At 67.6% G+C, this 55,988-nt stretch carries 53 protein-coding genes, 1 tRNA gene and 1 pseudogene (1 of these 55 running past the window's edge); 30 read left to right on the top strand and 25 right to left on the bottom strand.

Annotated features, from left to right (window positions below; translation table 11 throughout):
• The 12 genes from FHW79_RS25940 to FHW79_RS25885 all read left to right on the top strand — a co-directional run.
• Positions 1-2,177 carry the 3' portion of a phage tail length tape measure family protein gene (locus tag FHW79_RS25940; RefSeq protein ID WP_183181573.1) on the top strand. The gene continues 772 nt to the left of window position 1, outside the view, so 2,177 of the gene's 2,949 nt are visible here — the last part of the coding sequence; its start codon lies off the left edge, out of view; the stop codon is at positions 2,175-2,177.
• Complete coding sequence (locus FHW79_RS25935) at positions 2,174-2,779, top strand: hypothetical protein (protein WP_183181572.1); 606 nt, start codon at positions 2,174-2,176, stop codon at positions 2,777-2,779. The genes FHW79_RS25940 and FHW79_RS25935 overlap by 4 nt, the downstream gene beginning before the upstream one ends.
• 2 nt (positions 2,780-2,781) lie before the next feature.
• Positions 2,782-3,339 (top strand): hypothetical protein, encoded by a 558-nt coding sequence (locus FHW79_RS25930; RefSeq protein WP_183181571.1) that lies wholly within the window; start codon positions 2,782-2,784, stop codon positions 3,337-3,339.
• A complete protein-coding gene (locus tag FHW79_RS25925) occupies positions 3,339-3,755 on the top strand; it encodes a hypothetical protein (RefSeq protein WP_183181570.1) in 417 nt (138 codons plus the stop codon). Before FHW79_RS25930 ends, FHW79_RS25925 begins: the two co-directional genes overlap by 1 nt.
• Positions 3,755-7,165, top strand: a complete 3,411-nt coding sequence (locus tag FHW79_RS25920) for a DUF1983 domain-containing protein (RefSeq protein WP_183181569.1) — start codon at positions 3,755-3,757, stop codon at positions 7,163-7,165. Before FHW79_RS25925 ends, FHW79_RS25920 begins: the two co-directional genes overlap by 1 nt.
• Entirely contained in the window at positions 7,162-7,587 is a 426-nt protein-coding gene (locus FHW79_RS25915) for a hypothetical protein (protein ID WP_183181568.1), read from the top strand. The genes FHW79_RS25920 and FHW79_RS25915 overlap by 4 nt, the downstream gene beginning before the upstream one ends.
• On the top strand, positions 7,584-7,778 hold the full coding sequence (locus FHW79_RS25910; protein ID WP_183181567.1) for a hypothetical protein: 195 nt from the start codon (positions 7,584-7,586) through the stop codon (positions 7,776-7,778). Before FHW79_RS25915 ends, FHW79_RS25910 begins: the two co-directional genes overlap by 4 nt.
• A 3-nt stretch (positions 7,779-7,781) precedes the next feature.
• Positions 7,782-11,600: a hypothetical protein gene (locus FHW79_RS25905; RefSeq protein WP_183181566.1), complete on the top strand. Its 3,819-nt coding sequence runs from the start codon at positions 7,782-7,784 to the stop codon at positions 11,598-11,600.
• 12 nt (positions 11,601-11,612) lie between these two features.
• Positions 11,613-12,074 (top strand): DUF4376 domain-containing protein, encoded by a 462-nt coding sequence (locus tag FHW79_RS25900; protein WP_183181565.1) that lies wholly within the window; start codon positions 11,613-11,615, stop codon positions 12,072-12,074.
• A gap of 119 nt (positions 12,075-12,193) precedes the next feature.
• Positions 12,194-12,895, top strand: coding sequence for a cell wall hydrolase (locus FHW79_RS25895; protein WP_183181564.1), 702 nt, complete (start codon positions 12,194-12,196; stop codon positions 12,893-12,895).
• A gap of 56 nt (positions 12,896-12,951) precedes the next feature.
• A complete protein-coding gene (locus FHW79_RS25890; RefSeq protein WP_183181563.1) occupies positions 12,952-13,149 on the top strand; it encodes a hypothetical protein in 198 nt (65 codons plus the stop codon).
• Between the two features lie 489 nt (positions 13,150-13,638).
• Entirely contained in the window at positions 13,639-14,427 is a 789-nt protein-coding gene (locus FHW79_RS25885; RefSeq protein ID WP_183181562.1) for a DUF2279 domain-containing protein, read from the top strand.
• Positions 14,428-14,965: 538 nt separating this feature from the next.
• On the opposite strand, the pseudogene FHW79_RS25880 reads toward FHW79_RS25885, so the two are convergent.
• The 3 genes and pseudogenes from FHW79_RS25880 to FHW79_RS33365 form a co-directional block, all read right to left on the bottom strand.
• Positions 14,966-15,503, bottom strand: a pseudogene (locus tag FHW79_RS25880) (IS110 family transposase); the annotation flags it as partial.
• Between the two features lie 200 nt (positions 15,504-15,703).
• Positions 15,704-17,077: an ISL3 family transposase gene (locus FHW79_RS25875; RefSeq protein ID WP_183181560.1), complete on the bottom strand. Its 1,374-nt coding sequence runs from the start codon at positions 17,075-17,077 to the stop codon at positions 15,704-15,706.
• 117 nt (positions 17,078-17,194) lie between these two features.
• Entirely contained in the window at positions 17,195-17,317 is a 123-nt protein-coding gene (locus FHW79_RS33365; protein ID WP_282184027.1) for a hypothetical protein, read from the bottom strand.
• Positions 17,318-17,574: 257 nt separating this feature from the next.
• Between FHW79_RS33365 and FHW79_RS25870 the strand changes: the two genes are divergently transcribed.
• The gene (locus FHW79_RS25870) at positions 17,575-18,087 is read left to right on the top strand and encodes a hypothetical protein (protein ID WP_183181559.1); all 513 of its coding nucleotides are present in this window, start codon (positions 17,575-17,577) and stop codon (positions 18,085-18,087) included.
• Between the two features lie 1,727 nt (positions 18,088-19,814).
• Here FHW79_RS25870 and FHW79_RS25865 read toward each other — a convergent pair.
• The 10 genes from FHW79_RS25865 to FHW79_RS25820 form a co-directional block, all read right to left on the bottom strand.
• A complete protein-coding gene (locus FHW79_RS25865; protein ID WP_183181558.1) occupies positions 19,815-20,447 on the bottom strand; it encodes a hypothetical protein in 633 nt (210 codons plus the stop codon).
• Positions 20,448-20,600: 153 nt separating this feature from the next.
• On the bottom strand, positions 20,601-21,005 hold the full coding sequence (locus FHW79_RS25860) for a type II toxin-antitoxin system HicB family antitoxin (protein ID WP_183181557.1): 405 nt from the start codon (positions 21,003-21,005) through the stop codon (positions 20,601-20,603).
• A gap of 66 nt (positions 21,006-21,071) precedes the next feature.
• On the bottom strand, positions 21,072-21,272 hold the full coding sequence (locus FHW79_RS25855; RefSeq protein WP_183181556.1) for a type II toxin-antitoxin system HicA family toxin: 201 nt from the start codon (positions 21,270-21,272) through the stop codon (positions 21,072-21,074).
• Positions 21,273-21,658: 386 nt separating this feature from the next.
• A complete protein-coding gene (locus FHW79_RS25850) occupies positions 21,659-22,411 on the bottom strand; it encodes a TlyA family RNA methyltransferase (RefSeq protein WP_183181555.1) in 753 nt (250 codons plus the stop codon).
• Between the two features lie 89 nt (positions 22,412-22,500).
• Positions 22,501-23,289, bottom strand: coding sequence for a sensor histidine kinase (locus FHW79_RS25845; RefSeq protein ID WP_348984276.1), 789 nt, complete (start codon positions 23,287-23,289; stop codon positions 22,501-22,503).
• A gap of 342 nt (positions 23,290-23,631) precedes the next feature.
• Positions 23,632-25,548 carry a 1-deoxy-D-xylulose-5-phosphate synthase gene (gene dxs / locus FHW79_RS25840; protein ID WP_183181553.1) on the bottom strand — a complete coding sequence of 639 codons (1,917 nt, stop codon included), beginning with the start codon at positions 25,546-25,548 and terminating at the stop codon, positions 23,632-23,634.
• Positions 25,549-25,566: 18 nt separating this feature from the next.
• Positions 25,567-26,433 (bottom strand): polyprenyl synthetase family protein, encoded by an 867-nt coding sequence (locus FHW79_RS25835; protein WP_183181628.1) that lies wholly within the window; start codon positions 26,431-26,433, stop codon positions 25,567-25,569.
• 25 nt (positions 26,434-26,458) lie between these two features.
• Positions 26,459-26,713, bottom strand: coding sequence for an exodeoxyribonuclease VII small subunit (locus FHW79_RS25830; protein ID WP_149167076.1), 255 nt, complete (start codon positions 26,711-26,713; stop codon positions 26,459-26,461).
• Between the two features lie 156 nt (positions 26,714-26,869).
• Positions 26,870-27,799: a histone deacetylase family protein gene (locus FHW79_RS25825; RefSeq protein WP_183181552.1), complete on the bottom strand. Its 930-nt coding sequence runs from the start codon at positions 27,797-27,799 to the stop codon at positions 26,870-26,872.
• Between the two features lie 169 nt (positions 27,800-27,968).
• Positions 27,969-28,196: a sulfurtransferase TusA family protein gene (locus tag FHW79_RS25820; protein ID WP_183181551.1), complete on the bottom strand. Its 228-nt coding sequence runs from the start codon at positions 28,194-28,196 to the stop codon at positions 27,969-27,971.
• 255 nt (positions 28,197-28,451) lie between these two features.
• Here FHW79_RS25820 and FHW79_RS25815 point away from each other — a divergent pair, with 255 nt between their 5' ends.
• Positions 28,452-28,811 carry a metalloregulator ArsR/SmtB family transcription factor gene (locus FHW79_RS25815; RefSeq protein ID WP_183181550.1) on the top strand — a complete coding sequence of 120 codons (360 nt, stop codon included), beginning with the start codon at positions 28,452-28,454 and terminating at the stop codon, positions 28,809-28,811.
• Between the two features lie 18 nt (positions 28,812-28,829).
• Here FHW79_RS25815 and FHW79_RS25810 read toward each other — a convergent pair whose 3' ends face one another.
• Positions 28,830-29,234 (bottom strand): DUF423 domain-containing protein, encoded by a 405-nt coding sequence (locus tag FHW79_RS25810; protein ID WP_183181549.1) that lies wholly within the window; start codon positions 29,232-29,234, stop codon positions 28,830-28,832.
• A 262-nt stretch (positions 29,235-29,496) separates the two neighbouring features.
• On the opposite strand from FHW79_RS25810, the gene FHW79_RS25805 reads away from it, so the two are divergent.
• Entirely contained in the window at positions 29,497-29,973 is a 477-nt protein-coding gene (locus FHW79_RS25805; protein WP_348984275.1) for a response regulator, read from the top strand.
• Here the strand turns inward: FHW79_RS25805 and FHW79_RS25800 are convergent.
• The 4 genes from FHW79_RS25800 to petA form a co-directional block, all read right to left on the bottom strand.
• Positions 29,948-30,499 (bottom strand): DUF924 family protein, encoded by a 552-nt coding sequence (locus FHW79_RS25800; RefSeq protein ID WP_183181548.1) that lies wholly within the window; start codon positions 30,497-30,499, stop codon positions 29,948-29,950. The two genes, FHW79_RS25805 and FHW79_RS25800, sit on opposite strands and share 26 nt — an antisense overlap.
• Before the next feature lie 118 nt (positions 30,500-30,617).
• On the bottom strand, positions 30,618-31,382 hold the full coding sequence (locus tag FHW79_RS25795; protein WP_183181547.1) for a cytochrome c1: 765 nt from the start codon (positions 31,380-31,382) through the stop codon (positions 30,618-30,620).
• Positions 31,382-32,650, bottom strand: coding sequence for a cytochrome b/b6 (locus tag FHW79_RS25790; RefSeq protein ID WP_183181546.1), 1,269 nt, complete (start codon positions 32,648-32,650; stop codon positions 31,382-31,384). Before FHW79_RS25790 ends, FHW79_RS25795 begins: the two co-directional genes overlap by 1 nt.
• 29 nt (positions 32,651-32,679) lie before the next feature.
• Positions 32,680-33,249 (bottom strand): ubiquinol-cytochrome c reductase iron-sulfur subunit, encoded by a 570-nt coding sequence (gene petA / locus FHW79_RS25785; RefSeq protein WP_137141292.1) that lies wholly within the window; start codon positions 33,247-33,249, stop codon positions 32,680-32,682.
• Between the two features lie 256 nt (positions 33,250-33,505).
• Between petA and FHW79_RS25780 the strand changes: the two genes are divergently transcribed.
• Both FHW79_RS25780 and hemF read left to right on the top strand, forming a co-directional pair.
• Entirely contained in the window at positions 33,506-33,979 is a 474-nt protein-coding gene (locus FHW79_RS25780; RefSeq protein WP_183181545.1) for a tRNA (cytidine(34)-2'-O)-methyltransferase, read from the top strand.
• A 20-nt stretch (positions 33,980-33,999) separates the two neighbouring features.
• Complete coding sequence (hemF, locus tag FHW79_RS25775; RefSeq protein ID WP_183181544.1) at positions 34,000-34,887, top strand: oxygen-dependent coproporphyrinogen oxidase; 888 nt, start codon at positions 34,000-34,002, stop codon at positions 34,885-34,887.
• Between the two features lie 10 nt (positions 34,888-34,897).
• On the opposite strand, the gene FHW79_RS25770 is transcribed toward hemF, so the two are convergent.
• Genes FHW79_RS25770 through FHW79_RS25755 form a run of 4 tightly spaced genes read right to left on the bottom strand, consistent with a single transcriptional unit; the run spans position 34,898 to position 37,709 of the window.
• A complete protein-coding gene (locus FHW79_RS25770) occupies positions 34,898-36,136 on the bottom strand; it encodes a CCA tRNA nucleotidyltransferase (RefSeq protein WP_183181543.1) in 1,239 nt (412 codons plus the stop codon).
• Between the two features lie 25 nt (positions 36,137-36,161).
• Positions 36,162-36,467 carry a DUF6111 family protein gene (locus tag FHW79_RS25765; protein WP_183181542.1) on the bottom strand — a complete coding sequence of 102 codons (306 nt, stop codon included), beginning with the start codon at positions 36,465-36,467 and terminating at the stop codon, positions 36,162-36,164.
• Between the two features lie 13 nt (positions 36,468-36,480).
• On the bottom strand, positions 36,481-37,155 hold the full coding sequence (locus tag FHW79_RS25760; RefSeq protein ID WP_348984274.1) for a CoA pyrophosphatase: 675 nt from the start codon (positions 37,153-37,155) through the stop codon (positions 36,481-36,483).
• Positions 37,152-37,709: a DUF1285 domain-containing protein gene (locus FHW79_RS25755; protein ID WP_183181540.1), complete on the bottom strand. Its 558-nt coding sequence runs from the start codon at positions 37,707-37,709 to the stop codon at positions 37,152-37,154. Before FHW79_RS25755 ends, FHW79_RS25760 begins: the two co-directional genes overlap by 4 nt.
• 165 nt (positions 37,710-37,874) lie before the next feature.
• On the opposite strand from FHW79_RS25755, the gene FHW79_RS25750 reads away from it, so the two are divergent.
• The 8 genes from FHW79_RS25750 (at position 37,875) to FHW79_RS25715 (ending at position 47,620) form a co-directional block, all read left to right on the top strand.
• On the top strand, positions 37,875-38,930 hold the full coding sequence (locus FHW79_RS25750; RefSeq protein ID WP_211108494.1) for a MoxR family ATPase: 1,056 nt from the start codon (positions 37,875-37,877) through the stop codon (positions 38,928-38,930).
• Positions 38,931-38,940: 10 nt separating this feature from the next.
• The gene (locus tag FHW79_RS25745; RefSeq protein WP_183181539.1) at positions 38,941-39,840 is read left to right on the top strand and encodes a DUF58 domain-containing protein; all 900 of its coding nucleotides are present in this window, start codon (positions 38,941-38,943) and stop codon (positions 39,838-39,840) included.
• A 168-nt stretch (positions 39,841-40,008) separates the two neighbouring features.
• Positions 40,009-42,744 carry a DUF4159 domain-containing protein gene (locus FHW79_RS25740; protein ID WP_183181538.1) on the top strand — a complete coding sequence of 912 codons (2,736 nt, stop codon included), beginning with the start codon at positions 40,009-40,011 and terminating at the stop codon, positions 42,742-42,744.
• The gene (locus tag FHW79_RS25735) at positions 42,741-44,840 is read left to right on the top strand and encodes a glutamine amidotransferase (RefSeq protein WP_183181537.1); all 2,100 of its coding nucleotides are present in this window, start codon (positions 42,741-42,743) and stop codon (positions 44,838-44,840) included. Before FHW79_RS25740 ends, FHW79_RS25735 begins: the two co-directional genes overlap by 4 nt.
• Before the next feature lie 79 nt (positions 44,841-44,919).
• Positions 44,920-44,994 (top strand) — tRNA-Gln (locus FHW79_RS25730).
• 113 nt (positions 44,995-45,107) lie between these two features.
• The gene (locus tag FHW79_RS25725; RefSeq protein ID WP_183181536.1) at positions 45,108-45,323 is read left to right on the top strand and encodes a DUF6538 domain-containing protein; all 216 of its coding nucleotides are present in this window, start codon (positions 45,108-45,110) and stop codon (positions 45,321-45,323) included.
• Entirely contained in the window at positions 45,320-46,828 is a 1,509-nt protein-coding gene (locus tag FHW79_RS33570) for a site-specific integrase (protein WP_183181535.1), read from the top strand. The genes FHW79_RS25725 and FHW79_RS33570 overlap by 4 nt, the downstream gene beginning before the upstream one ends.
• A 129-nt stretch (positions 46,829-46,957) precedes the next feature.
• The gene (locus FHW79_RS25715; RefSeq protein WP_183181534.1) at positions 46,958-47,620 is read left to right on the top strand and encodes a recombinase family protein; all 663 of its coding nucleotides are present in this window, start codon (positions 46,958-46,960) and stop codon (positions 47,618-47,620) included.
• Between the two features lie 85 nt (positions 47,621-47,705).
• On the opposite strand, the gene FHW79_RS25710 is transcribed toward FHW79_RS25715, so the two are convergent.
• Positions 47,706-47,861: a hypothetical protein gene (locus FHW79_RS25710; protein ID WP_183181533.1), complete on the bottom strand. Its 156-nt coding sequence runs from the start codon at positions 47,859-47,861 to the stop codon at positions 47,706-47,708.
• A gap of 465 nt (positions 47,862-48,326) precedes the next feature.
• Between FHW79_RS25710 and FHW79_RS25705 the strand changes: the two genes are divergently transcribed.
• The 5 genes from FHW79_RS25705 (at position 48,327) to FHW79_RS25685 (ending at position 51,731) form a co-directional block, all read left to right on the top strand.
• A complete protein-coding gene (locus FHW79_RS25705) occupies positions 48,327-49,478 on the top strand; it encodes a hypothetical protein (protein ID WP_183181532.1) in 1,152 nt (383 codons plus the stop codon).
• Between the two features lie 137 nt (positions 49,479-49,615).
• Positions 49,616-50,332 carry a hypothetical protein gene (locus tag FHW79_RS25700; RefSeq protein WP_183181531.1) on the top strand — a complete coding sequence of 239 codons (717 nt, stop codon included), beginning with the start codon at positions 49,616-49,618 and terminating at the stop codon, positions 50,330-50,332.
• On the top strand, positions 50,329-50,709 hold the full coding sequence (locus tag FHW79_RS25695) for a hypothetical protein (protein WP_183181530.1): 381 nt from the start codon (positions 50,329-50,331) through the stop codon (positions 50,707-50,709). Before FHW79_RS25700 ends, FHW79_RS25695 begins: the two co-directional genes overlap by 4 nt.
• On the top strand, positions 50,709-50,942 hold the full coding sequence (locus FHW79_RS25690) for a hypothetical protein (RefSeq protein WP_183181529.1): 234 nt from the start codon (positions 50,709-50,711) through the stop codon (positions 50,940-50,942). Before FHW79_RS25695 ends, FHW79_RS25690 begins: the two co-directional genes overlap by 1 nt.
• Positions 50,943-50,954: 12 nt before the next feature.
• Positions 50,955-51,731 (top strand): hypothetical protein, encoded by a 777-nt coding sequence (locus FHW79_RS25685; protein WP_183181528.1) that lies wholly within the window; start codon positions 50,955-50,957, stop codon positions 51,729-51,731.
• Between the two features lie 88 nt (positions 51,732-51,819).
• Here FHW79_RS25685 and FHW79_RS25680 read toward each other — a convergent pair whose 3' ends face one another.
• Both FHW79_RS25680 and FHW79_RS25675 read right to left on the bottom strand, forming a co-directional pair.
• Positions 51,820-54,951 carry a type I restriction endonuclease gene (locus tag FHW79_RS25680; protein ID WP_183181527.1) on the bottom strand — a complete coding sequence of 1,044 codons (3,132 nt, stop codon included), beginning with the start codon at positions 54,949-54,951 and terminating at the stop codon, positions 51,820-51,822.
• On the bottom strand, positions 54,948-55,988 hold a 1,041-nt coding region (locus FHW79_RS25675; protein ID WP_211108493.1), incomplete at its 5' end, for a restriction endonuclease subunit S. The genes FHW79_RS25680 and FHW79_RS25675, both read right to left, overlap by 4 nt.

Genomic DNA, 55,988 nt, shown 5'->3' with positions numbered 1-55,988 from the left:
TCGAACGGATCGCGCGGCGGGCCGCCGACGCCGGCGGGATCTCCGTGCGGGCGGCGCGTGAGCAGGAGGCCGCCTATCTCCGCACCGGCAAGATCGGCACCGAGGTGATGGAGGGCCTCATCACCCTGTCGCGCGGCTACGCGGTGGCCACCGGGAAGGACACCGCCGAGGCCACGGCGGATCTGGCCAAGCTGTTCAGCGATCCGGTGCGCGGCGCCGAGGAGCTGGCCAAGGCCTTCAACCTGCTGTCCGACAAGCAGCTTGAGCACATCCGGACGCTGGCCCGTCAGGGGCGGGCGACCGAAGCGCAAAAACTGCTGATGGACGCCCTCAACGCGCGGGTCGGGAGCCTGGCCCGCGACGGGCTGTCCTCGCTGGCGCAGGCCTGGGAGCGCGTGGCCCGCGCCATCTCCAATGCCTTCGACGCCGCCGGCCGGGCCACTGCGCCGGAGACCAACGACCAAGCCATCGCGCGCTTGGAGGCGAAACGCCGGGACCTGTTGGCCGCCCGCAAGCTCGATGCGGACCGGGTGGACGCGGAGACCGGCGGCCAGGCCGGGGCCGACGCCGTGCCGATCGACTCCCGCTATGCCGCACCCGGCATGGGACGCGGGCCGTCCGACGATTTGGCGAACGTTGATGCGGAGCTGGCCCGGCGCACCGCCGAACGGGCGCGGGCGCGCGAACAGGCGGCCCTCGTCGCCGACCATCAGGGCCGCGTCGCCGGCAGCCGGGTGGCCGGCGACGCCGCGCGCTCCCTCGACCCGCTGCACGGCGACATCGCCGAGATGCAACAGCGGATCTCCGACCTGGAGCGTGGCGTCGGCAACCCGGAGGTGGCCAATCCCGGTCAGGTGTCGGCGGGGTTGGAGCGGGCGCGCAACCGCCTGGCCGGGCTGGAGGAGGCGCAGCGCGCCGGAGTCAGCGTCGAGACCCTGAAGGCGCAGAAGCTGGGCGAGGCGCAGGCCAAGGCCGCCGGCATGGGGGAGCGGGAACGCAGCCGCTACCTTGCGCAGGAGCAGGCCCGCATCGATCTTCTCGACGCCTCCCTCACGGCGTCGGAGAAGGACGCCAAGATCCGCGCCGCCACCGTCGCGGTGACGGCGCAGCAGACGGCGGCGACCGGCGACGCGGTGCGCCAGCTCACCCTCCAGGCCGAGGCCGCCGAGCGGCTGGCCAAGGCCGCCGGGAAGGGCGAGGCGGCGGAGCGCCGGGCGCAGATCGAAAACGACGTCGCCGCCGCGGCGCCCACCGGCCTGGGGCCGGCGACCCGCGCCGCGCGCGAGCGTGAGGAAGCGGCCACGCTGCGCGGCATCCGGGCGGAGCAGACCGCCGACCTCGACCGCCAGATCGCCGCCCAGCTCGCCCTCATCGACACCGTGGGCAAGGGGCCGCGCGTGCTGGCCGAAGCGGTGCGGGCACAGCAGGCCCACAGCCTGGCGCTGCGCGAGGGCGAGGCCGGCACGATCCGCTACCGGCAAGCCTACGAGGCCTATCTGGCCAAGCTCGCCGAACTGGACAAGGCGAACGAGGCCCTCGCCCAGCAAGAGGCGCTTTTCCAGGAGTTGGGCGACTTCGGCGAACAGGCCTTCGACCGCATCGGCTCCGCCATGACGGAGATGGCCATGAATGGCGAGGACGCCTTCGCCTCCCTGCGCAACATCGGGAAAGCCGTGGTCAGCGAGCTGATGCAGGAGTTCGTGAAGCTGTCGGCCGTCAACCCGCTGAAGAACGCGCTCCTCGGCTCCGCCGCGCCGACCCTGACCACCGCCGCCGGCTTTTTGGGAAGCCTGTTCGGCGGCTCCGCCGCCAGCACGCACGGCGCGGGCAACCTGGCCGGCGCCGGCGGCACCTTCGGCGGCGTCGGCAACGGGCCGCAGTTCCGGGCGGCCGGCGGCCCGGTCAACCCCAACGAGGCCTACATCGTCGGCGAGAAGCGGCCGGAGCTGTTCGTGCCCAAGGTGCCCGGCGTGATCCTGCCGCGGGTGCCCGAGCTGCGCGGCGGCGCCACGCCGTCCGGGGGCGGTGGGCAAACGGTGGTCGTGCAGCAGACCATGCATTTCGGCGTCGGGGTCAACGCCGCCGCCCGCGCCGAAGTCCTCAACATGCTGCCCCAGCTCAAGGCGGCCACGGTGGCCGCGGTCGAAGACCGCATGCAACGCGGGGTGCGCCGATGACCTATCCGCTGATTCCTCCCCTTACGCCGGCCCCGTCGCGCTCCGCCTTCCGGCTGCGCCGGGTGGTGGCGGTGGCGACCTCGCCCTTCACCGGGCAGCAGCAGGTCCAGGAACACCAGGGCGCGTGGTGGGAGGCCGACATCTCCCTGCCGCCGATGAAGCGCGACAAGGCCGGGGCGTGGCAGGGCTTTCTCCTGGGCTTGCGCGGCCGGCGCGGCACCTTCCTGATGGGTGATCCGGACGCCCGCGTCCCGCGGGGCGTTGCGGCCGGGGCGCCCTACGTCAACGCGGCCGGGCAGAAGGGCAACACGCTGGTCACCGCCGGCTGGGCACCGTGGATCGCCGGCATCCTGCGCGCCGGGGATTACATCGAGCTGCCCGGCAACCGCCTGCACATGGTGGTGGCCGACGCGGCCAGCGACGGCAGCGGCGTGGCGGCACTCACCATCGAGCCGCCCCTGCGCGGTGCGCCGCCCCACGGCGGCGGCGTCATCACCCGCGATGCCCGCGGCCTGTTCCGGCTGGCCTCCAACGACGCGGGATGGGACGCCGACGCCGCCGGGGTCTACGGGTTTTCCTTCTCCTGCATCGAGGCGCTGTAACCATGCGCGACCTGACCGCCGGCATGGCCGCCGCCGTCACGGCGCCAGTCATCGCCCCCATCATGCTCGCCGAGGCTCTGTTCGACAGCGGCCCCGTGCGCCTGTGGTCCGGCTATGGCGAGTTGAGCTGGGCCGGGCTGACCTGGTACGGCACCGGCCATCTGCTGAGCGTGTCCACGATCGCCGAGACTCAGGAGTTGCGCGCGACCGGCGCCACCTTCGCCCTGTCCGGCATCCCCTCCGACATGGTGGGGCTGGCCCTGCGCGAACCCTACCAGGGCCGGCCGGTGCGCCTGCTGTTCGGCGCCCTCGATGTCGACACCGGCGTCGTCATCGGCGACCCCTACGAGGTGTTCGGCGGGCGCTGCGACGTGATGGAGATCACCGAGGGCGGCGACACCGCCACCATCGAGGTGGCCGTGGAGAGCCGGCTGATCGACCTGGAGCGGACGCGCGAGCGCCGCTACGAGCATGAGGATCAGCAAACGGAATACCCCGGCGACCGCGGGCTGGAATACGTGCCGGCGATCCAGAACCAGAGCATCAAGTGGGGGCGCTGATGACCCGCTTCGAAGATTGGCCCAGCCGGCTGCACACCTTCCTGGAGGCCGCCCGCGGGCGGCCTTTTTCGTGGGGGCGCTGGGATTGCTGCATCCTCGCCGCCGACGCCGTGCAGGTCCTGACCGGCACGGACCCGCTGGCGCCGTTCCGGGGCCGCTACCGCTCCGCTCGTGGTGCTGCCCGGCTGCTGAAGCCGCTGGGTGGCTTGGCCAATGGCTGCACCGCGCTGCTGGGCGCGCCGATCGCGCCTTTGCTCGCCCAGCGCGGCGACATCGTGCTGATCGAGGATGGGCCGGGCGGTCGCCTGGCCTGCGGCGTGGTGGACCTGACCGGCCGGGCGGTGGCCTGTCCCGGAGAAGCCGGCTTGGTCTCGCTCCCCCTGGCGCGGGCGCGCCATGCCTGGAGGATCGGCTGATGCCCGTCGTTGCCGCTGGAGCCGCCGTGGCCGCCGCGGTCGGCACCGCGTCGGCGGCCGTCGCCGGAACGCTGATCGCCGGCTCCATCCTCACCACCTTCGCCGTCAACTTCGGCGCCTCGATGGTGCTGGGGCTGGCCAGCCAGGCCCTGTCCCCGAAGGCCAAGGCGCCCACCGCCACGCTGCGCGAGGACCGCACGCTGATGATCCGCCAACCGGTGGTGGCCCGCCGGCTGATCGTCGGCCGGGCGCGGGTCTCCGGGCCGCTGGTCTTCGTCCACAGCTCCAACGGCAACGAGTATCTGCATCTGGTCATCGCCCTGGCCAGCAACCGGCTCCGCAGCATCGGCACCGTCTATTTCGATGACGTGCCCGAAACCGACGCCCGCTTCGTCGGGCTGGTGAGGGTGAACCGCCACCTGGGGACCGCCGATCAGGCCGCCGACGCCGACCTGACGGCGGAAAGCGACGGGAAATGGACGGCGGAGCACCGCCTGCGCGGCATCGCCTACCTTTACGTGCGGCTGAAGTGGAGCGATCAGGCCTGGCCCGGCGGCCTGCCCTCCATCTCCTGCGATGTCGAAGGGGCGGACGAGCTGACCGACCCGCGCACCGGGGCCACCGGCTACAGCCGCAACGCCGCCTTGGCCATCCGCTGGTACCTGCGCCATCCGCTGGGGCTTGGCGTCGGCGCCGACGAAATCGACGATTCCTTCTTCGCCGCCGCGGCCAACGTGAGCGATGAGGGGGTGTTGCGGGCGGACGGCAGCGCGGAGCCGCGCTACACGGTGGACGGGCTGATCGACACCGCCCGCCCGCCCCAACAGATCCTTCAGGAGTTGCTGACGGCTTGCGGCGGCCGGCTGGTCTACGCTGGTGGGAAATGGCGCCTCCTGGCGGGCGCCTGGCAGACGCCCGGCAGGTCCCTGGCGGAAGGCGACATCACCGGCCCGATCCGGATCGCCACGCGGGTGTCCCGGCGTGAGGCGTTCAACGGCGTCAAGGGCGTGTACGTCTCGCCGGACAACCATTGGCAACCCTCCGATTACCCGGCGGTGGCCAGCGACGCCGCCATGGCCGAGATGGGCGGGGAGCGCGTGTGGCGCGATCACCCGCTGCCCTACACGATCAGCGGCAGCGCCGCGCAACGCCTCGCCAAGATCGAGCTGTTGCGCGCCCGCCAGCCGCTCACCGTCGCGGTGCCGGCGACCCTGGCCGCCATGCGCTGCCAAGCCGGCGACGTGATCCGCGTTTCCAACACGCGCATGGGCTGGGCGGCCAAACCCTTCGAGGTGGTGGAATGGACCCTGGCGGCGCGGGCCGGAGCGGACGGCGTGCCGGTGATCGGCGTCGACTTGGTGCTGCGCGAGACCGACGCCAGCGTCTTCGATTGGCTGGCCGATGAGGAATGGACCGTCGACCCGGCGCCCAACAGCAGCCTCCCCGGCCTGGTGCCGACCGCGCCGCTTTCGGTGACGGTGACGCCCAGCGCGACGATCCAGCCGGACGGGACCAGCGTGCCGGCGCTGGAGGTCGCGTGGACGGTGGCGGCGGACGCCTTCGTGGGGGAGTGGGAGGTGCAGTGGCGCCCGGCCGGCGCCGCGGCGTGGTCCAGTGCCAGGGCATCCGACCGCCGGCACGTCATCGCCCCCGTCGATCCGGGCGTGAACTACCAGGTGCGGGTGCGGGCGGTCTCGTCCCTGGGGATGCGCTCCGCCTGGGCCTACGCCTCCCCCGCCGACGCCGCCGGCGACAGCGAGCCGCCGGGGCCGCCCACGGGCTTGGCGGCGATCGGCGGCATCCGCTGCATCGCCCTCACCTGGCGCCTGCCGGCCGACCGGGATCTGGACCTGATCGAGGTGTGGGAGTCGGCCACGCCGCGGTTGGAGGACGCCGCGCCGATCGCCAAGGTGCGCGGCACCGACTTCGTGCGGCACGGCCTGGGCGGGCTGGTCACCCGCTATTACTGGGTCCGCGCCATCGACCGCAGCGGCAACGCCGGCGACTTCAACGCCGCCATCGGCACCGCCGGCACCACCGCGCAACTGTCGCACCAGGACATGGTCGACCGCATGATCGCGGAGTCGCACCTGGTGCCCTTGCTGGCCGAGAAGATCCAGGGCGTCGAGACGGTGGCGGAGGTGGTGGCGCAGGCCACCGCGCGCATCCAGGCCGGCTATGATCGCATCCGTGCCGAGGTGGGGCGGCGCGAGGCCGACGTGGCGGAGGTCACCACACGGATCACGCAGGAGGTCACCGACCGCCAAGCCCTCGCCGAACAGGTCACCGAGGTGGTGGCGCAGTACGACGCCTCCTTCGCCCGCGTCACCGAGTCGCTGACCGCGCTGAGCGCGGCCGACGGCGCCACGGCGACGCGCATCGATGGCATCGTGACGAGCTACGACACCAGCCTCGCCGGCATCCAGGAGACGTTGACCGCGCACGGCGACGCCCTTACCGCGCAGGCCAGCCGCACGGACACCATCGTCGCCGCCTACGATCGGACGTTGGCCGCCTATGAACAGCGCATCACCGCCTCCGCGTCGGGGCTGGAGGCCCTGACCGGGCAGGTGGAGACGCTGACCAGCACGGTGGGGGACAACACCTCGGCGATCGCCAGCGAAAAGGAGGAGCGGGTCAGCGCGGTCGGCGCCCTGGCCAAGTCGCTCGACACCGTGGCCGTCAAGGTGGCCGGCGTGACGGCCTCGCTGAGCGAGGAAATCACCACGCGGGCGACGAAGGACGATGCGCTGTCGCAGAGAGTGACGACGCTCAACACGACGGTCGACGGCAACAGCGCATCCATCCAGGCGCAGGCGGGCACGCTCAACGGGTTGTCGGCGCAGTACGTGGTGAAGGTCGATGTCAACGGTTGGGTGAGCGGTTTCGGGTTGGCCAGCTTCCCGACCACCGAAGGTATCGTGTCGGAGTTCGTAGTGAAGGCCGACCGCTTCATCGTCGGCCAGCCGGGCAAGAGCGCCGATTATCCCTTCGTGATCGGCACGGTGGGCGGCGTGGCCCGTATCTCCATGTCCAGCGCCTTCATCCAGGACGCCAGCATCGTCTCGGCCAAGATCGCCCACGCGGCCATCAAGAACGCGCACATCGGCTTCGCCGAGATCGAAGACGCCCACATCAAGAACCTGACCATCAAGGGCCGGTCCATCGAGGATCTGGCCGCCGGCAACATGGCCTGGGGATCGGGCAGCGGCGGGGCGTCCTGCGCCATCACCACCACCGGCAAGCCGGTGGCGCTCATCTGCTCGGTGCAGCAGGACGCGTTCAACGTCTTCGCTTCCGTCCGCGTCGTGCAGCCGCCGGCGGGCACCAGCATCCTCACCAACGCCCACGCCGGACTCGCCGGCCGAAGCGGCACCTTCTTCATCGTCGCCATTGAGCTTCGCAAATGACCGACCTCCCGACGCTTCCGGGCGGCACCTGGTTCGTGCCGCCGCCCACTGCTGCGCGGTTCACCCGCTTCGACGCGCAGGGGCGAATCCTCTGCACCGGCGGGTGCGCCCTGTCCGACTACCGGCACCAGCTCCAACCCGGAGACGCCGGCATCCTGCCGCAGGCCGCCGATCCGCTGTGCGACTACGTGGACCTGACCGGCGAGGAGATCATGGTGCGCCGCAGGCCGGTGATTGCCAGCCTGCAATCCCTGCCGATCCCGGCCACCGTGACGGTCACCTGCGTGGCGCTGGGCACGTCCGAGACCTACGAGGTGACGGACGGCGCCTTCGAGTACCGGGACGTTCCCGGCCTCTACCGCATCGCCGTCACGGCCTGGCCGCACCTCGACGCGACCTTCGCCATCGAGGTGCCGGCATGAGGACGGTGAAGATCCGCACCCGCGCGGAAATCGCCGCGCTGCGCGAGGCCGCCTTCCTCGCAGCGTGGCCGGTGCACCGGCAACTGGAGGCGCAGCAGGACGCCGAGCTGCGCGCCGACCCCACCAAACGCGACCGCATGCTCGCCGACTTCGCGGCGATCCGCGCCCGCTACCCCTATCCCGAGGATTGAATCATGGCCGGCTGGTATCGCACGGGCACCGTTTCGCTGGCCACCGGATCGGCCGGCGTTGTGGGAAACGGCACGAGCTGGGCGGGGGCGGTGCGCCCCGGCGCCACCTTCACCACCGATTTCGTCCGGCTCTACGAGGTGGTGGAGGTCGCCGATGACCGCCACCTGACGTTGGATCGTCCCTACGAGGCCAGCGTCGAAACCCTCTTGGAGGGCAGCGGCCAGCCCTACGCGATCATCTTCGCCACCGCTACCATGAGCAACGCGGAGATCGCCGCCGAGCTGATGGCCATGGTCGGCAAGTGGCAGGTGCGCGAGGACCAATACGACGATTGGGTGGCCGGCGAGCCGGACGGCGGGCCGAACGGCGACGGCAAGTATCCGCTGACCGACAGCAAGGGCGTGACTCGGCTGGTCACCTCGCCCGGCCGGTTGCTCGGGCTGATCGACGAGGGCCTGCTCAACAACGTGCAGCAGGTGGTCGACGCCATCCGGGACGACATCGCCGACGCGCAGCGCGCCGCCGACGTGGCGGCCTCCGCGGCCGTCACGCTGAAGGACTACGCCGACTCGGCACACCAGAGCGGGATCTCGGCCGGCGAGGCGATGGCGAGCGCCGCGGCGTCGGCCGACCTGGCCGGCCGCAAGGCGGTGGAGGTGCTGGACGCCGCGGCCGCCGCCGCCAACCACGCGGAGACGGCGGTGCAGGCCCGCACCGGCGCCGAGGCTGTGGTGTCCATCGTCACCGCGGCGAAGTCGGAGACCCTGACCGCCCGCGACGGGGCGGTCGAGGCAAAAGCCACCGTGTTGGAGGCGCGGGACCGGGTGGTGGTGCTGGCCGGCGAGACGCAGACCGCCCGCGACACCGTGGTGGCCTCCACCGGGACCGCCGCCGCGGCGGCGCGCACCGCCACCGACGCCGCCGGCACGGCGCAGAACGCCGCCACCGACAGCGTGAACGCCAAAGTGCAGGCCGTGGCGGCGCAGGTGGTGGCGGAGCAGCGCCGCAACGAGGCGGCGGAGTCCGCGGCCACGGCGAATGCCTGGGCGAACAACCCGGCGGGCGTGCCCGTCGTCTCCGGCGGGTACAGCTCCTATCACTGGATGGAGCTGGCGCGCGGCTACGCGATGACCGCGCAGACGATCGCCACCGGCTCCACCTTCTCCAACGTCGGCGACGGAGCGGCGACGCGCATCACCGCGCAGGCCGCCGGCGAAACGCTGCACCTGGTGCAGGGCGCCGGGATGATCGTGAATTTCGATCAGGCCACGCGCCGGGTGACCTTCTCTTCGATAGCACGCGCGGTAGCCACGGAAAGCCCGGCGCTCACCGTCAGGCTCGATGACGCCGCCAACCTCGCCTTTCTCGGCATCGACCCGTCGAAGATCGACCATGGCACGCTGGCCAACGTCGGCACCCACGGCCACGCGGACATCGACCAGCACCTCGACAACGCGACCATCCATGTGCCCGTGCCGGGCGGCGGCGACGTGGACAAGCTGCTGAAGGCGACCGGGGCGGGCACCTTCGCCTGGGTGAAGGGCACCGGCTCGGGCATCGACGCGGACAAGCTCGACGGACTGTCCTGGGAAGAGGGCATCGAGGTTCCGGCCAACGGCGCGAGCGGGGAGTGGGTGAAGCTCGGCACCTGGAACGCCAACGGCGCAACGGCGCAGGGACGGCGCCTGCTGATCCAGGCGGCCGGTAGCTTCGACTTCAGCAACGACACGGCCAACACGCGCGCCGGGCTGACCACGATCGTTGCGACGATGGGAAACGGCCTGCCCGGTGTCGCCAACATGGAAGGCCAGTTCGCCCACCTCGGCACCGTGCTGTTCGATGCGGTCAAGTTCGTGCAGGGCGACGGCGACCGCTACACCTACGCCGTCTATGCCAAGCGTCAGCCCTACGCCCCGTTCAACTTCAAGGTTCAGTGCAACGGCGCGTGGACCTCGGCCATCGCCACCGGGCAAGCGGACCCTGGCGCCGACAGCGCCACCGTGCGTGCGGCGGCCAACTTGGGGCGCCTGCTGACCACGGCCGACCAGTCCACCACGGCGACGGCCGGCGGCGTGGTGCAGCGGGATGCCAACGGCGCGATCGCCGCGACCGCCGCCGACCTGAAGGGGCCGGCGCCGGCCCTCCACTGGTCGGAAACGGACCAGCCGGCCGACGCCGGACGGTGGAGGGCCATCGCCGAGAACGGCAAGCTCGCCCTCCAGACGGTCAACGACGCCGGTGGTGACGCCCGGACGTGGCTGGACGTGGGGCGCTCCGGCCTCGCGCCGACAGCGGCGACGTTCAGCGTGCCGGTGCAGGTCGCCCTCGGCCAACTCGGCACGGCCGTAGGGACGGAGATCAAGGTCAGCGAACTGGGCGCCAACGATGGCAACGCCGACTTCCTGCGCGCCAAGCTCGTCCGCGTGCAGGCGGGCGTGAACTGGACGTCGGCCGCCTGGCGCCTTCAGCGCCGCGTCGATGTCACCGATCAGGGCTTCGTCCAGTTCGGCTCGGGTGTTGACGGCGACGGCTCCAACGGCGTCGGCCTGGGCGGCGGCGGGAGCACGGTCCGGCTGTGGGTGCCCACCGTCGGCGACGTGACCATCGACGGCAACAAGGTTTGGACCGCCGGCAACTTCGACCCCGCCACCAAGGCCGGCACGGCGGTGGCCACCGTCGCCGCCAACGGCCTGATGGCGGCCGCGGACAGGCAAATGCTCGGCGGCGCCACCGCCGCGGCCACGGCGGGCGCACTGGTGCAGCGCGACTCCAACGGTGGGGCAGCCTTCGGCGTGGTGACGGCTAGCAACGTCAAGGTCGGCAGCGCCGACGTGTGGCACAAGGGCACCCTCACCGACCTCAGCCAATTGACCAACGGCCCCGGCTTCATCACGGCGGCGGCCAGCATCACCGGCAACGCCGCCACGGCGACGACTCTCCAAACGGTGCGCACCATCAACGGGGTGTTCTTCAACGGCTCGGCCAACATCACCGTGCCCGACCTCCGTATTCCGGAGATGACCGGCAACGCTTCCCGTGTGCCCCGGATCGCGGCGAGCGGGGCGGCGCTGGAGTACCTGGACCCGATGGCCTTCGGCCAGTGCCGCATCGGCCTTCAGGGAACCACCTCCCTGGCTCTGTACCGCTACAACGGCAAATACCTGTTCATCAACGGGCGCTGGGAGACGATCCCCTCCACCCACGTCTTCCTGGCACCCTCGGCGTTCGTAGCGGGCACCCACCGCTACGTCTACGCCTACATGAGCGGGGCGACGATGACGTTGGAGGCGTCCACCACCGCCCCGGCGGTCGATACCACGCACGGCCATCGCATCAAGACGGGAGACGCCACCCGCACCTTGGTCGGCATGGCGACGGTGAGCGGCGGCGGCACCTTCAACGGCGGCACCACGCTGTATACCAAGTCGTGGTTCAACCGCCTCCCCTACAGCATGATCGTGTCCAACTCAGGCACGGTCACCCACTACGGCAACGGGAACTGGCAGAACGCCTCGAACCTGTGGAGCTACCTCCTGACGTGGGGCGACGAAACCACGGTCCTGCACTACAGCGTGTCCGGCTCCGCCACTGGGGGCAATTGCATCCTGTACGCCAATCACTTGATCGACGGCACGCCGGGAGTGGGCACGCCCGGTTCGGCTTCCTCCATCAGCAACAGCCGCGCGCATGTCAGCGCCACCTATGCCACCGCACTTGCGGACGGCCTGCACAGCTTCGGCGTCTCCGTTTTGACGGAGAACGGTTTCGTCCTCTCTCTGCCCGCCTACTACACGTCCCTCACCGTCACATCGTCTTACTAAGGGGTTCCCCACATGCTCGAATACCGCATTGACCCGGATGGGGAATACGTTTTCCGCGACGACGTGACCCCGGAGCGCCGCGCCTTCATCCTCGCCGCCATGCGCGGCGAGGTCTTGCTGATGCCCGAGGACGTGTGCGCCGCCATCGACCGCGAGCGCGACCGCCGCGTGCACACCCGGTTCCAGTTCGATGGCGTCTGGTATCAGTGCCGGGAGCAGGACGTGGTCAACATCACCGGGGCCGGGGCCACCGCCCTCGCTTCGCTGGTTGCGGGCACGCCGTGGCCCGCCGGGTTCGTGTGGATCGCCGAGGACAACAGCCGGGTGCCGATGACCGCGGCCGAGGTGATCGGTCTCGGCAACGCCTACACGGCGTTCCGCAGCGCCCTGATCTTCAAGGCAAGCGACTTGAAGGCGCTCGTCCGGGCCGGCGGGACGGTCGATCATCTGTCCGACGCGGCATGGGAGCCGTGAGCGTCCGGCGCGACAACAGTCCAAGCCTTGCCGCCGCGAGCGGCCTTTTTTCTGCCCGGCCGGTCGGAAGCGCTTCCTTCCTGACCGCCTGACCCTTTCCCCCTGTCCTGGAGTCCACCATGGCCACCACGCCGATCGGCGCGGCGAACGCCGCCGCGCGCCTGCAATCCATGCCCGAAGACGAACTCCTGGCCCGCGTGCTGTGGGGTGAAGCGCGGGGAGAGGGCGTCGCCGGCATGAGCGCCGTCGCCGCCGTCGTCATGACCCGAGTCGCCAACCCGCGGTGGTGGGGGCGCGACCTGCGTTCCGTCCTCCTTCAGCGGGCGCAATTCTCCTGCCTGATGAACAATGATCCCAACCTCCCGAAGCTTCTGGGGGTGGGCGTGGCCGATCCAGCCTATCGGCTGGCCCTGTCCATCGCGCGCCAGGCGATCGCCGGCACACTGGCGGACGAGACCGGCGGCGCCGACCACTACCTGGTCACCGCCATCCAGGACCGCACGAAGTGGGCCAAGGGACGGGCGCCCACCGCGGAGATCGGTCGGCACAGCTTCTTCCGTCTGGAGGGGCCGGCACCCAAGCCGAAGGGCAAGGCCGTGGCCATCGTCGGCGCCACGGGAGCAGCCACGGTGGGCGGCGCGGCCACCCTGGCCGACCTGTCGGAGCAGCTCGGCGACGTGGCGGTCCTGGGCGCCCAGCTCCGCGGCCTCCTCGCCCTGTTGCCGGGCGGCTCGCTGGGCTTGGCGATCGCTGCCGTGCTGGTGATCGGCGCCGGCGTGCTGGTCTACCGGCGCTGGATGGCCAACCGGGAGTCCGCGTGATGTGGGCGGGTCTCGTCTCCATCGTCTCGGGTTGGTGGGCGCGCCTGGTACCCGTCATGATCGCCACCGGCGCGGTGCTGGCGGCGGTCGCCGCCTGGGGTGCTGCCCAGCGCCAAGCCGGCCGGCGGGACGCCGCGGCCGAGTCGGCTTCCGATGCCCTTCAAAACGCCGAGGCTCGCCATGAGATCGAGGATGCTGTGCGCCGCACTGGCGGTGCTGCTGAGCGGCTGCGCGACGGCTGGTCCCGCGACTGACGGATGCACCGCATGGCGCCCGATCTACATCAGCCGCGCCGACGCGCTGACCGACGGCACGGCGGAGCAGATCCTAGTCCATAACCTCACCGGGGCGCGGCTCTGTAGCTGGATGCAGACGCGGTGAAGCCGTTCATCGGTGAATGGTTTGCCTAAACACACCCCGTCCGGTGCTCATCTGCGGAGGGGGCTGCCGCTGCCATTGTGCATCCGTCAATTCAAGGCGTACCATTTGAACCAGATGCGGGCGAGGAGACCAAGGTCCACCGTTTTCCGGAAAAGCCATTCTGCGTAGGACAGCCCTTGCAGTATCTACCGGGGCAAAAAGAAATTCGTTCTTTGGCCGATCAGCGGCAAAGCCGCAAACCCTGGACATGCGAAATCTTCTCCGGTCTACTTGTGGAGGGTAGTGCCGTTTAGGTATGAGGCGGGATGCAACGTCTGGCTCGGGTTTTCCTCGTGCTTGCCCTCGTTTGCAGACCAGGGTGGGTGTGGTCTGCGGATTGGATTCGCGGGGATTTTTCAGATTGGACCCGCGAAGATAAGGCCTTCTGGCTGAATGTGGGCGTCGGCGCGGTGGCGCTGGGGTGGGGCGCTTGGTCTTGGGACTGGGGAACGTCCGGGCCGCGCTTCCAGGATGAGGGCTGGTTTGGCCGAACGACGCCGGAAGGTGGGGCCGACAAGCTAGGGCACGCGTGGTCGGGCTATGCGATCAGCCACCTGTTCGCCAACCGCTACGAGCACTTCGGCTACAACCGAACCGAGGCGGCGCGCTACGGCGCGTTATCGTCGCTGGGCGTCATGGGGCTGATCGAGGTCGGCGACGCCTTCAGCGACGATTACGGCTTTTCCTATCAGGACATGCTGTTCAACGTGGCGGGGGCGGCGCTGGGCTACGTGCTGTGGGAATATCCGGAGATCAAGCGCAAGGTAGACTTCCGCGCCGAATACAACCCATTCCCGAGCGGCAAGCGCCAGGTGGACGTCACCACCGACTACCAGCGCACCAAGTACCTGCTGGCGGTGAAGGCGGACGGCTTCGACGCGATCGAGAACCCCTGGCTGAAGCATCTGGAGTTCCACGTCGGCTACTATGCCCGCAACTACGCCGAATACCAGCCCGGCTCCGCCGATCAGCGGGAACGGCACCTCTACATCGGCCTCGGGCTAAACCTGACCAAGCTGCTGTCGCCGCATGTCAATACGGGCGGCGTGCTGAACTACGTGCAAGTACCCTACACCTACGTCACCTTGGACCGCAACCTGGACCAACGATGATCGTATATCGGGCAGCGATCCGGGATGGTATTGATAATGACGGCTTATGAGAACCTACGCCGAACATGGTGAGTGGAAACTGTGCCGACTCCCGTGCCTTCGCGAACCGCGTTCGTTCTCGCGTATTGCGCGCGCTGCGTTCCTCAAAACCCGCAGAAACAAAGGCTTTGAGAGGGTTTCTGAGGTGTTGGGCAGCTTCGGGGATGGGTTTGCTAAACCGTTATAGGGGCTCAAACCCCTATCGTGGGTTCGAATCCCATCCCCTCCGCCATTTTCCCTGACAGCTCCCAAGTTCTTGACTTCCTTTAATCTCTGCTGCATCCAACGGCAGTGGCTGTCCACGTTGGCATCACACGTCGGTGATGCATGGCGTCACATGCAGTTGGACGATTGTGAGGTCCGTCGCTAAAGCGGTGCCTGCGGGCCTGTTCCCATTCGTGGAAAGCATCGCCCTCCGCCTACACCTTGATGTCCTTCAGTTCATCGATCTGCTGGTGACCGGCCACACGACGCTCGTCCGCCACGCCCGGATCGTGACGATGCCGAGAATGATCACCAAGCGCCGGCTGCTCTTACTGTTTCGATGCAAAGCGAGAATGTGCTTCTCCAGCCGGGCGATTTCAGCCTCAAGCTGCTGGAGTTGACCGACGATACCTTGCAGTGCCAAACGCGCCAGTTCTGGCAGACGATCATGCGCCTCATGGAGGGTCTCGGTCGCCGTCCTCACGCTCCCAAAGCCTTTGGCGGCGATGATCCCGAACTCTGCGAGAAACGCATGGTCGGCCGTGTGACCGCTTCGCAGATCGCTTCGGCATCGGCGGCGCCGATCTTCCCCCGCTTCACGTACGATGTCACGTAGGCGGGCGGCATCAACATCACCGTATGTCCAAACGCCGCGATCTCCCACGCACAATAATGCGCCGCACCTCAGGCTCCAGTCCGACCAACCAGGAGGCACCATCTGGAAGAACTTCAGACCCTCGCCCCAGCGCAACTGGTCGGCGGGCCACAACCGTTCCATCCGCAGCAATCCCATGAATCTGGAAAATGTTCTTGGCCAAGTCCAGACCGGTCATCGCCAGTTCTCCCATCGGCGGCCATTCTGAAGTGGTTTTTCGACGACGTCAGCGTGCCGCCGTTTCAAGAGGGTGGAAGCGCACTCCACCACATCACCTGAATGCCATGGCCGCCTCATCGGTTTTCGGGCGGTCGGCGCTGCCCGCCCACACCCGGCTAAGGAAATTTGGCTACTCGCATTTCGCGGTTGATCTGACCCTCAGCGAAGCAGCGCCTCGAAGGGCACCCGCGGTTGATCGGTGCCCCGCTCGATGGCCTGGATGAGGTCGGCCAGCTCGTCCAGGTCCGCCCCGTACATCGGCCAGCGTGCCGCCTCTTCCCGGCTGGGCAACATCATGCAGAAGAAGGTGGACGACCGGCCAGAGGGCGCCGGGAACGCTGGGGCTTTGTCGAACTTCGGTCGTGGTGCCCGCTTTGCGCTGTACTTGAGCAGGATCTTCGCCCGCAGTGCCTCGAAACTGAACCCGCGCCCGGCGTGTGAGTCGAGGCGGATGAGGCCATTCATGCATTCGGTGAAGGCGTTGGTGATCGGGTGCCGGAAGTAGGCGAACACCTCCGCTTCCCAGTTGGTGATGGCCGTGATCAGCGGCTGGAAGGCCGGGCGGATGTCCGCCGGCATGTCGCGCACCCAGGCCTCGTACCCGGCCCGCGCGTCGGCCTCGTTTCCCCAGCCCCAGATCGCGGCGAACCCCTCCTTGGCCCGGTAGGCGGCGCCGAGTTGCGGGAACTCGTTGCACCACGCCTCCACGATCAGCGGCTCCATGCCCTTCAGGTCGCAGCCGCGCTTCAGCAAGAGCCTCCGGTCATCCTTCAGGGCGATGCGCCGCTTCTTCGGCAACTCCGCCCTCAGCGACTTCCGGACGCGCTCCAGGCCCTCGTTCGCGTAGCGCTGGACGTGCCAGCGGTCCACGACGACCTGCGCCTTGGGCACCAACTCGCGGACCACGGTCCAGTAGGGCCGCCACATGTCCATGGTGACCAACTCAATCTGGTCGCGGTGCGGCATCCGGGCGATGCGGCGGGCCACCGTGCCCTTGTCCCGCTTGGGCAGGAAGTCGACCAGCGTCCGCTGACCAACGTCGGTGATCACGCCACGGGTTTGGCCCAGCAGATGGATTTCGTCCAAGCCCATCCAGGTGGGGGTGCGGATGTTGAGAGCCTGGATGCGCTCCTCGGTCCAGCCGGACCAGACGTCGCGCACCGTTGCCTCGGCGACCCCCACGTCGTCTGCGATGGCAGTAAAGGGCCGGCGCAGGCCCTGCTCGCCAATCCACTCCACAAGGCGCTTGGTCATCCGCCGGTCGGCGTCCAGCGCGTCCGGCTGGTCGGCGCTGCTCTTGCTGCAATCGGGGCACAGGAAGCGCTGCCGGTCGAACCAGATGCCGACGCGCTTCCCGTGGATGGGCAGGTCGTGGATGCGGACCTCGCGCGTCCCGTTGGGACGCAGGGCGACCGAGCCGCAATGCGGGCAGTGGGTCCGCTCCCGCCGGCGACCGACCTTGATGCTGTACTGGTGCTCGTCCTCGACCACCTGCTCGACGGTGAGACCGGGCAGGTTGAGGAGATCGGTCACGTCTACCTGTTCCGTTCGCAGTTACTCCGGCCACAGATAGGTGAGAACACCAAGGTGGCGTGTACAACCACACCCTGCATCGTGGTGAGGTGTAGGTCAACGCCTGAGTATCCCTCGTCAGTGAGACGCCTTCGCGTCGAGTTTCTTGATGCAGGCCCGGACGCGGCGAGCGAGGCTGTCGCCCGCCCCGTCGGGGAGGATGCCGCGCATAACGATCTGGCCGTCGCGCTTGATCCCCATCTCTCCGTCTTCCGGATCGAGGCAGACGACCGTGTAGCGGTCGGTGATCTGCCAGCCGGCTCCGTAGACGGCGCGGGCGCGCCCAGGTCATGTCGGCATACTGGGCCACGGTCATTCCCTCGATTATGCGCCTGCCGTAATAGGAGCGCGGCGGAGGATATGCCGCGCTTGGTGAGGGCATTGTAGCGCATAAAGCGCAATGCTATGCCATGATTTCGCGCTTGATGAGCGAAAACATAGAGTCTATGCTTTGCATCATGGACGACCATTCCACCATATCCGGCCCCCTCTGCGTCGCCGCACGCGCACTGCTACGTTGGGATCAGGTGACGCTCGCCGAGCGGGCTGGCGTCAGCCGTCGTGCGGTGCAAGACCTGGAGGGTGAGGCGCGGACAGCGCACGGCCGCACCGTCACCGCAGTGGTTGCGGCGTTCGAGGCCGCCGGTATCCGGTTCCTTCATCCGGGGCCAGGCATCCAACTAATCACGTCGGATCAGCGATTGTTGATCAACCATAAGCAGGAGGTAATGATGTATTTCATTCCGTTGCCTTTCCCCGGTACGCGGCTTTCGTATCCGGCAGGAGAGGAAGGCTTCAAGCGGTTTATCGCGGACTTCGCTAAGCACCAGCGAGATCAATTTGAGTTGTATTGCAAAATGCGGCGCGCCCAATTTGATGCGGCAGAAAATATCGAGAGAACTAACTTTGACGCGAGCTTGAATGCTATGCTGGAGAACGCGCGCTCGATGGAAACGATGCAATGGGTTTAAGCCCACTGAGGGGGTGTGAGCCCCCTCTGCCCTGGCCAAGCCCCGCTGGAATTTGGTTCGTTCATGAGCCCGATCCCGACGTCATTTTGGTGGCTCCGGCCAACGCTTCCGCTTCGGTGTCCACGCCCGCTTCCCCTCTCTCCGGGCGGTGAATTCGGCCAGCGATTCGCTCGGCTGGCGGTCGCGCGGCCCGAACGCGCGCCAGAGCGTGGTGCGGGTCACGCCGCTGTGCTCCTCGATCTGTTCAAGGGTGATGGTCAGGTCAAACCACAGCGCGCGGGCGGCCGTCTTCTTCCGGCCGAACAGCGCGGGCTTGCCCCCCCACCTGGTACACGGCGTTGTGCAGCTCGTAGGCCCGGCCCCCACTGTGCATGGTTCCATCGCACCTCGGCGCGGTCGAATGCATCCAGCAGCGCGAAGAGCTGGGGCGTGTCGGCTGGCCCCAGCAACACGCCGCCGTCGATCACCGACAGCCCCACGCCGGCCGCGCCGATCTGCCGGAGCACGGCCTCGGCCCGGCTGGCGGCCAGCACATCGAGGCTGGGAAGCACCGCGGTATCACCTGGGGGAGCGACCTAACGAACTCGGGGAGCCACAGGCGCGGCTTCCTGGCCGCGGTGAAGTCATCGGCATAGAGCTTGTCCGGCGCCAGGCCGGCAGCCAGCAACGCGGCGCGCTGCTCCTCCAGCGATGGCCCGGCCTTGCCAGCGTAGGCGTATCCGATCAGCAAGGCCGGCATTGCAGATTCCCGTCTGTTCTGCACCACTATTTCGCACGGAATTTTGCAATGGGCAGTACGGCCGGGCCACTGGCAGAGTGTCGCGGCCGGCTACCGGTCGCGGAGACGGACGCGCTAACAGTCAGGCTTTGCAGCTATCTCCAACTAACATTGACCACGGGGCTTGCGACGAGAAGTGTATCCCATAGCGCAGGTTCTACTGTTGGGGAGATAAGTTTGCGGCCTCCATCACGCGGCCAATTTTGATTATCACCTCCTGGAGCGTCTTCCCAGGTTACAGTGCGCAGCGGTGGAGCGGTCTCGTTATTTGAAAAGTGGACGGTTACGTTGAGCCGGGTCATATTTCGTTCAGGCCTAAGCCAGCCAAACATTTCCGCATAAACCCGGCCGTTACGATCTAAGATTAAGCGAATTTGTGGACCCTTTCCCTGCTCGGCCTCAGACCGGTGATAAAACGCAACGGGAATGTCCCAGGCTTTATCCCATACGAAAAGCTTTACTCGCTCATCTGACGCAGTTGGCGGGAGGGTCAGGGGGCCAAGTTGACGCGTCATTATGCGCTGTGATGGAAAACTCTTTTCCGCACTACGGTCGGTTGATTCACCTGTTCGCGGTGCGGGTGCCGTGGATGTGCACCCGGATAAGAGAAGAAGCGCGATTGCATATATCTTCCGAGGTATCATTGGGTCCTCTCGTCGCCTATTGGTTATCGCATCATTTTTCATCCTATAGCGCTGGAAGGGTCGATTATGACGATCATATGCGCGGTACTGCCAGCGCGCTAAGTAGTCCAAGAATTAAGACTGTTTTATAAGCTACAAGGTCGTTCGTTATCAATTTCGGACGGCTGGGCCGCCCTTACCCACAGGCGCACAAACGGACAATGGTACCCGATAATTCGTGTAGATTCTGCATCTGTCGCGTGCTGACATCTGCGAACCGGTAGGATTGGTGATGGCCGTCATACCGATCAGCGCCATCCCTGCCCTTAGCGCTTTTGCTTTCTCATCTTGGGAGCACCAAGAGTAGCATATATCTCAAGAAATACCCCCATCTGCCGAGTGGACTTGCGAGCCTTTATTAACATCTCACGCCACACGGATGCCTGCTCCGTATCTATCCTGAACCCATCTTCTTTTTTCTTAATCTCCTCAATTACATCCCTCCAAATTCTCCACCTCATTTTGTTGCTGTTATACGTTTCGGCAAGATCTTCGGGAAAGTTTTCAGCATCGTAGTTGTTAAATAGCAATTCTGGCTTTGGGAATTCACCAATTTCCTTTATCCTTTTCATCGGCACCTGCTTCGTCTGAGCGGGCTTCATAATCTCCAGCACTTCATCTAATATCGCGACCGCATTGTCTAAATAATTGGCAACATCTCGAAGGGATGCCGCTAAATCGGTCGCGGCTTTTATCCGCTCCTCTCTGGCCTTTGCCTGTTCCAACTCCTTCCTCATCCTGCGCCTGCGAATCCACCCCCCGAACGACATGTATAGCCAGCCAAGCATCCAGCGCGGCCCCTTGAGCAACCAGATAAGAGTCCCAAGCACTAGAGATATAATCGTAATGGCACCTGTCGCGATGGTGAAAATGTTGCTCAGACTACCAAGCCAGTCCATGTTTTCTACTCGTGGTTCTGTTTCTTCATGCGCCAAAACCGCGATTGAGAATCAACCAATTGACGGTCGAGGTCAACCGGATGGTATCGGCCAAAGAAAAAGGCCGCCAGTTGCAGCTGGCGGCCTTCAAGGCGGAGCGGAGTTGGAGCGGCGCTAGGCGGCGCGCTGGGCCAGTTCGCGGCGCGCGGCGGCGGCCAGGAAGCCGGACCGCGAGGTTTCGCGGCGCTTGGCTTCGGCGTCGATCGCCGCCAGCAGGGCTTCGTCAATGGTGACGTTGACCCGTGTGGCCCGGCCGGGCAGGTCGGCGCGCACCAGCAGGCGCCCAGCTTCCGGCGGGGCGTCTTCGTCCACCGGCACCGTGTCGATGTCGGACGGCTCGGGGATGCTGTCGCCGTCTTCGATCATGCCGGCGATGTGCAGCGCCAGACCGGTTTCGGCGTTGGCAACCACGTCAGCGGCGTTGGTGCCGGCAGCGGTTAGCCCAGGGAAGTCGGGGAAAGTGGCGTTCAACCCGTCTTCCATGCGCTCCAGAATGATTGGGTAATACCTGGAAGACATGGACCGTGATCCTTCGTTGGTGTGCGTTGCTGTATTGTTTGTTTGGTAGGGCTGAAGCCCCGGTTTTCACCAGAGCTTCAGGCCAGACTGCTTTTCGATGGACTTTAGGTCGCGGATGCCAAGCTCCTTAACCGGTGTCTGGACGGTGACCCGTCCTTTCTTGGTCGGGTGCTTGAACTGTTTGTGCGAGCCGACTTGGTTCACTTCGCGCCATCCATCGGCTTCGAGAAGCACGATCACCTCGCGGCTGCTGTAGACTTTTCCCATTTGCCTCCGCTCCGTTGTTTCTGTGTGTATATACACACACCGAAGTGGGGCGGTTCAAGAGAAAAGTGCGCATGAGTGTGTATAGCGTCAACGGGGCGCCGTTGGCGCAGGTGGGGGAGGGGCACCCCCGTTCGCGAGGTGCCGAAACCGAACGAACGCGCCACGCGCGTTTGTTCGCGTCCTGTTCGCTTTCCAACCGCAAAATGCGATTGTGCTCACTCAGTCCCTGGCCGGGCTCCAACCGCGAAATGCGAATAGCCGGAAATTTGCCCATCGGATGCTGTTCTACAGCCGCCCAGCATCCTGGCCGCCGATCCTGGCGCGCGGTTGCAGCGGACCATTTTATGGTTCCATGGAGTGCGGTTTATGGGTGCTCTCGCAACACTTTATGGTTCCATCCAGACGTCCTTCACCGCTCCGATCAGAAACTCCTTGTTTCCCTCGGGACCGGTGATTGGGCTTTCGGTGATGTCCAGCACGCGCCACCCCGGCAGGGTGCCGAGCCAGCCGCGGATGCGGTCGCAAACCTCCTGGTGCAGTTCCGGCTCACGAACCACCCCACCCTTGCCGACGCGGCCCTTGCCGACCTCGAATTGCGGCTTGATGAGCGCGACGAGGCGGGCACCCGGCACGGCTAGGGACAAGGCGGCGGGAAGCACCACCTCTAGCCCGATGAAGCTGGCATCGCACACCACGATGCCCACAGGGTCGGGAATCTGGGCGTTGGTCAGGTGGCGGGCGTTGGTCTTCTCCAAAACCACCACGCGCGGGTCGTTGCGCAGCTTCCAGGCCAGTTGCCCATGCCCGACATCAACCGCGTAGACCTTGGCGGCACCGCGGGTCAGCAACACGTCGGTGAAACCGCCGGTCGAGGCGCCAACGTCGATGGCGGTCAGGCCGTTGGGGTCGATGCCGAAGACGTCCAACCCCTTGACCAGCTTCAGCCCGCCACGCGATACCCAGGGGTGGTCCTGACCCTTCACCGACAACGGGGCGTCCTCGGCAATCACATCGCCAGCCTTGTCGATGCGCTTGGTGTCGGAATAGACCAGTCCGGCCAGGATCAGCGCCTGCGCCTTGGCCCGGCTTTCGGCCAACCCGCGCTCCACCAGCGCCACATCCGCACGCACCCGCGCCATCTCAGAACTCCCTCGTCGACGAGGGTGGATGCATGGCGCAGGACGCGGCGTTCGGCAAGAGGCGATGAGCCGTTGACGGCGACGGGCGGTCAGAAAGGCAGATCGAGAACGAAGCGCGTGCCGGGAGCGTTCGGTTCCGCACGCAGCTTCCCTTTCATCTGCCCGGCGAAGGCCCGCGCCACCTTCATGCCCAGCGAGTCGGCACGCGCAACCTCAAAGCCCGGAGGCAGGCCGCGGCCGTGGTCGGCGACGGTCAGGCGGCGGCCACCCTCGTCGCGCTGCACCAGGCTGACCTCGATATCCCCCGGGCTGCCCGCCGCATAGGCGTATTTGGAGGCGTTGCCGACCAGCTCGTTGACGATGAGGGCGAGCGGGATCACCGAATCCACAGGCAGCATTGCCTGATCCACCGTCACGGCGATGCGCCGTTCCGGCCCACCCACCGCGAAGTGGCTTTCCATCTCCCGGCAGGCGTCGTTCAGATAGGCACCGAAATCAACGAGGCTGCCGCGGGCGGCGGCATGCACGCGCTGGTGCGCCTGGGTCACTGTTCCGATGCGGCTGCACGCCTCCTGGAAGGCGCGGCGCATGTCCGGGTCTTTGGCCGACAGGGTCTGAAGGGTCAGCAGGCTGGATACCAGCTGGAGCGTGTTCTTGACCCGGTGGCTGACTTCCCGGGCGTGGTGGTGGGCGGTCTCGGTGGATTCGGATTCGGCGGGGCGCAGGGTGACCAGCAGAGACGGCCCGCCGTCCAGAGCGGCCACATGCAGATCCCAGAACACCTCTTCCGGCCCGGTGATCCGGAAGCGAGCGGCCTCGCCGGGTTTCAGTGCCTCGGCGATGCGCTCGGCGGAGGCCTCCGGGAAACGGTCCGCCACAGGATGTCCCGGTTCCAAGCCAAGGGCACGCATGGTCGCGTTGGCGTAAAGACAACGAAAGGACGCACCGTCGACCACGGCGGTCGGCGTCGGTGACGACTCAACGATGGACCGGAACATCCCCGGACCATCCTGAGCCGAAGCGCCGTTCTCGTCGGATGCGCGCCCCGCACCCGCTGCAAACACCTGAGGCATGTTCGACAACACCCAGTCCCGCCGGATACGTTAATTATCTATTGTTTTCGAATTGTAAGACAGCGGTCCCAACCGCACCAGAGAAAGCGCCCCGCCCGACCTTAGGCTAATGGCATTAGCCCCTTCGTCCAGGGTCGCCATTCGGGGTCAGGCCCGCACCGCCGCCGCTTCGATCCCCAAAGCCTGCAGCGCCGTGGCGACGATGTGGTGGGCGGCGAGACCAGCCTCCTCATACTGCTTGGCGGGGCTGTCATGGTCGAGGAAACGGTCCGGGAGGACCATGGGGCGGATCTTCAACCCACCGTCCAGCAGGCCTGTGATCGCGAGGTGCTGCAGCACGAAGCTGCCGAAGCCGCCGACCGAGCCCTCCTCGATGGTGATCAGCACCTCGTGCTCCAACGCGAGACGGCGCACCAGCTCCTCATCCAGCGGCTTGGCGAAGCGGGCATCGGCCACCGTCGTCGAGAGCCCGCGCGCGCCCAGCTCCGCTGCCGCCTTGCGCGCCTCGGCCAGACGCGTCCCGTAGCTGAGGATCGCGACCTTGGTCCCCTCCTGGAGGATCCGGCCCTTGCCGATGGGCAGCACCTCGCCGCGCTCCGGCAGCTCCAGCCCCACCCCCTCGCCGCGCGGGTAACGCAGCGCCGAAGCGCGGTCGTCGATGGCGGCGCTGGTCGCCACCATGTGCATCAGCTCCAGCTCGTCCGCCGCCGCCATCAGCACGATGTCGGGCAGACAGCCGAGATAGGCGACGTCGAAGGCCCCGGCGTGGGTCGCCCCGTCCGCCCCGACCAGACCGGCGCGGTCGAGCGCGAAGCGCACCGGCAGGCGCTGCAGCACCACGTCATGCACCACCTGGTCGTAGGCGCGCTGCAGGAAGGTCGAGTAGATCGCGCAGAAGGGCTTGAAGCCCTCGGTCGCCAACCCCGCGGCGAAGGTCACGGCATGCTGCTCGGCGATGCCCACGTCGAAGCAACGGTCGGGGAAGCGCTGGCCGAACAGGTCAAGCCCGGTGCCCGACGGCATGGCCGCGGTGATGCCGAGGACGGTGGGATCGCGCTCGGCCTCGGCGATCAGGGCATTGGCGAAGATGCGGGTGTAGGTCGGGGCGTTGGACTTGGGCTTGGACTGGGCGCCGGTGACGACGTCGAACTTGGCCACCGCGTGCAGCTTGTCGGCCGACGCCTCGGCGGGGCCGTAGCCCTTGCCCTTCTTGGTGACGACGTGGATCAGGACCGGCTTGTCGTCGTCGGCGTCGCGCACGTTCTGCAGGACCGGCAGCAGATGGTCCAGATTGTGCCCGTCGATCGGGCCGATGTAGTAGAAGCCCATCTCCTCGAACAGCGTGCCGCCGGTGACCATGCCGCGGGCGTATTCCTCCGCCCGCCGCGCCGCCGTGCGCAGGGGACGCGGCAGCTGCTCCGCGATGTCCTTGGCCAGATGGCGCAGGCTGAGGTAGGGCTTCGACGAGATCAGCCGCGACAGGTACGCGCTCATCGCGCCGACCGGCGGGGCGATGGACATGTCGTTGTCGTTCAGGATGACGATCAGCTTGCTGTTCGCCGACCCGGCGTTGTTCATCGCCTCATAGGCCATGCCGGCGCTCATCGCGCCGTCGCCGATCACGGCCACCACATGGTTGTCGCGGCCCAGCTGGTCGCGCGCCACCGCCATGCCCAGCCCCGCCGAGATGGAGGTGGAGCTGTGGCCGGCGCCGAACGGGTCGTATTCGCTCTCCGACCGGTTGGTGAAGCCCGACAGCCCGCCGCCGGTGCGCAGTGTGCGGATTCGGTCGCGGCGCCCGGTCAGGATCTTGTGCGGGTAGCACTGATGCCCGACGTCCCAGATCAGCCGGTCGGCCGGGGTCTGGAACACGTAATGCAGGGCGACGGTCAGCTCGACCACCCCCAGCCCGGCGCCCAGATGACCGCCGGTCACCGACACCGCGCTGATGGTTTCCGTGCGCAACTCGTCGGCCACCTGCCGAAGCTGTTCGGGCTTGAGCGCCCGCAGGTCGGCGGGGGTGCGGACGAGGTCGAGAAGCGGCGTCTTGTCGTTGGGGGTCACGTTGGAAACGTCCTCCGTTCAGGTCCGCCGCGCGACGACGAAGTCGGCGACCGCTTTGAGGATATCGGCACGCCCGTCGAAGATCTCCAGATGCGCCTTGGCCTGGACGGCCAGCATGGCGGCCTGCGAGCGGGCACGGTCCTGCCCGAGGATGGACACGAAGGTCGCCTTTCCAGCCTCCGCGTCGCGCCCGACCGATTTGCCGGTCTCGGCCTCCGTGCCTTCCACGTCCAGCAGGTCGTCGACGATCTGGAAGGCCAGCCCGAGGTCATGGGCGTAGGCGCGCAGCGCGAGGCGCTGCGGCGGCGGGGCCTTGCCCAGGATGCCGCCGGCCTCGCAGGAGAAGGCGATCATGTCGCCGGTCTTCATGCGCTGGAGCCGGGTCGTCGTGCCGAGGTCGAAAGTCTCGTGCTCGGCGATCAGGTCGAGCATCTGGCCGCCGACCATGCCATGCGGCCCGGCCGCCTTGGCCAGCGCCGCCACAAGCTGGCAGCGCACGTTCGGGTCTTCGTGGGTCGCCGGGTCGGCCAGCACCTCGAAGGCGTAGGTCAGCAGCCCGTCGCCGGCCAGGATCGCGGTCGCCTCGTCGAACTTGCGGTGCACGGTCGGCTGGCCGCGGCGCAGGTCGCCGTCGTCCATCGCCGGCAGGTCGTCGTGAACCAGCGAGTAGCTGTGCACGAACTCCACGGCCACGGCGACGCGCAGCGCGCACTCCGGATTGACGCCGAACAGCGCTGCGGACTGGCACACCAGGAAGGGGCGCAGCCGCTTGCCGCCGTTCAGGCAGCCGTAGCGCATCGCCTCCAGCACACGCGATTCGGGGAGGTCGGTGGTCGGCAGGAGATGCAGGATCGCACGCTCCACATCCGCCGCCATGTCGGCCATGGCTGTCTTGAGGTCGGTCTGCACGTCAGTCGATCCGGGCGGGTTCGGTGCCGAGGGTGCCGTCGGCGGCAACGGTGATGCGGTCGATCTTGGCCTGGGCCTCGCGCAGCTTGGCCTCGCAATGCCGCTTCAGCGCGGTGCCGCGCTCGTAGGAGGAGATTGCGTCGTCGAGCTTGCCGCGCCCGTCTTCGAGCTGGCGCACGATGCGCTCAAGCTCGGCCAGCGCGTCCTCGAAGCTGAGGGCGGCGATGTCGGGGGGAATATGAGCGAGGTCAGCCATGATCCATCCGGCCAATGATCCATACGATGGGGTGCCCGCGATGGGACCGAAAACCGAAATTATGGCTCAGCCCCCAAATGCGCAAGGCCCGCGGCGGGCGTATCACACTCCCACCACGGGCCTAGCCGGAAGAATCGGCCGGAAGAATCGGAAAGCTCAGCAATACATCAATTCGCGCACATGGGCCGCGGTGGCCGACGCCAGGGCGCGCAGGTTGTAGCCGCCCTCCAGCACCGACACGATGCGGGCGCCGCAATGAGTGCGGGCCAGATCGCCCAGCTTGCGCGTCGCCCAGGCGAAATCGTCGTCGGTCAGATGAAGGCCGGCCAGCGGATCGCGCGAATGGGCATCAAACCCGGCGGAGATGATCAGAAGGTCGGGTTTGAAGTGGTCGATGGCCGGCAGGATGATGTGGGTCATCGCGTGCCGGAACTCCGGCGAGCCGGACATGGCGGCGAGCGGCGCGTTGACGCAGTTGCCGTAATCGCCCTTCTCCCCCGCGTCGCCCGTGCCGGGATAGAGCGGCGATTGGTGGGTCGAGCAATAGAGCAGGTCCGGGTCGCGCTGGAAGATGTCCTGTGTGCCGTTGCCGTGGTGGACATCGAAATCCATCACCGCCACCCGCTGCAGCCCGTGCGCCGCCCGCGCGTGGTAGGCGCCGACCGCGGCGTTGTTGAACAGGCAGAAGCCCATGGCCTTTTCGTGTTCGGCGTGATGTCCCGGCGGGCGCACGGCGCAGAAGGCGTTGCGCGAATGGCCCGACGCCACCGCGTCGACCGCGGCGACCACGGCCCCGGCGGCGCGCAGCGCGGCCTCGCCCGAACCGGGGGACATCACCGTGTCGGCGTCGATGCCGGCATGCTCCTGCTCCGGCACCAGGGCCAGGATGCGTTCGACATGCTCCCGCGGGTGCGCGCGGGAAAGCTGATCCATGGTGGCGAGCGGCGCCTCCTGCCGTTCGAGCATGTAGAATTCTTCAGTCTCGAGGGCCGCCAGCACCGCACGAAGCCGATCGGCGCATTCCGGATGGCCCAGCCCTGTGTCGTGGTCCAGGCAGGCGGCGTGGGTGAACAGGGTGGTGAACATGCTTTTCTGTCTTTTTCGTTCGTGTTCGAGGCATTTCCCTGCGTCCATTCTTCCTGGATCGCTAATGAAAGTACAGGATGATTGCGGGGCTTATCGTCACATCCCCCAACCGCCACCCCCACCCCTTTTGCGCGGCGGACGTGCAAGCCGTGTCCTCGTTGCGGCTGCGTCAGGCGCGGCGTTCGATCACGAAGCGGTAGACGCCACCCTCCTCCACGCTGGAGGCCAGCCGGTTGCCGGTGGCGTCGCAGAAGGCGGCGAAATCCTTGGGCGCGCTGGGGTCGGTCGCCTCGACGGTCAGCGTCGATCCGGGCGGCACCGTCTTCAGCGCCTTGCGCGCGCGCAGCACCGGCAACGGGCATTGCAGCCCCTTGGCGTCGAGCGTCTGGTCGGCCATCGTTCCTTGCACTCCTTCGGGCACCGCCGCAACGATTCGAGGCGGCGAGTCTAGAACGGCGGCGCGCGCGCCTCAACCCGTTGAACGATGCCTTCGCGGGACGGGGAACATTCTTTCGACTACGGGACATCCACGGGTAGACAGCGCGGTACACTCTTCCATATGATTGAACACGAACGATAAACGGCGGTGCTGCGGCGCAAGGTTGGGCGCAACGGTTCGCTGTTGCTTGGCGCCGACAGAAACGGTCGTTTCATGAACATTGCCGATCTGCAGAGCAACGCAAGGCGGGCCAGCACACTGCTCAAGGCTATGAGCAACGAGCGCCGCCTGCTCATCCTGTGCTACCTGACCGAAGGCGAGAAATCGGTCGGTGAGCTGGAGGAGTTGGTCGACCTCAGCCAATCGGCGCTGTCCCAGCATCTGGCCCGCCTGCGCCGCGACAAGCTGGTGCGGACGCGCCGCGCCGCCCAGAACATTTATTACTCACTGAACGGGCACGAGGCGCAGACCATCATGGCGACGCTTCACGAGCTGTTCTGCGCGCCCGCCGCCCGCAAGAAGGACGAGGGATCCCCGGCCTCCGCCGAGGAACCGAGCGGCGCCCCCGTCTGAGCGCCGCTCCTCCTGGCCTCACCCTTTTGCGAAGAAGCGCCGCCCGAACAGAAGGACGGCCAGAGCCAGCACCAGCCAGCCCAGGATGAAGGCGCTGCCGCCGGTCGGGGCCGTCATGGCGAAGGGCAGCGGGCCGCTGGTGGCGGTCGCGTAGAGCGTTCCGCTGAAGAGCAGAATTCCGGCCACGAACAACCATCCTGAGAGTCGCAGCGCCAGGCGCGCCGGACCGTCGGCTGTGCGCAGCAGCGCAACCAGGGCGACCAGGGCCAGCGCGTGCCACATCTGGTACTGCCCGGCCAGCCGGAACAGCTCCTGCCCGCGCGGGTCAGCGGCAAGTCCGTGGCTGGCATAGGCCCCCGCCCCCACCGCGACGGCGCCGTTCAAAGCCGCGAAGGCCACCCAGAGCCGATCAACCAATCCCATCGTTCCTCTCCACCATGACGGTCCCGCATCCCTCCCATTGCGGGCAGCGGGAAAAGTTCGATCTCGTAACCAACTGGCCCACCCTTTGCTTAGCATCGGCGGGCCAGCCATCTTACCCCTTCGGGAAACCGGGAGTCTGTGGCGGTCAGGCGCAAATTGATTTGCAAAATGCCAAAGGCTCGTCGTGAACCACATCATTCTGCACCGACAGCCGCAAGACACATCCGCCGCCGAGCCCGTGCCATGCGCCGCGCCGGGGGCCGTGAGCACACCGTTGTCGGGCGAGGAAGATCGACTGATTGCCTGGGCGATGACACGCGGCGGGCGCCTGCTGGTGGTGGACGACAGCCCGACCAACCGTCTGCTGACCGCGGCGCTGATGCGCAAGGTCGGCTTTGCGGTGGACACCGCGGACGGCGGGGCCGAGGCTGTCGCCGCCGTCGCGACGGCGGCGACGCCCTACGACGCCGTGCTGATGGATGTGGCCATGCCGGAGGTGGATGGAATCGCCGCGACCCTGGCCATCCGGGCGATGACCGGGCCACGGGCCGCCGTGCCGATCATCGCGGTCACCGCCCATGGCTTCGCCGAGGACCGCGACCGCTGCGTGTTCGCCGGCATGAACGATTACGTGCCCAAGCCGGTGCGCCGTCCCGAACTGCTCGCCGCCCTGAAGCGCTGGCTGGAGGCCGGGGCGTCCGAGAGTGAGGCCGTCAGAAGGACGAGCCCGGTTCCTTGAGGAATTCCGCCTCCTCCGGCGTCGTCTCGCGGCCGAGGACGGCGTTGCGGTGGGGGAAGCGCCCAAAGCGCGCGATGACCGCACGGTGGCGTTCGGCGTAATCCACGACCTCCGGATCGCTCACCCGTTCTCGGAACAGGGTGCAGGACAGCTCTTGGCAGTCCATGTCCTCCTGATGCTCGAACGGCAGATAGAGGAAAATCCGCTCGTCCTCGGTGCATTCCAGGTCGTAGCCCTGCTCCACCACATGGCGGGCCACTGCCAGCGCCTTGCCGTCGGTCGCGAAGGCCCGCGGCGAACCGCGGAAGACGTTGCGCGGCACTTGGTCCAGCAGGACGCAGAGCGCCAGACAGCCGTCCACATCCTCCAGCCAGTGATCGTAATGGCCCGCCGCCGCCGCCTCGTGATGGGGCAGCAGCGTGTCGCGCACCGTCCGGTCGAAGCTGTCGGACCGGCGGAACCAGTAGGGCTTCATCGCTTCGTCGAACCAGAAATCCACGATCTCGTCGATCAGCCTGTCGGTCATCTGCACCACCTTCGCCTGGGAATGGGGTCGTCGATAAATAGCCAGGACCACAAAAGAACAGGGCGCCCGAAGGCGCCCTGTCCAGTCTCGATCCCCCACACCGTGCCGTCGATGCGGCTCAGTGCAGAGTGCTCCACAGCTTGCGCTTGGTGGCGTACATCAGGCCGGCCAGCACGATCAGGAACAGGATCACCTTCACGCCCATCTGCTTGCGCGCATCCATGTGCGGCTCGGCGATGAAGGTCAGGAAGGTGCTGACGTCGTGGGCCTGCTGCTGCACCGTCGCCGGGGTGCCGTCGGCGTAGGTCACGCCGTCCGGCATCAGGATGTTGGGCATGCCCACCTGATGGCCCGGAAAGTACTTGTTGTAGTTCATGCCCGGCATCAGGGTCACGCCTTCCGGCGGGTTCTCCTCGAAGCCGGTGAGGAACGCGTAGAGATAATCCTCGCCGCCGACGCGGGCCTTCGCCATCAGCGACAGGTCGGGCGGCAGGGCGCCGTTGTTGGCGGCGCGGGCAGCGTTGTCGTTGGGGAACGGCGACGGGAAGCGGTCGGCCGGGATGCCCGGACGCATGAACATCTCGCCGGCGTCGTTCGGACCGGCCTGGACCTCATAGCCGGCGGCGATCGCCTTCAGCTCGTCCTCGTTGAAGCCGATGCCGGCGAGCGTGCGGATGGGGACCAGCTTGGCCGAGTGGCAGGTCGAGCAGACTTCCTTGTAGATCTGGAAGCCGCGCTGCGCCGAGGCCTTGTCGATGGTGCCGAACACGCCGCTGTGCGACCACTCCTGCTTGGGAATGTGCACCGCTTCCGACGCCTGCGCGGCGCCGGCCAGACCCAGGGCGACGGCCGCGGAGAGGATGGCAGACTTCAGAGAGCGCATTATGCCTTCTCCATGGGCTTGGCGTGGGCGCCGGCGGCAACGCGGCCACCGCCCTTCAGGACCGGTTCGCAGATGCTGGCGGGAAGCGGCAGCGGACGCTCCAGCTTGCCCAGCAGCGGCAGCAGGATCAGGAAGTGGAAGAAGTAGTAGGCCGTGCCGATGCGGGCGACCAGCAGCCACACGCCTTCCGCGGGCATCGCGCCGGCGTAGCCGAGGACCAGCGCGTCGATGGCGAGGATCCAGAAGAACTGGCGGTAGATCGGGCGGAACTTGCAGCTGCGCACCTTGGAGGTGTCGAGCCACGGCAGGGCCGCCAGCACCGCGATGGCGCCGAACATGGCGAGCACGCCGCCCAGCTTGTCCGGGATCGCGCGCAGGATCGCGTAGAACGGCAGGAAGTACCATTCCGGAACGATGTGCGCCGGGGTGACCAGCGGGTTGGCCGGGATGTAGTTGTCCGGGTGGCCGAGGTAGTTCGGGGCGAAGAAGACGAAGGCCGCGTAGAAGATCAGGAACACGACGACCGCGAAGCCGTCCTTGACCGTGACGTACGGGTTGAACGGCACGGTGTCCTGCGGACCCTTGGCGTCGATGCCCAGCGGGTTGTTGGAGCCGGAGACGTGCAGGGCGGCGGTGTGGAGGATCACCAGGCCCAGCAGCACGAACGGCAGCAGGAAGTGCAGCGCGAAGAAGCGGTTCAGCGTCGGGTTGTCGACCGAGAAGCCGCCCCACAGCCAGGTCACGATCGGGTCGCCGACCAGCGGGAAGGCCGAGAACAGGTTCGTGATGACGGTGGCGCCCCAGAAGCTCATCTGGCCCCACGGCAGCACGTAGCCCATGAAGGCGGTCGCCATCATGGCCAGCAGGATCAGCACGCCGAGGATCCACAGGATCTCGCGCGGCGCCTTGTACGAGCCGTAGTAGAGGCCGCGGAACATGTGGATGTAGACGGCGATGAAGAACATCGACGCGCCGTTGGCGTGGACGTAGCGCAGCAGCCAGCCGTAGTTGACGTCGCGCATGATGCGCTCGACCGAATCGAAGGCGATGGTCGTGTGCGCGGCATACTGCATCGCCAGCACGAGGCCGGTGGCGATCATGATGACCAGCATGATGCCGGCGATGGCACCGAACGCCCACAGATAGTTGACGTTCCGGGGCATCGGATACTGGTTGTACTCATGGTCCAGCATCGTGAAGATCGGCAGGCGGCTGTCGATCCACTTCACGACGGGATTCTTGAACTGGGGGGCGTGAGCCTGAGCCATCTTGGGGTCTCCAGAACCTTAAGGGCCGCTTAGCCGAGCCGGACCGCGGTGTCGCTCGTGAAAGCGTACTGCGGAACGACGAGGTTGGCCGGGGCGGGACCCTTGCGGATGCGCCCTGCGGTGTCGTAGTGCGAGCCGTGGCACGGGCAGAACCAGCCGTCGTAGTCGCCGCGCGGGTCGGTCGGCTTCTGGCCCAGCGGCACGCAGCCCAAGTGCGTACAGATGCCGACGACGATCAGCCATTCCGGCTTCTTGACGCGGGCGTCGTCGGCGGCCGGGTCGCGCAGTTCGCCGAGGTTGACCGTGCGGGCCTCCTCGATCTCCTTCGCCGTGCGGTGGCGGACGAAGACCGGCTTGCCGCGCCAGGTGACGGTGATCGCCTGGCCTTCCTGGACCGGGGCCAGATCCACGTCGATCGAAGCCAGCGCGAGGGTGTCGGCGGCCGGGTTCATGCTGTCGATGAACGGCCAGACGGCCGACGCGACACCAATGGCACCCACGGCACCGGTGGCGAGGTAGAGAAAATCACGGCGGGAAGCCCCCTCGCCGCCGGAGGCCGCGTGGCCACCCGTCCCGGGCGGATGCGTGGTCTGAGCCATAAGCGTTAATCTCCTCAAGGCATACGCGGCGCGCCGAAGCGCCCTATGACACGTGGACCAGTGTTTATCACGACTTGACGGGCATGTCCGCTCACTGGGTGGGTGGGTGCGCGCCGCGTCGACCGGGGTTGTATCTCCCGGGTATCCGGGGTGCGGTATACAGTCGCGGCAACGCCTTGAAAAGGTTTTGTCATCGGGACAACTTGTCGCGCTTTGCGGTGCACCATTAGACTTCGCTGAACCAAAAGGGAATTTCATGCGCCTCGTTCTCTTCGAACCGGACATTCCCCAGAACGCCGGGACTCTGATGCGTCTGGCGGCGGGACTCGGGGTGCCGCTGGACCTGATCGAGCCCTGCGGCTTCGTCCTGGACGACCGCAAGCTGCGGCGGGCCGGCATGGACTACATCGACCAGCTGTCCCTGGTCCGGCACAGCTCCTGGGCGGCCTACCGGGCGCTGCCGCAGGCCGGGCGGCTGGTCCTGCTGACCACGCGCGGCGCCGTTCCCTACACCGATTTCGCCTTCGCCCCGGACGACCGGATCATGGTCGGGCGCGAGAGCGCCGGGGTGCCCGACGACGTGCACGCGGCGGCCGACGCCCGGCTGGTCATTCCGTTGAAGCCGCCCGCCCGGTCGCTGAATGTTGCGCTGAGTGCCGCGATGGTGTTGGGTGAAGCCCTGCGGCAGACGGCCGCATTGCCGAGCCCCCCGCCACTCCCCCTGCCCTGACCGACGCCGGACGCCCGCCCATGACCACCTCCCCCACCGACGCCATGGACACCAGAGCCGCCCGTCAGGCCCAGGCCAGCGCCTGGTTCGCCGAACTGCGCGATCGCATCTGCGCCGAGTTCGAGCGGATCGAGGACGAGCTGACCGGCACCCATTCCGACCTGCCGCCGGGCCGCTTCGAGCGCAAGAGCTGGCAGCGCCCCGATCATGGCGGCGGCGAGGGCGGCGGCGGCGTCATGTCGGTGATGCGCGGCCGCGTCTTCGAGAAGGTGGGCGTCAACGTCTCCACGGTGCACGGCACCTTCAGCCCGGAGTTCCGCGCCAACATCCCCGGCGCCGCGGAGGACGGGCGGTTCTGGGCGTCGGGCATCAGCCTCGTCGCGCACATGCGCTCGCCGCTGGTGCCGGCCACCCACATGAACACGCGCCACATCGTGACCAGCCTCGGCTGGTTCGGCGGCGGCGCCGACCTGACGCCGATGGTGCCCGACGAGCAGGACACCGCCGACTTCCACGCCGCCTTCCGCAACGCCTGCGACCGCCACGACCCGACCTGCTACGCACGCTACAAGGAGTGGTGCGACCGCTACTTCTTCCTGCCGCACCGGGGCGAGGCGCGCGGCGTCGGCGGCATCTTCTACGACAATCTGGATTCCGGAAGCTGGGAGGCCGATTTCGCCTTCACCCGCGACGTGGGCTTGGCCTTCCTGGATGTCTTCCCCGCACTGGTCCGCCGCCACATGAACCGGCCCTGGACCCCGGAGCAGCGCGAGCACCAGCTGATCCGCCGCGGCCGCTACGTCGAGTTCAACCTGCTCTACGACCGCGGGACGACCTTCGGCCTGAAGACCGGCGGCAACACCGAGGCCATATTGATGAGCATGCCGCCCGAGGTGAAGTGGCCGTAACGACGGCGCTTCACCCCAGACGCCGCCCCGCCTCCGCCAGACAGGCCTCCAGGCCGGGCCTGAAGTCCTCGGCGATCCACCACGCCTCGACCTGCTTCAGCAGCGCGCCCACCGCCGGGCCGCGCGGCATTCCCATGGCCAGCAGGTCGCGCCCGGCGATGGGCAGGACCAGGGACGGCAGGTCCTCCGCGGTCGCCAGCGCCGCCTTCACCGCGTCGAGCGCCATCGGGCCGGGAGCATCCACCGCCGCCAACAGCACGAGGTCGCGGTAGAGCCCGGCGTCGCCCAGCCGGTAGAGCGCCTGCCGCCGCTTCACCGGCCCGTCGGAGGGAGCCACGGCCATCGGCGGCTCGGTCAGGGCGGCGAGGCGGTCGCGGTCGGCGTTGGACAGGCGCAAGGTCTGGGCCACGGCCAGCGCCCCCGCCCGGTCGGTGTCCAGCACGGTGGCGAAGCGGCGCACCGCGTCGGGCGGCTCGTCCAGGTCATGCTCCAGCCGGACCAGACCGTCCAGCCGGGCGGTGCGCACCGCGTCCGGCAGCAGATGGGCCATCACGCCGAGCCGTATCATCAGGTCCCAGGCCGATGCCGGGTCGGGCGCCGCCAGCAGACGGGACAGCTCGCCCCGCACCCGCTCGCCGGACAAGGTGGGCAGGCGGGGGGCCATCTCCGCGCAGGCGGCCAGCGCCGCCGCGTCCGGGTCGCCGCGTCCATAATGGGCGTGGAAGCGGAAGAAGCGCAGCAGGCGCAGCACGTCCTCCTCGATGCGCTGGCGCGGGTCGCCGACGAAGCGCACCCGCCCGGCGGCCATGTCCGCCAGCCCCCCGAAGGGGTCGTAGACGCAGCCGTCCAGCGTGCAGCTCAGCGCGTTCATGGTCAGGTCGCGCCGGGCGGCGTCTTCCCGCCAGTCGTCGGTGAATTCGACGCGGGCGTGGCGCCCGAAGGTCTCCACATCGCGGCGCAGCGTCGTGATCTCGTAATGGGCCTTCCCGACCACGGCGGTGATGGTGCCGTGCTCGATCCCGGTGGGAATGGCGCCGATGCCCGCGGCCTTCAGCAAGTCCATCACCCGCTCCGGCGGGGCGTGGGTGGCGATGTCGATGTCCTTGACCTTGCGGCCCAGCCACGCGTCGCGGACGCAGCCGCCGACGAAGCGGGCGTCCGCCCCTCCGGCGGCCAGGGCGTCGAACACGGCGCGCGTCTCGGGGGCGGTCATCCAGGGCTGGGGAGCGATGCGGGCGTTGACGGTCATGGCGGCAGGCTAGCCCGCGGAACGCTCAATTGCCAGAAGGCCCGCTGCCAGACGCCCCGCCGCCGACCACCCTCCCGTCTTCGACATGGGCCGGGGTGTAGGGCGTGTGCGGCGGCACCCCGCTGGTCATGGCGACCGAGCCCAGGGTCACCGCCATCGCCGCCACCCCGGCGAAGACCAGCCAGGGCCAGGGGGCCGTCGCCCACCAGGGGACCGGAACGTGCGCCTCCTCCGCCTCGCGGCGGCGGCGCTCGACCACCAGCACGTACAGGGCATAGCCGACCGTCGGCAGGACCAGCGGCAGGATGACCGTCAGGAAAATCCGCAGCACCGCGTCGTCCGCCCTATGATGGTCCGCCGGCGGACCGATCGCCCAGACGATCGCTCCGCAGGCCGTCGCACCCCAGCCCCTCAGCACGCAGGACGTCGCAGAGATTGACCAGCATCCCCGCCGTCGCCCCCCAGATGAAGCGCTGCTGGTAGGGGAAGGCGTAGAAATAGCGCTGGGCGCCCTGGAACTCGCGGCTGTGGCGCTGCGGGTTGGTCGGGTCGAGGATGGCGGCCAGCGGCACCTCGAACACCTCCGCCACCTCTGTCGGGTCGGGAGTCACCTGGAAAGGTGGGCGCACCAGCCCGACCACCGGGGTCACCCGGAAGCCGGTGCGCGTCACGTAGGTGTCGAGCCGCCCCAGCACCTCGATGCGATCGCGCCCCAGCCCGATCTCCTCCTCGGTCTCGCGCAGGGCGGTGTCCTCCGGGTCGCGGTCGTCACTCTCCATCCGCCCGCCGGGGAAGCTGATCTGCCCGGCATGGGCGGTCAGATTGGCGGTGCGCTGGGTGAAGATGACCGTCAGTTCCTCCGGGCGGTCGACCAGCGGCACCAGGACGGCCGCCTCCCGCAGCTTCCCCTGCGAGGGTTCGAAACCGGGATTCAGATCATGGTCGCCGCGCACCTTGGCCGGGCGCAGGCCGGCGGCGGCACTTCCCGGAAAGCGCTTGCGGACCTCGTCGAGACTCACCCGCCAGGCAGCCTGCCCAGCGCGAAGAAGACCTTCTTGCTCCATACCCCCACCTCAGCCTCACCATCATGGCCGCGCGTATCGGCCCGGTCCACCATTTCGTAGTAGACCGGCCGGAGAATTCGCGCTTCGAGCCCGTTTCTTATGAGGATATAGGGTGTCGGTTCGCCATTTTCAGGATTGTGGCCGACCCTGATCGGATGATCCGGCCCGCATTCGACCCATTCGTCCAAATTTGTGCGGAATGAGAGGGTCTGTTCACTTCCACTTCCGCTTGCGGCCATTTCCACGGCGACAAACGGCGTGTCCTCGACCACGATCCGCCCGCGCTCGACCGGGGTGACCAGCCAGAAGTCGCCCGCCTCGTCCCGCCGCAGGACCGTGGCGAACAGCTTGACCAGTTCGATCCGCCGGATCGGGTCGCCCTCATGGAACCAGGTGCCGTCGCGGGAGATGCGGATGTCAAACCGCTGCTCCCTCAGGGTCAAGGGCAGGCTTTCGCCGCTCTCTTCACCTGGGCGCTTGTCATTCGTCCGTTCATTGCCGACCTTCATCGCTAGCCTTCTCGTGTTTTTCGGCCCTGAGGGGCGCAGAGGGAACTGGCCGCGCAACGTAATTTCGCCATACTCGTCACATAGGTCCGGACTGGCGGATTTGCCACGATGGCCGTTTCGACCCCAGCGGTCATGATTGAACGGTCATGATTGCCCACCGAGTGCATGGTCTTAAACGGGAGCAGAGACGTGAGCGCAACCGATGCCGCCAATCCGAGCCAGAGCTTTCCCGTCGGCGAGAACCCGCACCAGCTCATGGCGGAGATCGAGGCGCTGGGCGGCCGGCTGACCCATGTGCGCGACCGCATCGGCCGGATCATCTTCGGCCAGCAGGAGGTCATCGACCTGACGCTGATCACGCTCCTGGCCGGCGGCCACGTGCTGCTGATCGGCGTGCCGGGCCTCGCCAAGACGCGGCTGGTCGAGACGTTGGGCACCGTGCTGGGCCTCGCCGAGAAGCGCATCCAGTGCACGCCCGACCTGATGCCCGCCGATATCCTGGGGTCGGAGGTGTTGGAGGAGAACGAGCAGGGCCGCCGCTCCTTCCGCTTCCTTCCCGGACCGGTGTTCAGCCAGCTCCTGATGGCGGACGAGATCAACCGCGCCAGCCCGCGCACCCAGTCCGCCCTGCTCCAGGCGATGCAGGAGCGGCGCGTGTCGGTCGCCGGCCAGTACCACGCCCTGCCCCAGCCCTTCCACGTGCTGGCCACCCAGAACCCGCTGGAGCAGGAAGGCACCTACCCGCTGCCGGAAGCCCAGCTCGACCGCTTCCTGATGCAGATCGACGTCGATTACCCGGATCGCGACGCCGAGCGGCGGATGATGATCGCCACCACCGGGTCGCTGGACGAGCAGGCGGTGACGGTGCTGTCCCCCGCCGACCTCCAGGCGGCCCAGCGGCTGGTCCGCCGCGTGCCGGTCAGCGAGGGGGTGGTGGACGGCATTCTCGACCTCGTGCGGCGGGGCCGCCCGGAGGCGACCGACTTGCCGGAGGTGCAGCGCCACGTCGCCTGGGGCCCCGGCCCGCGCGCCAGCCAGGCGCTGATGCTTGCCGCCCGGGCCCGCGCGGTGCTGGACGGGCGGCTGGCGCCGTCGCTGGATGACGTGGTGGCTTTGGCGAAGCCCGTGCTGCGCCACCGCATGGCGCTGAACTTCGCGGCGCGGGCGGACGGGATCACGCTGGACGACATCATCAACCGCCTCTGCGCCCCGCTGTCGTAAGGACCCGCCGATGGCCTCCCCCACCCTAGGCGCCACCACCCTGCGGGCGCAGCAGCGCGCGGAGGGGCTGGCCGCCACACTGCCGCCGCTCCTGGTCGCGGCGGAGCGCGTCGCCTCCACGGTGGCGCAGGGCGTGCACGGGCGGCGGCGCGTCGGGCTGGGCGAGACCTTCTGGCAGTTCCGCCGCTACCAGCCCGGCGACTCGCCGCAGATGATCGACTGGCGGCAGTCCGGCAAGACCCAGCCCGTCTATGTGCGCGAGAACGAGTGGGAGGCTGCCCAGACCGTCTGGCTGTGGCGCGACCGCTCGCCCTCCATGGACTACCGCTCGGTCAACGGCCTGCCGACGAAGCGGGAACGCGCCGACCTGCTGACCCTCGCCACCGCAGTCCTGCTGGTGCGCGGCGGCGAGCGGGTGGGCCTGCTGAACTCCGGCCAGCGCCCGGACCACGGCAAGTTCGCCCTGAACCGCATGGCCGGTCAGATGACCGACCCGCGCAACGCCCATTCCCCCGACGCGCTGCCGCAGCGCGAGCCGCTGCCCCGCCACGCCCAGGTGGTGCTGGTGGGCGACCTGCTGTCGCCGCTACCGGAGATCCACGCCACCGTGTCGGCGCTGACCGGACGCGGCGTGCGTGGCCATCTGCTGCAGATCCTCGACCCGGCGGAGGAGACCCTGCCCTACGAAGGCCGCGTCGAGTTCGAAGGCTTCGAAGGCGAGGAGGAATTGCTGGTGCCGCGGGTCGAGGCGGTGCGCGACACCTACCTGGAGCGGCTGCGCGCCCACCAGGATGGCTTGGACGCGCTGGCCCGCACCGCCGGCTGGACCTACGCCGTCCACCGCACCGACCGGCCGCCCCAGACCGCCCTGCTCGGGCTGTGGGGTGCCCTGGCGCGCGAGGCGGTTTAGGTGGGGCGGCGCGTTGCCCCCACCCTCCCCATGCTCCGCATGGGTCCCCTCCCTCCCCCGCTCACGCAGGGGAGGGCCAAGTCTCCCTCCCCTGCAAAGCGGAGGAGGGTCGGGGTGGGGGCAATTGCTTCGCACTCAATTCTTCATCCTCCAACAGCGTAGACGCCGATGCTGGGTTTCGGACCGATCGCCTTTGCCGTTCCGTGGGTGCTGGCCGCCCTGGCCGTCCTGCCGGTGCTGTGGTGGCTGCTGCGCGTCACGCCGCCGGCCCCGCGGGTGGTGCGCTTCCCCGCCATCCGGCTGCTGCGCGACCTGACGGCGCGGGAGGAGACTCCCGCCCGCACCCCGCTGTGGCTGCTGATCCTGCGCCTGATCGTCGCCGCGCTGCTGATCCTGGCGCTGGCCGGGCCGCTGCTGAACCCGCGCGCCGCCCTGCCGGGCAGCGGGCCGCTGCTGCTTCTGGTCGACAACGGCTGGGCGTCGGGCCGCGACTGGACGAGCCGCCGCGCGGCCATGGAGGAGCTGGTGTCGCAGGCGGAGCGGCAGAACCGCCCGGTCGTCCTGCTGCCGACCGCCCGGCCCGCCGGGGGCGAGGCGGTGAAGGCCAGCCCGCCCCTGCCCGCCTCGGAAGCCCGCCGCCTGATCCAGGCGCTGGAGCCGCACCCCTGGCCGGCCGACCGCGCCGGCGCGCTGGAGGCGGTGCGCGGTCTCGCCGCGCGTGGCTCCGCCCACACCGTCTGGCTGTCGGACGGCATCGGCGACCGCACCGCCCGCGGCCTTGCCGAGACGCTGCAGCGCATGGGCTCCCTGGAGATCCTCGACGATTCCGCGGAGAAGCCGCCCCACCTGCTGCTTCCCCCCTCGTCGGAGGGCGCAGGTCTGACGGCCCGCGTGGTGCGCGCCGACGCCTCGCGTCCGGAGAGCGTCACCGTGCGCCTGTCCGGCGCCGACGGTCGGCTGCTGACCCGCCAGCCCGTCGCCTTCGACACGGGGCAGCTCACCCGCGAGGTGCGTTTCGAGGTGCCGGCGGAGCTGCGCAACGACGCCGCCAGCCTGCGCGTGGAGAACGACACCACCGCCGGGGCCACCGTCCTGCTCGACGAGCGCTGGCGCCGCCGCCCGGTCGGTCTGGCCTCGGGCCGCGCGAGCGGCGAGAACCAGCCGCTGCTGTCCGACCTGCACTATCTGGAACGGGCGCTGGCCCCCTACAACGAGGTGCGCCGCGGCGCACCGGACGAGCTTCTCAAACGCGACCTCGCCGTGCTGGTGCTGTCGGACATCGGCGCCCTGACCGGGCAGGAGGCCCAGACCATCGAGGACTGGGTGCGCAAGGGCGGCGTGCTGCTGCGCTTCGCCGGGCCGCGGCTGGCCCAGAATCCCGACCGCCTGGTCCCGGTGCGCCTGCGTCTGGGCGACCGGGCGCTGGGCGGCGCCCTGTCCTGGTCGGAGCCGGCGAAGCTCCAGCCCTTCGATGGCCGCAGCCCCTTCACCGGCCTGCACATCCCCGACGACGTCGCCGTCTCGCGGCAGGTGCTGGCCGAGCCGGCGCTGGACCTCGCCGACCGCACCTGGGCGCGGCTCCAGGACGGCACCCCCCTGGTCACCTCGGAAAAGCGTGGAGACGGCTACATCGTGCTCGTCCACACCACCGCCAGCCCGGAATGGTCCAACCTGCCGATGTCCGGCCTGTTCGTCGACATGCTGCGGCGTCTGGTGACGCTGAGCGGCGGCGTCGCCGGGGGCGCCCATGGCGGCACGCTGGAGCCGCTGGAAGTGCTGGACGGCTTCGGCCGGCTGGTGCCGCCGCCGGCCGCCGCTTTCCCCATCGCCGGGGACGCCGGCGCCGACGTGCTCGGCCCGCGCCACCCGCCGGGCTTCTACGGCACGGAGGAGGCCCGCCGCGCCCTGAACCTGACCGCCACGCTGACGCGGATCGAGCCGCTGGGCGCCATGCCCGGCGGCGTCGCCCGCGGCCCCTACGGCACGCGGGGTGAGGTGGCGCTGAAGCCGGCGCTGCTCGGCATCGCGCTGTCGCTCGCCATGATCGACCTGCTGATCGCCCTGATGCTGCGCGGCCTGCTCGGCGGCTTGCGTTTCGGCAACAAGCGCCGCCGCGCCGGGGCAGCCGCCGCGGTCCTGCTGACTCTGGGTGCGGCGCTGCCCATGGCCGCGGTGCCCTGGTCGCCCGCCCGCGCCGACGACGCCCAATCGACCAAGGTAACGGCGGAGACCTACCTCGCCTATGTGCGCACCGGGAATGGCGCGGTGGACGACACCTCGCGCGCCGGGCTGGAAAGCCTCGTGGACGTGCTGACCCGCCGCACCGCGGTGGAGGCCGCCGGGGCGGTGGGTGTCGACCCGGAAACCGACGAGCTGGCCTTCTACCCCCTGCTCTACTGGCCGGTGTCCGGCGGCCAGCGCGCGCTGAGCGACCACGCCCGCGCCCGGCTGAACGAGTACATGCGCAACGGCGGCACCATCCTGTTCGACACGCGCGACCAGTCGGCGGGTGCCGTCGGCGGCAACCAGGCGCTCCAGGGCATGGTGGAGGGGCTGGACATCCCGCCGCTGGCCCTGGTGCCGCCCGACCATGTGCTGACCAAGTCCTTCTACCTGCTGAACGATTTCCCCGGCCGCTACAACGGCGGCAATCTGTGGATCGAAGCGCGCGAGGGCCGTGCCAATGACGGCGTGTCGCCGGTGCTGATCGGTGGCAACGACTGGGCCGCCGCCTGGGCGGCGAACCGCAACGGCCAGCCGCTCTATGCCGTCGTCCCCGGCGGAGAGCGGCAGCGCGAGATGGCCTACCGCTTCGGCGTCAACCTCGTCATGTACGCGCTGACCGGCAACTACAAGGCCGATCAGGTCCATGTGCCCGCGATCCTTGAGAGGCTCGGCCAGTGACCCTGCTTGACGGAACCTCCATCGCTCTGGCGCCGCTGCTGCCCTGGGTCTTCCTGGTGCCGCTGTTCGCGGTGGCTCTGGCGATCCTGGCGCTGGCCGTCTTCCGCCGGGCGCGCGGCGTCTGGCTGCGCGCGCTGGCGGTGGCGGTGCTGGCACTCGCCCTGATCAACCCGTCTCTGGTGCAGGAGAAGCGGGAGCCGATCAAGGACGTGGCAGTGGTGGTGCTCGACGCCTCGCCCAGCCAGAACATCGGCGACCGCCACGCCCGCGCCGAGGCCGAGCTGGAGCGGCTGACCGAGCGGCTGAAGGCCTTCGACGATCTGGAACTGCGGGTGGTCCGCGCCGGGGACGCGGAATCCGGCGCCTCCGCCATCAACGAGACGCACCTGTTCGACGCGCTGAACCGCGCCATGGCCGACGTGCCGCGCCGCCGCATGGCCGGCGCGGTGCTGATCACCGACGGGCAGGTCCACGACGTTCCCGAGAACCTCGCCCGGCTGGCCGAGATCGGCCCGGTGCACACGCTGCTGACCGGCAACCGCGACGAGGGCGACCGTCGTCTGGCCATCGTCCAGGCGCCCGCCTACGGCCTCGTCGGCAAACCGGTGGAGCTGACCATCCGGGTGGACGACATGCCGCGCCGCCAGTCGGCCGACGCGGCGGTGACGCTGCGCCAGGACGGCGGGCCGCCGCGCACCATCCGCGTGCCCGTGGGCCAGGACTTCCACATGGAGCTGCCGGTCAACCACGGCGGCCAGAACGTTCTGGAGATGGAGGTCGAGGCGGCGCGGCAGGAGCTGACGCTCGCCAACAACCGCACCGCCGTGGTGGTGAACGGGGTGCGCGACCGCCTGCGCGTCCTGCTGGTGTCCGGCGAGCCGCACGCCGGCGAGCGGACGTGGCGCAACCTGCTGAAGGCCGACCCGTCGGTCGATCTGGTCCATTTCACCATCCTCCGCCCGCCGGAGAAGCAGGACGGCACGCCGATCCGCGAGCTGTCGCTGATCGCCTTCCCGATCCGCGAGCTGTTCGAGATCAAGCTGGACGAGTTCGACCTGATCATTTTCGACCGTTACCGCCGGCGCGGCGTGCTGCCGCAGATGTATCTGGAGAACATCGCCGAGTACGTGCAAAAGGGAGGCGCCCTGCTGGAGGCCTCCGGCCAGGGCTACGCCACGCCGCTGTCGCTGTTCCGCACGCCGCTGGGCCAAGTGATGCCGGCGGAGCCGACCGGCCAAGCCATCGACCGCCCCTTCAAGCCGACCGTGACGGAGGTCGGCCGCCGCCACCCGGTGACCGCCGGCCTTCCCGGCGACCGCCCGGACGGCGAGCCGAGCTGGGGCCGCTGGTTCCACCAGGTGGAGGTCGTGCCGGGCAACGGCGCGGTGGTGATGAACGGGGCGGACGACCGCCCGCTGCTGATCCTCGACCGCGTCGGCAAGGGCCGGGTGGCGCAGTTGGCGTCCGACCAGATGTGGCTGTGGAGCCGCGGCTTCGAGGGCGGCGGTCCCCAGGCAGAGCTTCTGCGGCGCCTCGCCCACTGGCTGATGAAGGAGCCGGAACTGGAGGAGAACGACCTGCGCGCCCATGTCGACGGCAACCGCATCACGGTGGAGCGCCGTTCCCTGGAGCCCGACCCGCGCAGCATCACCCTCACCACGCCGTCCGACGAGACCCGGACGCTGGAGATGACCGAGGACCGCACCGGCCGCGCCAGCGCCACGGTGGTCGCCGGCGAGCCGGGTATTTATCGTATCACCGACGGCGAGCGCACCGCGCTCGCCGTGGTGGGCGCCGTCAACCCGCCGGAACTGGCCGACGTTCGCTCCACCGGCGACCGCCTGTCGGGCGTCGCCGACGAGACCGGCGGCGGCGTGCATTGGATTTCCGACACCGAGGGCGGCGTACGCCCCGGCATCGACGTGCGCCGCACCCGGCCCGACCGGACGCAGACCGGAAACGACTGGATCGGCCTGCGCGCCAACGGCGATTTCACGGTGACGGGCGTGTCCGAGGTGCCGTTGCTGCCGGTGGGGGCGGTTCTGGCGCTGGCGCTGGGCGCGCTGCTGATGGCGTGGCGTCGCGAGGGCCGGTAAGGGTCAACGAAGCTGTTGCATTCGGGTCGGGTTTCCGCTTATGGTCCCGACCCTTCCGGCGCTGATCGCGCCGTTCGGTTGGGGCGTCGCCAAGCGGTAAGGCAGCGGTTTTTGGTACCGCCATTCCCAGGTTCGAATCCTGGCGCCCCAGCCAAACCTCTCCTAAGTATTTCAATAGCTTAGCGTTTTCGGGTCGTCGCGGTCGGCGAAACCCGTGTGGACCACAAATGGGGCCACACGAAGGGCCACATTCGCCCCCGAGGCGCTATGTCTTCCTATCTCAAGCGCAAGGGCGACCGGATGGTGTTCCGGCGCCGCATCCCCCAAAGCCTTATCGCTCGTTTCGGCCGGTCGAAACTGGCAATCTCGCTCGGCGACCTTGGTCCGCGAGCTGCCCGCGCGAAGGCGCGGGCGCTGGCCGCACAATCCGACGAGCTGTTCAGTATGGTTTCCCGAAATCTCCACCTCTCCCCGCCGAAGTGACCGAGCTTGCCCGCCGATGGTTCGCCAGCGCGACGGCAGAGAACGAGGAACGCCTTCGGTCCATACCGCCCGGCGACAGCGCCCGTGCTGCGCTTGAAAGGCAACTGGCCGAGGATGATCGCGAATCGATGCGCGTCATGCTGGCCGACAACCAATGGCCTGCGGCCAGCGCCATTGCCGATCGCCTGCTGGCCGACGCCGGCATTGAGCATTGGGAAGGTGAAGAAGGGGCCTATCGCGACCTGTGCCGCATGATCCTGCGCGCCAGCGCCCAGGCCGCCGAAATCCATCTCGCGCGGCTGAAGGGCGACTACTCGGCCGAACCCTCCGATCCGGCCTTCATTGAGAAGCCCGAGCCCGTCGTCGTGCGGGTTGACGTGCCTACCCCGTCGCCGGCCGAAGCGGTAGCACCGACCAAATCCGCACCGGAGGCGCCACTGTTCTCGACTGCCGTTGCCTCCTACACGGCCGAGAAGAACCGGGCTGGGGAATGGCGGGGGAGCACCGAGCATCAATATCGGCGCTTCTACGAGCTGTTCTCGGGCTTCTTGGGCGACAAGCCGGTGAACGCCTATAAGCGCACTGACGTCGGGCGATGGGTGGAGGCGTTGCAGCAGATCCCTTCGACCTACGGCCAATCCACGGCCCTCCGCGGCAAGACCCTCAAGGAGCTGGTCGCCTACACCACCGCCAATCCGTCCGTGGAGCCGGTGACGGCCCGCACGGTGCAAAAGCACACCATCGCCCTGTCGGGGTTCTTCGGTTGGTGCCGCGACCGGGGCCACATCGACGACAACCCGGTGACGCGGTCCTTCCGCTACAAGAAGGATCGCCGCGCACGGGAACAGCGAGCGGCGTGGGAAGCACCAGAGCTGAACAAGCTGTTCGCCTCCCCGATTTGGACCGGCTGCAAATCGGAGTCTCGCCGCTCGGCACCGGGCGCGCTCATGCTGCGCGACGCGATGTTCTGGATTCCGTTGATCGCCGTGTTCTCCGGAATGCGTCTGGAGGAGATCGCCGCGCTGCGCGTCGAGGACGTGCAGACTGATTCCGGCATCGACTTTTTCGACATCACACCAGCGGGGGGAAAGCTGCTGAAGACCGCAGCCGCCGTGCGCCGCGTTCCCGTTCACAAGGAGTTGGTCGGCGTCGGTTTCCTGCGCTACGTCGAGCAGCAGCGGCAAGCCAAGGTGGAGCGGCTGTTCCCCGAACTCCAACCGGGAGGTCCGGACAAGCGCTTTGGCTTCTACCCCACAAAGAAGCTGAGCCGGTACTTTGACGCGGTGGGAATCCCCGATCTCGACGTTCACGGATTTCGTCATGCCGCGATCACCGGGTTGCAGCGGGCCGAGGTAGTGGAGCCGATCATCCGCGATCTGGTCGGTCATGAGGGGAGCGGTTCGGAGACTCACCGCTATTCCAAAGGCTACCCCCTCCCCCAGCTCGCCGACGCGCTCAATCGGCTGGCCTTCCCTGGCCTACAGCTCGACCACCTCAAGCCCTGAGAAGTCATGCGCTCCGGGAATCCCGTCGATTCCCGGAGCGCATGGCTCCGGCCCCTGAAGGCGCTTTGTGTCATCTCTATATGGACGTATAGTCATGACACAGACGACGCGCACCACGGGGAACGGGCCATGACGAAGGCGATTGCATACCTCCGAGTTTCGACCCAGGCGCAGGGGAAGTCCGGCCTTGGCATCGAAGCGCAGCGGGACGCCATCGTCCGGTTCGCACAGACCGAGGGCATCGAGATCATCGCCGCCTTCGAGGAGCACGAAACCGGCAAGGGTTCCGACGCGCTCGACCGTCGCCCTCAGCTCGCCGCCGCGCTGACCGCCGCACGCAAGGCCAAGTGCCCGGTCATCGTCAGCAAGCTCGACCGGCTGTCCCGCGACGTGCATTTCATCTCCGGCCTCATGGCTCAGCGCGTGCCGTTCATCGTCGCCGAGTTGGGTGCCGATGCCGATCCGTTCATGCTCCACTTGTATGCCGCCCTCGCAGAGAAGGAGCGCAGCCTGATTGCCGAGCGTACCCGTGTGGCGCTGGCCGCCAAGAAGGCTCACGGCGTGAAGCTCGGCAACCGGACCAATCTCGCCGAAGCTCAGGCGAAGGGCGCCGCGACCAACGCCGAGAAGGCCGGCGCGTTCGCCGCGAAGGTGCTGCCGATCATTGAGAGCATCCCCGGATCGCTGAACGCCAAGGCCAAGGAGTTGAACATGCGCGGCATCGCCACGGCGACGGGCAACGGAGCCTGGACGGCCAAGGCGGTTCAGCGCGTCATGCAGCGGGCCGCCTAACCAGGCCGAAGCGACGAGGGACGCGGTCAGACCGACCGCGCCCCTCGTCCCCACCAGGTTGACCAGCCCATTGACCGCGGGCCGGTCAACCCTCGACGGCCACGCCATCAACGGCGACCAGCTCCGCGCCGGCCATCGACTGCACGCCCTCCTGGAGCCGCAGCGTGAAGAACTCGACGCGCTCGGCAAGGCTCAGATCATCAAGGCTCTCGTCACGCACCCGGATCATGTATTCGGCCATGGTTATAGGACTCCTCGTCGCAATTTTGCGCCAAAGAGGTACTTCTTTCGATCCAATCTCATCAAGGGAAACTTAACGCAATTGCGCTCTTTTTAGTTGACTAAGCGCTTACTTATTGAAGCGAGCACTTACTTAGTCTTCGGCCTGACGAACAGGACCAAGAAAAAAAGCGGACCCTGCCGCGGGCGGTTCCCTTCGTCTCATTGTGCAGCGCCGGAATCGGTCAACGCGCCAGGCCGCACTGGCCGCGGGTGCGGGTGCGGGCGTCGCACCGGGCGCTTGCCGGATTCGGCTCAAATGCGATAGGGTGCAAATGGAAATGGCGGCCTTGCCGGGCCGCCATCGTCCGCGCAGCGGTCCAGACGCTGCGACATCACCGATTGATGATGATTGAGGCGAGTATATCGCCCGGCTTGTTGTCGCGCAATGGCTCCCTGCGCTCCATCTAACCTGGAGTGCAAGGCTATGAGTGCTTTTGAAGTTTCAAAACCTCTCTCGATTAACGAGAGCGATATTAGCTCATCTGAGGGCTGGAAGGTCGTCCAGCCGATCAACTGGCCTCAGTTGTGGCTGTGGCTCGACTGCATCCCGTGCGCCGAGAGGACCGGCCATTCCCCTGCATCCGGCGCGGTTGTCGCCGTCGCGGCCCGGTTGGTGCGCTACTACAGCACCGACAAGGGCACCTGTTACCCCAGCGTCGCGTCGCTGAGCAGGGGGGCATGCATTTCGGACACGATGGTCCGCAAGGCCATCAGGTGGCTCGTCTCCGTCGGCCTCATCATAAAGGCTGGCCGGGGGAAGGGCATTCATACCCTGTCGAACCTCTACCGGCTGACCTTCCCGGAGTGGTGCGTGCAGTTCGACAGTGAGGAGCCGGGAGAACTGAACATCTCCAAGCTGAAGCCCGAGCTGCTGAAGCGCCAGCCCTCCGCCACCCCCCTGCACACTGTGCAGACCCCCCTGAATATAGTTCACCCCCCTCTGCACATAGTTCACCCACCCCTGCACATAGTGCCGCGTAACGGAGAAGGTAACGTAGAAGGGAAGATTGAAGGGAATGATGAAGCTTCAGGAAATAAGACTCATAAGTTGAGTGCCGCCGGGTCGCTGCGCTCCCTGGCGGCACCCGAGATTTCGGGACCGGAGGAAGGGAGTGGGGAATCCTCCGGCCCGAAGGGCGAGGAGCACCCCGCCGGCCCGACCGTGGGTGCGGCTGCGCCGCACCCGGCTTCCGTCTGCCTGCCGCCCGGCCTGCCCGAAACTCCCGCCGGGCCGGCGGGAGTCATCGACCAGGAGGCCGCGCCCCAGGTCGAGCAGCCGGCGCCCGCCCACGAGGCCGAACCGCCGGCGCCGCTCTACACCGACAAGCACGTCCAGATCATCGCCGACGCGATCCGCGCCTGGACCGGCGGCGACCTCACCAAGCCGCTCGTCACCCGCCCCGGCGACGGCTGGAAGCCGGCCGAGTGCAAGAAGATCATCACCCTGCTGAACGAGCAGTACCAGTTCGGCGTCGAGCCGACGGACGCCAACGCCGAGGCGATCAAGCCCTTCGTAACGAAGGCGCAGCAGCTCTTGTTGAACGGCAAAATAAAAACAAGGAAATGCAAGAAATAAGATCCGCGATTAATTATCGTGTTCCGAATTAATGCTAGCTAGTTCTCAGTTTTGATAGCACGATTTCAGCCGTCGATTTGACTTTCGACAAGTCGCCGCCTAACATCCGCTCCAGGAACACCACCCTGGAGCGGATCATGAACTTCGCCAAGTCGCCGATCATCGGCACGGTGAGCAGCCATCACTTCTTCGAGGGCGTGCCGTTCGTTGCCGGCCTCAGTCTTCAGCCCGTGCCGTCGTCGCAGATCGCGACGTGGAACATCCGCGTCGGCTGCGAGGCACTGACGGCGACCGAGGCCGCCGACCAACTCGCCGGCCTGGTGAGCGAGGCCGTCGCCGAGCTGACCGCGTTCGGCAACGGCTACCGCCAGCGCGCCGCCGACCTGAAGGCGCTCGTCGCCGACGCGGTGAAGCTCGCCGAGTGCCCTGTCGATCTGGCGAACGACCGCGCCGTGATCGAAGCCTACGCGCAGCAGGCCGCCGCGCTGGCCGCCGAGCAGCCGCCGGCCTCGACCGCGCTGAAGAACGCCGACGCGCTCTCCAGGTGGATCGACCGCTGCGAGGGGCTGGACCGCATCCCGATCCTGGCTGCGCTCGACGCCTACGAGAAGGCGCTCGCCACCATCGGCAAGGCCCGCGCAGCGGTCGAGAAGGCGCTCGCCGACCTCCAGGGCGCGCTCGTCCGGCTGGACGCGCCCGAAACCCTCGCGCGCCTCGCTTCGATGAAGCTCCAGCGCGACCTGTCGCGCGCCTTGCCGGTGATTCAGGAGTTCATCGAGGCCGAGGCCGAGGCCGCCGCGGCCCTGGCCCGTATGCAGGCCGCCGGCCTGAAGTTGAAGGCGCTGGCCCAATGACCGAGCGTTATCTGACGCCCGGCCAGCGCGCGGTGGCCCGGTTCATCCGAGCGGACTGCGCCTTCATCAACGTTCAGTTCATCGCATTCATCATCGGGCGCAGCAGGCAGCAGGTTCACAACATCGTCGCATCCGCCGGGATCATTCCCGGCGGTGGCGCCGACGCCCAGGACGACAAGCTCAAGGCCGCCTACGAGCGCGACATGGGCAAGAAGCTCTCGGCGCTCGAATGGAGCCGCATGAAGCGCCTGATCGAACAGGAAGCCGCCGACCAGCTCGCACGCCTCCTGCCCCGCCCCGAGCCGTACCCGGAGATGGACCGCGCCATGACCGAGCTGACGGCCAGCCTCAAGACCCGGATGCAGGAGTGGGGATAATGACGCTCTCGAAAGCCGACCAGGACCAGCTCGACGCCCTCAAGGCCAAGCTCGACCGCGCGCTGGCCGGGGGCGACGACACGCTCACCGACCAGGAGATCGACACCCTCGGCGAACTGCGCGCCCGCGATCGCGCCGGCATCATTGCCGCCGCACAGGAGCGCCAGAAGCGCGACGGCTTGCGCGGAGTGGACCGCATCGCGCTCGCCCTCCAGCGCGCCCAGCGCAAGTAGGAGCGCCTGGACGTGGCGTTCCGCGACCTCGACCAGCAGCAGCTCGACGGCTACGCCGCTGGCCGGCTGACGCTCGACGACCTCGCCGCGGTCGCGGGCATCTCGAAGCAAGCCGTTTCCGCCGCGTTGCGCCGCCGCGGGATTCGCCGTGGTGCGTCGGAAGCCTCGCCGGCCACCTTGGCACCCGCCCCCCCGCAGAACGCACCCATGACGCTCCCAGCGACCCCGGTGACGATTCCCTATGAGGAGCAGATCGAAGCCCTCGCCCAGCACGCCCGGATTACCGCCGGCAATGCGGCCTTGGGTGTGCTGATCGAAGCCGAGAAGCTCTCGCGGGGCGAGTCGTCGCACCTCGGCGCCAGCGCGTTGAAGGCCGCCGCCGCCGCGGTCGCCGGTTCCCTCGACGTGCTGAGCCGCCTCGGCTTCCTTGACGACGAGCACGCCGAGCTGGAAGCCTTCGACGTCAACATCATGAGCGAGGAGCAGGCCCGCGCCCACCAGGACGCGCTCGACCAGGAGGAGGCCGACCCCGACGATTTGGAGGCGCCGGAATCGACCGACGATCAGGATGAGCCCGCCCCGGCCCTCCAGCCGGCCGACCAGACCGCACTGCGCGTTCAGCTCCAGGCCATCGCCAGCGCCCAGGGTGCCGCGGCCCTGCGCGCGTTGGCCGTGCGTCTTGGTGCGCCGGTCGGGCGCACGGCTGATGCGCTGATCGCCTCCATCCTCCAGCACGCTCACCGCCACCCTGAAGCGCTGACTGCCATCATGACTGCCCCTACATCATGACTGCCCCTGGCAGCCCACGGCGCGGAGGAGACTGAACGCTGCTCCGACTTGGCGCTTACCCACCGCACCCAGCCGTTTTGCTCTGTGGCTAAATCGGCGCATGCGCTGGTTGGAAGCCTCGCGACCGCAGGGCCTCGTACAGCTGCGCTGGCCCCAAAAGAATGTCGCGCAGCCCATGGCGCACCTTGTCGGAGTCGAGTGCCTGCTTGCTCATGGTGGTATGGGCGGCCAGCGTGTCCATGATCGCGTTCAGCAACTCGTTCGAGAGGTCGGGTGAGTTGGTGAACTGCTCCTTGGTGTTGTTGGCCGCCTGCTCGATCAGAATCTCAGACTCCAGCAGCTTCCCTTTGAGCACGCTGTTCACGTAGATCAGCTTGTCATCGTCGGTCAGCTCGCCATCGAACAGGCCGTTCACCTTTTCAATGATCTCGCTGAGCCGCGCCTTTTCCTTGTCGTGGACCTCCCCGCTGCCGGGCTCGGACATCGGCACCAACTTGGGGCTGTCGCCATCGCCAAGCGGCAGGGTGCGCTTGCCCCGGTTCCGCAGGCTGTGGTGGGTCAGCGTCACCGCGGTCAGGTCGACACCGTCGCGCTCCCGGCCAAACGCCAGCAAGGGCAGCAGGCGCTTGTAGAAGATCGCTCGCTTCTCGATGGCCGTGTTGCCGTAGTCGAAGATCTGCGACAGGAAGGCATACACGCGCAGGAAGGCACCCAGGTTGCGCTTGAACAGGACCATGGCGCTGATCTCGTCCTGCGCCTCCTTTTCCGTCCGGGAGTCATTGGTCGCCCGCGCGACCACCGCCGTTTCCTTCATGATCTTGTAGCGCTTCAGCAGCCGGTCGGCCACGGGCTCCAGGGCGGCGGCCAACTGGGACTGGGTCGCGTTCGTGTTCATCTCCACGTCCACCACCCGGTCAACCTCGTGGTCGTCGTAATAGCCGGCGTCGTCCAGCTTGGCGCGAAGGTCGTAGACGAGGTTGGGGTCGGTGACGCCGGCCAGTTCGGCCGTATCGTGGTAGGTTTTGAACGCCGCCAGGATCTCCTCGGGATCGTTCACGAAGTCCAAGACGTAGGTAGTGTCCTTGCCGGGATGCGCCCGGTTCAGGCGCGACAGCGTTTGCACCGCCTGGATGCCGGCCAGCCGCTTGTCGACGTACATGCCGCAGAGCAGGGGCTGGTCGAACCCGGTTTGGAACTTGTTCGCCACCAGCAGGATTTGGTACTCGCACGTTGCGAACGCCTCGCGGATGTCGCGGCCGTTGAGGTTGGGGTTCAGCACCCTGCTGGTTTCCGTGAGGGGATCCGGGCTGGACTCCTCATCTTTCACCTCGCCGGAGAACGCGACCAAGGCGCCGATCTTGTAGCCCTGGGCCTTGATGTACTTCTCAATGGCAAGCTGCCAGCGCACGGCCTCCTTGCGGCTGGCGACCACCACCATGGCCTTGGCCTGCCCGTTCAAGAGCGGCGCGACGTTCTCGCGGAAATGCTCCACGATCACCTGGACCTTCTGGCTGATGTTGTAGGGGTGCAGGCGCACCCAGCCCAGAATGCCCTTCATGGCCTCGCTGCGCTCAACCTCCGTCTCGTCCCACTCGCGGCCGTTGCTGGCTAGCCGGAAGGCCAGCTTGTAGGGGGTGTAGTTCTTCAGCACGTCGAGGATGAAGCCCTCCTCGATGGCTTGGCGCATGGAGTAGACGTGGAACGGCGCTGGCAAGTTGCCCTTCCCGGCCGGCTTGTCCGGGTCCGGGCGCCGGCCGAACAGTTCCATCGTCTTTGCTTTGGGCGTCGCGGTGAAGGCGATGTAGGTGATGCCGGCGTCGTTGGCCCGCGCCGCCATCTGCGCGGCCAGAAGATCCTCCGTGCCGATCTCTCCACCGTCCGACAGCTCCGCCAACTCCTCGGCCGACAGCACCTGCTTCAGCTTGGACGCCGCCTCGCCGGTCTGGGAGCTGTGCGCCTCGTCGGCGATGACGGCGAAGCGCTTGCCCTCCGTCGCGGCCAGCTCCCGCACAGCCTTCAGCGCGAAGGGGAAAGTCTGGATGGTGCAAACGACGATCTTCTTGCCGCCGGACAGCGCCTTGGCCAGCTCGCCGCTCTTGCTCTGGTTCTCGCCGGTGATCGTCGCGACGACGCCGGTGGTGCGCTCGAAGCTGAAGATCGCTTCCTGGAGCTGGGCGTCTAGCACCGTGCGGTCGCTGACCACCAGCACCGAGTCGAACAGCTTCTGATGGTCGATGTCGTGCAGGTCGGCCAGGAAGTGAGAAGACCACGCGATGGAGTTGGTCTTGCCCGACCCAGCCGAGTGCTGGATCAGGTATTTCTGCCCCGGTCCCTCCGCCAGGACGGCCCTCATCAGCCGGCGCGTGGCGTCGAGCTGGTGGTAGCGCGGGAAGATGATCGCGGTGATTCGCTTCTTGCCGTCGCGCTTGGCGACGACGTAGCGGCCCAGGATCTCCAGCCAGCTCTCGCGCGCCCAAACCTCCTCCCACAGGTAGGCCGTGCGGTGCCCGCGGGGGTTGGGCGGGTTGCCGGCCCCGCCCTCGTCGCCCTTGTCGAAGGGCAGGAAGGTGGTGTCGCTGCCCAGCAGCTTCGTCGTCATGCGGACGCGGGAGTTGCTGACGGCGAAGTGGACCAGAGCCCCGCGCGGGAAGCCCAGCAGCGGTTCGGCCACCCCCTGGCCCTTGGGCCGCGGGTTGCGGTCGAAGCGGTACTGATCGACGGCGTCCTCGACGCTCTGGGTGAAGTCGCTCTTCAGTTCCGCTGTCGCGATCGGGATGCCGTTGAGGAATAGCACCAGATCGATGGCGTTCTCGTTGTGCTGGGAATAGCGCACCTGCCGCACCACCCGCAGCCGGTTGGTGGCGTAACGGGCTTGCAGCTCGGGGTTCATCGCCAGGGCGGGTTTGAACTGGGCCAGGGACAAGCGCTGGCGCAGGCCCAGCAGCTCCACCCCAGTGCGCAGAACGTCCAGCGTGCCGCGGTCGTCCATCTGTTTGCGGATGCGGTCGAGCAGAACCATGCCGGCCGAACCGCCGTGGCTCTTGGTCAGGGCTTCCCACGCCTCAGGCTGGGTCTCCTGCACCCAGGCCAGGACATCGGCCGGGAACAACGCCCGCTGCCGGTCGTAGGCCGCCGCGTCGTTCTGGTCGTACAGCCAGCCGTGGGCCGCCAGATGACCGCAGATGTCGTTCTCGAACTCGATTTCCTTGTGCAGGGTCATGCCAGCTCCAGCACCTTCGAGGGTTGCTCGGTTTCGACCAGCGCCCGCACATTGATCTTGCCGGTGACGGCGGCGGAGATCAGGGCCGAGCGACGCTCTTTGAGGAGGCCGATGGCGCGTTGGGCCTCAGAAATGAGCGAATCAAGCGACGCCGTAGCGTTGCTAATGTGGTCGGCAATTTGGCGCTGCTCGTCCAGTGGAGGGCTGGGTACGTAGAAGTTAATGATGTCAGATATGTTGACGTGCGGCGACGTAGACCCACCAACTTCTTCGAGAACCTGCTTGTAAACTGCATCACTGTTAAGAAGCCACATTACGTAACCGGAATGAGTGCTACTCACAGTGCGGAACATCATCATCCTTTGGCCGAGGCAGAGATCAACGCCATCAGGCACCAGAGCCGCCATGCCAAAGCGCTCACCTTCGCGTGAATACAAAATATCCCCGGCAACTGGCCGAAGCCTTTGTATTCTCTCCTCGTAAACTTCTCGCGAGACAAGCCGAACTTGATTGAGGAGGAGTATTCCCCGTTCAACGTCTGCTGTTCTAACGGCGGGGTATTCGAGCTCGCCGTCGTATGTCGGTGTAATGTGGAGGCAGTCAACGACATGTGAGCAAATGTACTTGATGCGCGTAAGCCTCCAATGAGTTGGTAACTTGCCCAGCCACTCGATCCCGCTGTTCTTTATTGGGACATCCGAGTTCAGCCCCTTCGTAACCGCGTGAGAGATGACCGCCTGTCGCTTCTCGTTCAGCAGCTCTATTAGCTTCTCCTGCTCGGCCACCAGCGCATCGATTTTGCCGGTTTCGCGGTCGAGGAAGGTGACAATGGCGGATTGCTCGCTGGTCGACGGCAGCAGGATCGGCAAGCGGCGGAGGTCTGCGAACTTCATTGACTGCCTCAGTCCACCACCCATCGAGTAAAAGACTTTCTGGGTGTCGTAATACCAAGACTCGTGGATCATGACCGATGCGCCCAGTCGCGCAGCCCGATGGACATGATGGTCCAGGGCTGCGCGACGATGGTGTTCCAGGCG

Origin of the sequence: Azospirillum sp. OGB3 (assembly GCF_014192915.1) — a bacterium.
Lineage (GTDB): Bacteria > Pseudomonadota > Alphaproteobacteria > Azospirillales > Azospirillaceae > Azospirillum.
This window is presented reverse-complemented; position numbering and strand designations above follow the sequence as displayed.

Excerpts from the sequence above, each read along its gene's own strand:
- FHW79_RS25935 (WP_183181572.1), top strand. The coding sequence starts at position 2,174 with ATGACCTATCCGCTGATTCCTCCCCTTACGCCGGCCCCGTCGCGCTCC.
- FHW79_RS25930 (WP_183181571.1), top strand. The coding sequence starts at position 2,782 with ATGCGCGACCTGACCGCCGGCATGGCCGCCGCCGTCACGGCGCCAGTC.
- FHW79_RS25925 (WP_183181570.1), top strand. The coding sequence starts at position 3,339 with ATGACCCGCTTCGAAGATTGGCCCAGCCGGCTGCACACCTTCCTGGAG.
- FHW79_RS25920 (WP_183181569.1), top strand. The coding sequence starts at position 3,755 with ATGCCCGTCGTTGCCGCTGGAGCCGCCGTGGCCGCCGCGGTCGGCACC.
- FHW79_RS25915 (WP_183181568.1), top strand. The coding sequence starts at position 7,162 with ATGACCGACCTCCCGACGCTTCCGGGCGGCACCTGGTTCGTGCCGCCG.
- FHW79_RS25910 (WP_183181567.1), top strand. The coding sequence starts at position 7,584 with ATGAGGACGGTGAAGATCCGCACCCGCGCGGAAATCGCCGCGCTGCGC.
- FHW79_RS25905 (WP_183181566.1), top strand. The coding sequence starts at position 7,782 with ATGGCCGGCTGGTATCGCACGGGCACCGTTTCGCTGGCCACCGGATCG.
- FHW79_RS25900 (WP_183181565.1), top strand. The coding sequence starts at position 11,613 with ATGCTCGAATACCGCATTGACCCGGATGGGGAATACGTTTTCCGCGAC.
- FHW79_RS25895 (WP_183181564.1), top strand. The coding sequence starts at position 12,194 with ATGGCCACCACGCCGATCGGCGCGGCGAACGCCGCCGCGCGCCTGCAA.
- FHW79_RS25890 (WP_183181563.1), top strand. The coding sequence starts at position 12,952 with ATGATCGCCACCGGCGCGGTGCTGGCGGCGGTCGCCGCCTGGGGTGCT.
- FHW79_RS33365 (WP_282184027.1), bottom strand. The coding sequence starts at position 17,317 with ATGGGGATCAAGCGCGACGGCCAGATCGTTATGCGCGGCATCCTCCCC.
- FHW79_RS25870 (WP_183181559.1), top strand. The coding sequence starts at position 17,575 with ATGGACGACCATTCCACCATATCCGGCCCCCTCTGCGTCGCCGCACGC.
- FHW79_RS25865 (WP_183181558.1), bottom strand. The coding sequence starts at position 20,447 with ATGGACTGGCTTGGTAGTCTGAGCAACATTTTCACCATCGCGACAGGT.
- FHW79_RS25860 (WP_183181557.1), bottom strand. The coding sequence starts at position 21,005 with ATGTCTTCCAGGTATTACCCAATCATTCTGGAGCGCATGGAAGACGGG.
- FHW79_RS25855 (WP_183181556.1), bottom strand. The coding sequence starts at position 21,272 with ATGGGAAAAGTCTACAGCAGCCGCGAGGTGATCGTGCTTCTCGAAGCC.
- FHW79_RS25850 (WP_183181555.1), bottom strand. The coding sequence starts at position 22,411 with ATGGCGCGGGTGCGTGCGGATGTGGCGCTGGTGGAGCGCGGGTTGGCC.
- FHW79_RS25835 (WP_183181628.1), bottom strand. The coding sequence starts at position 26,433 with ATGGCCGACATGGCGGCGGATGTGGAGCGTGCGATCCTGCATCTCCTG.
- FHW79_RS25830 (WP_149167076.1), bottom strand. The coding sequence starts at position 26,713 with ATGGCTGACCTCGCTCATATTCCCCCCGACATCGCCGCCCTCAGCTTC.
- FHW79_RS25825 (WP_183181552.1), bottom strand. The coding sequence starts at position 27,799 with ATGTTCACCACCCTGTTCACCCACGCCGCCTGCCTGGACCACGACACA.
- FHW79_RS25820 (WP_183181551.1), bottom strand. The coding sequence starts at position 28,196 with ATGGCCGACCAGACGCTCGACGCCAAGGGGCTGCAATGCCCGTTGCCG.
- FHW79_RS25815 (WP_183181550.1), top strand. The coding sequence starts at position 28,452 with ATGAACATTGCCGATCTGCAGAGCAACGCAAGGCGGGCCAGCACACTG.
- FHW79_RS25810 (WP_183181549.1), bottom strand. The coding sequence starts at position 29,234 with ATGGGATTGGTTGATCGGCTCTGGGTGGCCTTCGCGGCTTTGAACGGC.
- FHW79_RS25800 (WP_183181548.1), bottom strand. The coding sequence starts at position 30,499 with ATGACCGACAGGCTGATCGACGAGATCGTGGATTTCTGGTTCGACGAA.
- FHW79_RS25795 (WP_183181547.1), bottom strand. The coding sequence starts at position 31,382 with ATGCGCTCTCTGAAGTCTGCCATCCTCTCCGCGGCCGTCGCCCTGGGT.
- FHW79_RS25790 (WP_183181546.1), bottom strand. The coding sequence starts at position 32,650 with ATGGCTCAGGCTCACGCCCCCCAGTTCAAGAATCCCGTCGTGAAGTGG.
- petA (WP_137141292.1), bottom strand. The coding sequence starts at position 33,249 with ATGGCTCAGACCACGCATCCGCCCGGGACGGGTGGCCACGCGGCCTCC.
- FHW79_RS25780 (WP_183181545.1), top strand. The coding sequence starts at position 33,506 with ATGCGCCTCGTTCTCTTCGAACCGGACATTCCCCAGAACGCCGGGACT.
- hemF (WP_183181544.1), top strand. The coding sequence starts at position 34,000 with ATGACCACCTCCCCCACCGACGCCATGGACACCAGAGCCGCCCGTCAG.
- FHW79_RS25770 (WP_183181543.1), bottom strand. The coding sequence starts at position 36,136 with ATGACCGTCAACGCCCGCATCGCTCCCCAGCCCTGGATGACCGCCCCC.
- FHW79_RS25755 (WP_183181540.1), bottom strand. The coding sequence starts at position 37,709 with ATGAAGGTCGGCAATGAACGGACGAATGACAAGCGCCCAGGTGAAGAG.
- FHW79_RS25750 (WP_211108494.1), top strand. The coding sequence starts at position 37,875 with ATGGTCTTAAACGGGAGCAGAGACGTGAGCGCAACCGATGCCGCCAAT.
- FHW79_RS25745 (WP_183181539.1), top strand. The coding sequence starts at position 38,941 with ATGGCCTCCCCCACCCTAGGCGCCACCACCCTGCGGGCGCAGCAGCGC.
- FHW79_RS25740 (WP_183181538.1), top strand. The coding sequence starts at position 40,009 with ATGCTGGGTTTCGGACCGATCGCCTTTGCCGTTCCGTGGGTGCTGGCC.
- FHW79_RS25725 (WP_183181536.1), top strand. The coding sequence starts at position 45,108 with ATGTCTTCCTATCTCAAGCGCAAGGGCGACCGGATGGTGTTCCGGCGC.
- FHW79_RS25715 (WP_183181534.1), top strand. The coding sequence starts at position 46,958 with ATGACGAAGGCGATTGCATACCTCCGAGTTTCGACCCAGGCGCAGGGG.
- FHW79_RS25710 (WP_183181533.1), bottom strand. The coding sequence starts at position 47,861 with ATGGCCGAATACATGATCCGGGTGCGTGACGAGAGCCTTGATGATCTG.
- FHW79_RS25705 (WP_183181532.1), top strand. The coding sequence starts at position 48,327 with ATGAGTGCTTTTGAAGTTTCAAAACCTCTCTCGATTAACGAGAGCGAT.
- FHW79_RS25700 (WP_183181531.1), top strand. The coding sequence starts at position 49,616 with ATGAACTTCGCCAAGTCGCCGATCATCGGCACGGTGAGCAGCCATCAC.
- FHW79_RS25695 (WP_183181530.1), top strand. The coding sequence starts at position 50,329 with ATGACCGAGCGTTATCTGACGCCCGGCCAGCGCGCGGTGGCCCGGTTC.
- FHW79_RS25690 (WP_183181529.1), top strand. The coding sequence starts at position 50,709 with ATGACGCTCTCGAAAGCCGACCAGGACCAGCTCGACGCCCTCAAGGCC.
- FHW79_RS25680 (WP_183181527.1), bottom strand. The coding sequence starts at position 54,951 with ATGACCCTGCACAAGGAAATCGAGTTCGAGAACGACATCTGCGGTCAT.